This is a genomic window from Mesorhizobium album, from assembly GCF_033977205.1.
Lineage (GTDB): Bacteria > Pseudomonadota > Alphaproteobacteria > Rhizobiales > Rhizobiaceae > Mesorhizobium > Mesorhizobium album.
Map to the genome: position 1 here is coordinate 1 of NZ_JAVIIW010000027.1, position 57,671 is coordinate 57,671.

A 57,671-nucleotide genomic window follows, 5' to 3' on the forward strand; every position below is an offset into this window, starting at 1 on the left:
GATGAAGGATGTCGAGCAGATCCTGCAGGATTCCGGCGTCATCATCCAGCCGTTCTGGCAAAAGCTCTACTGCCACATGAACAAGAAGGTGAAGAACTACGCAATGCACCAAACCTACAAGATGGATTTCCAGAACGTCTGGCTGGAGACCTGAGACGGGCAGCGCAAGGACTTCATGAGCTGCGAAAAAGCCGATATGCAGGATGCGTGGTGGCGATCTTGCCACCACGCCGCCGAACATCCGGAGATCCTGCATGAGACCGATAGTGCTGGCCGCGGCCATGTCGATTGCCTTGCCCGCCGCCGCGTTGGCCGGGCCGGCTTCCAACGCTGTGAAGTTCTTCTACGTGCCTGAAGTGAAGTTCGAGGCGGACGCGAAATACCGCGACCGCTTCACCGAGCCGGTCACCAAGCTGTTCGAGGCCAATGACAAGGCGCAGAAGGACAAGCCCGACGAGGTATCCTGCATCGACTTCGCCCCGGGCCTCGATGCCCAGGATTTCGACCAGAAGACCGTGTCGAAGACGCTGAAGCTCGCAGAGGCCGTCAATGGCGATACCGCCGAGGTGACGGCAAGCTTCAGTCTTTTCCCGGAAGGCGATGACTCCAAACGCGAAATGGTGTGGTCGCTGAAGAAAGTGGACGGCAAGTGGAAGATCGCCGACATCACCTCCAAGACCAGCGACTGGAAGCTCAGCGCGCTGGAATGCGGCTCCTCGATGGAGTGATGCCGTGCTGCGCCGTTTCGTCCTCACGCTGTCGAGCGTATCGATGCTGGCCGCGGGGCTGAACGGCAGCGCCTCGGCGCAGGGGCTGTTCGGCGCGCCGCCGCCGAAGGCCTCGTCCGGCGACAATGCGCCGGCGGACAATACGTCGCCGCCTGCCGCAACGCCGGCGCCGGAGAGCAAACCTTCTGAACCGGCGCCCGCCGCGCCCGGGTCGCCGACGGCGGTGGTGAAGCCTTTCTACGAGCACCCCGGGCTGGAGCTCGATCCGGCCCAGCGCAAGAACTTCATCGATCCGGCCAAGAGCGTGCTCGACAAGAGCGACGCGCTCAGAGCCTCGGGGCAGGGCGAATGCCTCGACCCCAACATGGCGCTCGACAATGCCGAATACGACAAGCTCGCCATCGACAAGAGCCTCAGAACCATCGAAGCCGTCAATGGCGACGAGGCCAAGGTGGTGGTGGCCTTCGTCGTCGCCGGCAACCAGCACCGCCTGGAATGGAAGCTGAAGAAGGCCGGCGGCGACTGGAAGATCTCTGACTTTTTGTCGGTCACCGGCGAATGGGCGCTCAGCCAGTACCAGTGCGAATGATTAACTCAGCCTCTTCCGCGATAGGGCGCCACGCCGGTGTCGGGCAGCCAGGCGCCTTCGGGTGGCGCGCCCGTCTGCCAGAAGACATCGATTGGGATGCCGCCGCGCGGGAACCAGTAGCCGCCGACGCGCAGCCAGAGCGGCTTGGTCGCTTCGGCGATGCGGCGCCCGATCATGACCGTGCATTCCTCATGGAAGGCGCCGTGGTTGCGGAACGCGGTCATGAACAGCTTCAGCGACTTCGATTCCACCAGCGTCTTGTCGGGCGCGTAGTCGATGACGATGTGGGCGAAGTCGGGCTGGCCGGTGACCGGACAGAGCGAGGTGAACTCCGGGCAGGTGAAGCGCACGATCACTGGCGGTCCGTCGCCGCGATCGAACGGCACGGTCTCCAGGACCGCCTGTTCGGGGCTCTGTGGCGTCTCGACATGCCTGCCGAGCTGGGTGAGGTTTTTGGCTTCAGTCATGGGTAGCTCCTTGGTGCCTGCCGCCGGAAGCTCCATGGCGGCGGAACACAAAACGGGGTCGGGCAAGCACCGCAGTCCCTTTGGCGGCGGCGCGTTTGGGCGCTCTTTAGCATCGGACCGAAAAGTGTGCAGCGGTTTTCGGATAAATCCGATGCGCAAGGCAGAAGCATCGGACCGAAAAGTGTGCAGCGGTTTTCGGATGAATCCGATGCGCAAGGCAGAAGCACCGGACCGAAAAGTGTGCAGCGGTTATCGGATGAATCCGATGCGCAAGGCAGAAGCACCGGACCGAAAAGTGCGCAGCGGTTTTCAGATGAATCCGATGCGTGAAATGGAAGCGGGAGCGCTCTGCTCCCGCACAAATTGAATGAGCACGAAGACGATGACCAGCAACGATCCGCTTCTCCAGCCCTACCAGCTCAAGCACCTGACGCTGAAGAACCGGGTCATGTCGACCAGCCATGAGCCGGCCTATTCCGAAGACGGCATGCCGAAGGAGCGTTACCGGCTCTACCACGCCGAGAAGGCCAAGGGCGGCATGGCGCTGACCATGACGGCGGGATCGGCGATCGTGTCGCGAGACAGCCCGGCCGCCTTCGGCAACCTGCATGTCTATGACGACGCGATCGTGCCGTGGCTCGCCGAGCTTGCGGATGCCTGCCACGAGCATGATTGCAAGGTGATGATCCAGATCACCCATCTCGGCCGCCGCACCGGCTGGAACAAGGCCGACTGGCTGCCCGTGCTCTCGGCCTCGCCGGTGCGCGAGCCGGCGCATCGCGCCTTTCCGAAAACGATCGAGGACTGGGACATCGAGCGCATCGTCGCCGACTACGCATCCGCCGCACAGCGCTGCCAGGCTGCCGGCCTCGACGGCCTCGAATTCGAGGCTTACGGCCATCTGATGGACGGCTTCTGGTCGCCGGCCACCAACCATCGCGACGACGAGTTCGGCGGCTCGCTCGACAACCGGCTGCGCTTCACCAACATGGTGCTCGACGCGGTGCGCGCCGCGGTCGGCAAGAAATTCATCGTCGGCATCCGCATGGTCGCCGACGAGGATTTTGAAAAGGGCCTGTCGAAGCAGGAGGGCGTCGAGATCGCCAGGCGCTTGGCCTCCTCCGGCAAGGTCGACTTCCTCAACATCATCCGCGGCTCGATCGAGACCGACGCGGCGCTGACCAAGGTGATCCCGGTGACCGGCATGCGCTCCTCGCCGCATCTCGATTTCGCCGGCGAGGTGAGGGCGGCGACGAAGTTCCCCACCTTCCACGCGGCGCGTATTTCCGATGTCGCCACCGCGCGCCACGCGATCGCCACCGGCAAGCTCGATATGGTCGGCATGACGCGTGCCCACATCGCCGACCCGTATATCGTCAAGAAGGTGATGGAAGGTCGCGAGCACGAGATCCGGCCTTGCGTCGGTGCCACCTATTGCCTCGACCGCATCTATGAAGGCGGCGAGGCGCTCTGCATCCACAATGCGGCGACCGGCCGCGAGGCGACGATCCCGCATGTCATCGCCAAGAGCGAGGGTCCGAAGAAGCGGGTCGTTGTCGTCGGAGCAGGGGCCGGCGGGTTGGAGGCGGCGCGGGTAGCGGCCGAGCGCGGCCATGAGGTGACGGTGCTCGAAGCCTCGAGCCAGGCTGGCGGCCAGGTGCGGCTGGCGACCCAGAATCCGCGCCGCAAGGAACTGATCGGCATCATCGACTGGCGGCTCGCCGAACTCGACCGTCTCGGCGTCGAGATCCGCTACGACACCTGGGCCGAGAAGGACGACGTGCTGGCCCTGTCGCCGGATGTGGTGATTGTCGCGACGGGCGGCTTGCCGCAGAACCCGCCGCTGACGGCCGGCGACAATCTCGTCACCTCGAGCTGGGACATCATGGCGGGTGCCGTCAAGCCGGCCGAGAATGTGCTGCTCTATGACGACAATGGCGGCCATCAGGGCATGGGCGCAGCGGAGCTGATCGCCAACAGCGGCTCGAAGCTGGAACTGGTTTCGCCGGAGCGCTTCTTCGCGCCGGAAATGGGCGGCCTGAACCACGTGCCCTATATGCGCGCCTTCCACGAGAAAGGCGTCACCGTCACCATCAACACCCGCCTGCGCTCGGTGCGGCGTGAGGGCAACCAGCTCGTCGCCGAGCTGGCATCGGACTTCGCCGACGGCTGGCGCGGCGAGCGGCGTGTCGACCAGGTGGTGGTCGAGCATGGCACGGCGCCGCTCGACGACCTCTATCTGTCGCTGAAGCCGCTGTCGAAGAATGCCGGCGCGGTCGACTACGAGCGGCTGGTGAGCGGCGGCGATATCTTTCCGTCGCGCAATCCGGAAGGCGGCTTCGTTGTCTTCCGCATCGGCGACGCGGTCGCCTCGCGCAACATCCACGCAGCCATCTATGACGGCATCAGGTTCGGTATTCGGATCTGAGCCGGGGCCGCCCATTGACGGGACTGAACTCGACCGGCCCCATTTGCAATTTTCAGGCGCCGATCCGGGGCTGGCGCAACCGCTCTGAAGGGGCCGCGCAGTCGGGGGACCTTGCTTGACCGGGGAAGATTTGTTCGTTCCGCGCCAGACCAACACGGCGCTTTATATGCAGCTCCACGATGCGGGGCACACGGTCGAGGACATTTTGCGCGTCCAGAGGGCCTATCGCCTGGCTTGCGGGATGTTCAACGGGCGCTACCGCAAATCGGGGCGGGCTTTCATCTGCCATGCGGTGGGCGCCGCGTCATCGGTCGCGCATTTCGACAAGGACCTCGATCTGGTCATCGCGGCGATGTTTCACGCCGCCTATGACAGCGGCCAGTATCCGGACGGCAGGTCGAGCCGCCGCAGCGAGGCCCACCGGAAATGGCTGGAACAAAACGTCGGGCCTGCAGTGGAAAGCCTTGTTGCACGGGTCGACGCAATGAAGTTCGACACCGGAGATCCGGAGCGCCTCGTGGAGAAAGGCATGCCGGCGGGCGACGAAGATATCCTGTTTCTGCGGCTTGCCCACGAGATCGACGACATGGCGGATGGGGGAATGGCATTTGCTCCCAAATACGGCCGCTCGATGGAATCGCGGATCAAGGCGTGTGCCATCCTCGCCAGGCATATGGGTCGCGAGGGCCTTGCCGCGACGATAGAAACCTATGGCCGCCTGTACGAGACGCAGACGTGGGCAGCCGCGTTGCAGGAAGCCAAGCTGGGAGGTTTTCGCATCGCGCCGAATTTGCGCACTTACATCAAACTGCGCTGGCTGAATTTTCGCGGAGGCTCGGTCGAGGTGCTTTGACGTACCGAACCCTCGGAATCGAAAACACGCACCGGACCTTCGCAAGGAGAGCCACCTGCCGCGCCGGTCCGGTGCGTGCCGCACACGCCGCCGGTTTGGGGCCGGCGCCATGCGACTTCTCAAAACATCCTGGCCGTCGCCATGCAAAGCACGGTGATGACCAGCAGCCCGCCGGCGATGCGTTCGCCTCTGGTCATTTTCGCCCGCAGCTGGGTTTGCGTCGCCGCGTCGGCGCCTGCTAATTGCCTGCTGGCAGAGGCGACAAGGGCGCCCTGCACGCCGGTGGCGATCAGAGCCGTCGCAATGCCCAGCGCGAGCACCATCTCCACCGAGCCGAAAACACCCTCATGGAAGAAATACCAGAGCAACAAGCCGGTCAGAAACACCAGGCCGGAGGCGCCGAGTTGCGGGCGGATGAAGCGTTCCGCCTTGATTTCCGGATCGCGGGCAACCGCGATGGTCGTGCCTGCCCAGAACACGCCGGCCATGACATGCAGGCCGATGACGACGATGTAGACATATTGCATGACCGCATTCCTCTCGTTCGCCCCGCCGTCGGCGTGCCGCTTCGCCTTTCGGTTGCTTCGGCGGCACCATCAATAAGACAAAGTTAGATATCTAATAGTTAGATGTCAATGCTTCATGCGGAGTTCCGCCAATGCATTGCTTGTTCTAGTGTCCAGCCATGACGCCATTTGACCGCCCGCCCATCGGCATGAATCTCGCCCGCACCGCCAAGCTGGTGGCGCAGGCCTTCGATGCTGCCCTAGTGGAGGCTGGCGGCACGCTGCCGGTATGGGTGACCTTGCTCTCGGTCAAGTCGAAGGAACTCGCCAACCAGCGTGAGCTTGCCGGCATGATCGGCATCCAGGGCGCGACGCTGACGCATCATCTCAACGCCATGGAGGCGCAAGGGTTGCTGACGCGCCGCCGCGATCCGGAAAACCGCCGGGTCCATCAGGTGGCGCTGACCGAGGCCGGCGAAGCGCTGTTCGAGAAATTGCGCCTCGCGGCGGTCGCCTTCGACAAGAGGCTAAGAGCCGGGCTGCCGGACGAACGGCTTGCGGAATTCGCGGAGGTGCTGGCGGCGCTTAGGGCGAATGTGGGGGCGTGACCCCAGCACGGGAAGTCGAAGCCGCATCCGCAAGTTCCGGCTGCAATCGCGGCAAGCGGCCATGCCTCACCGAGTTCGTCAAGCTTGCGATCGACTGCGCTATGCCAAGCTGCCTTGCAGCACCTTCAGCTTCGCCTTCTTCGGGCTGCGCGCCATCAGCCATTCTCGCGCCTTGTCTTGCGGCATCGGGAAGGCGATCGAATAGCCCTGCACCTGGTCGCAGCCGATCGCCATTAGCGAGTCGAGCTCGGCCTCGGTCTCCGCGCCCTCGGCGACGATCGAGATGCCGAGCCCCCGGGCAAGCTCGGTGATGGCGCGCACGATCTTGGTATTGTCGCCATTCTCGTTGATGTTCTGGACGAAGCGGCGGTCGATCTTCAGCCGGTCGATCTCGTTCGGATTGACGTGGCTGAGCGAGGCATAGCCGGTGCCGAAATCGTCGAGCTCGAGATGCACGCCGGCGGCGCGGATGTGCCTGAGCTTGGCGGCGATGCCGGTCTTCTCGTCGTCGAGAATGACGGATTCGACGATTTCCAGCGACAGCTTCTGCGGCGCGAGCCCGGCCCGCTCCAGCGTCGAGAACAGGAACTCGTCGAAGTCCAGCTCGCGCAGCTCCGTGCCAGAGACATTGACAGCGATGCGTCCGAAATCGATGCCGGCGCGGTCCCACTCGGCCGCTTCATTGATCGCCTTGGTGATGACGATGCGGCCGATATCCGGCATGAAGCCGCATTTCTCGGCGACCGGGATGAATTCGCCGGGCGAGATCATACCACGCGTGGCGTGCTTCCAGCGCACCAGCGCCTCAATGCCGCTGATCTTGCCGCTGGTCAGCGACACCTGCGGCTGGAAATAGACGTCGAAGCTCTTGTCGGCGATTGCCGTGCGGATGTCATGTTCGAGCTGCTTGCGGTAGTCGAGCTCGCGCCGAAGCTCCTCAGAGAAGAAGGAGAAGCTGCCGCCGCCCATCTTCTTGGCCGAATAGAGCGCGAGATCGGCATGGACGAGCAGGTCCTGCGCATTGTCGGCGTCGACCGGGTAGACGGCGATGCCGGCACTGGCGCCGGGCATGATCGTCGCGCCCTGGAAGATGATCGGCTCGTTGATCTCGCCCAGGATGCGCTTGGCCAGCGCGTGGATATCGTCGGTGGTGCCGGCGCCGTTGAGGATCATCACGAATTCGTCGCCGCCGAGACGCGCGCAAAGATCCGATGCCCGGCAGGAATCGCGCATGCGCTGCGCCGTCACCACCAGCACATAGTCGCCGGCGGGGTGACCGAGCGTGTCGTTGATCTGCTTGAAGCGGTCGAGGTCGAACTGGATCACCGCCAGCCGCTCGCGGCGGCGGTGCGCGCCCTTGATCAGCGTGTCGAAATGATCGGTGAGGAAGGTGCGGTTGTGCAGTCCGGTCAAGCCGTCATGCACGGCGATGAAGGCCATCGAGTTGCGGGCGTCGACCAATTCATGCGTCTTGCGCAGGATGGCATTGGACATCGGCCGGAAGATGAACAGCGCCACCAGCACGATGACGCCGATGGTGGCAAAGAACAGCGTGCGGTGCAGCTCGAGCATGTTGCCCGACCGTTCGTCGGCAAAAGCGCTGATGCGCTGGCCGAGCGCGGCATAGCCGGACAAGGTCGCATTGGCGACTGAGGCGTCGAGACCGGCACGATCGCCGCCGCCCTTGTAGCCGTCGCTTTGCATTCCGAGCTGGGATTGAAAGGACGACACGAGCCTGTCGCCGTTGGCGATCAGACCGACCGAGAAATAGTCGAGATGGAACGGCTTGCTGAACAGCACGTATTCGATCGATTTCGGATCGTTGCGCGCCGGCGACAACGGGTCGGCGCCGGTCTCCTTGAGCAGCCGATCGTAATTGGTCTCGAACGCTCCCGTCGCTTCCTTCAGCGCGGTGACCAGCGCCGGCTGCTTGTCGCGCGGGGCGGCACCGGTGGCGCCGGCCAGGAAGACGATGCGCTGCGACAGAGCCTTCTGCGTGGAGACGATGTCGAGCAGCGCGTCGTTGTGCTGCTGCTGGGCCATCAACTGCTGCAGCAGGATGAAGGACGCCATCACCATGGCGGCGATGATCAGCAAGGCCAGCCAGTAGCCGCTCTTGATCAGCAGAATCAGCTTGCGAGAAACGCTCTGCACCGGCTGCTGCGACATAACTGAGTGACCCCTCCGGTCGACGGATTCCTGCCGTGAATTGCGGCGGGAAGACCCTTGACCTGAAAGGGTTAACAGCTCGGCAAGCAGACGCTGTGCCGGACCAGGCGGCGCGACAAAGCTGACAAGATGGTTATTATGTGCTTTCGGGAATCGCCCGCATTTGAATGCATCCTTGTCCCACTGCGCTGAGGGCTTGCGGCGCGGCTTTCGCAACGCCACCGAAGCGGTCGTTTTTGCGATGGATTTTTATTGGCCGCGGCGCGACAGTCCGACCTTGAACCGAACAGGGCCGGACCATGAGCGCAGCGTTTCTCTCCCATATCGACAACGAGCTTCAGGGCCTGAAATCGGCCGGTCTCTACAAGTCCGAGCGGGTCATAACCTCGATGCAGTCGGCCGAGATCGAGGTTGCCGGCCAGAAGGTGCTGAACTTCTGCGCCAACAACTATCTCGGCCTCGCTGACAGCCTCGAACTGCGCGAGGCGGCCAAGCAGGCGCTCGACCGCTATGGCTACGGCATGGCCTCGGTGCGCTTCATCTGCGGCACGCAGGAGGAGCACAAGGCGCTGGAAGTCACGATCTCCTCTTTCCTCGGCATGGAGGACACCATCCTTTACGGCTCCTGTTTCGACGCCAATGGCGGCCTGTTCGAGACGCTGCTCGGCGAGGAGGATGCCGTCATCTCGGACGCGCTGAACCACGCTTCGATCATCGACGGCGTCAGGCTCTCCAAGGCCAAGCGCTTCCGCTACGCCAACAACGACATGGCCGATCTCGAGGCGCGACTGAAGGAGGCGAAGGATTGCCGCTTCCGGCTGATCGCCACCGACGGCGTCTTCTCGATGGACGGCATCATCGCCAACCTGCGAGGCGTATGCGACCTCGCCGAGAAATACGATGCCATGGTGATGGTCGATGACAGCCATGCGGTCGGCTTCGTCGGCAAGAACGGCCGCGGCTCTGCCGAGCATTGCGGCGTCGAGGGCAGGGTGGACATCATCACCGGCACGCTCGGCAAGGCGCTCGGCGGCGCGTCCGGCGGCTACACGTCTGGCAAGAGCCAAGTTGTCGACTGGCTGCGGCAGCGCTCGCGGCCCTATCTTTTCTCCAACACGCTGATGCCGGCGATCGCCGGCGCCTCGCTGAAAGTCTTCGAGCTGATCCGCAATGGCGATGCATTACGCCAGCGCCTATATGCCAATGCGGAACGTTTCCGGTCTCAAATGGGTAAGCTCGGCTTTACGCTTGCCGGGGCGGATCACCCGATCATTCCGGTGATGCTGGGCGACGCCGCACTTGCGCAGGAGATGGCGCAGCGCATGCTGAAGCGCGGCATCTATGTCATCGGCTTTTCCTTCCCGGTGGTGCCGAAGGGCCAGGCGCGCATCCGCACGCAAATGTCGGCCGCCCATTCGAGAGCGGATATCGACCGCGCGGTCGAGGCGTTTGGGGCGGTTGGCAAGGAACTGGGCGTGATTTCCTGAGCGCCCCGACATCGAAAAGCTGCTCCGGATCAAGAGATTCAAGGAACAAAAGAATGTCCAACATGATGAAGGCGCTGGTGAAGGCCAAGGCCGAGCCGGGCATCTGGATGGAAGAGGTGCCGGTTCCGGAGATCGGCCCCAACGATGTGCTGATCAAGGTCAGGAAGACCGCGATCTGCGGCACCGACGTTCATATCTACAACTGGGACCAGTGGGCGCAGAAGACCGTGCCGGTGCCGATGGTAACCGGTCACGAATTCGTCGGCACCGTCGCCGACTACGGCGCCGCGGTCACCGAATACAAGGTCGGCCAGCGCGTGTCGGGCGAGGGTCACATCGTCTGCGGCCACTGCCGCAACTGCCGGGCGGGCAGGGGGCATCTCTGCCGCAACACGCTCGGCGTCGGCGTCAACCGCCCCGGCGCCTTCGGCGAGTACATGGCGATCCCGCAGCACAATGTCGTGCCGATCCCCGACGACGTGCCGGACGAAATCGCGGCGATCTTCGATCCATTGGGCAATGCGGTCCACACCGCGTTGTCCTTCGATCTGGTCGGTGAGGATGTGCTGGTCACCGGCGCCGGCCCGATCGGCATCATGGGCGCGCTAGTCGCCCAATGCGTCGGCGCGCGGAAAGTCGTCATCACCGACATCAACCCGGTCCGGCTGGATCTGGCGCGCAAGCTTGGGGTCCAGCATGTCGTCGATGCCTCGAAGGAGAAGCTGCGCGACGTCATGCCGAAGCTCGGCATGACCGAGGGTTTTGACGTCGGTCTGGAGATGTCGGGCGCAGCACCCGCCTTCCGAGACATGATCGACACCATGAACAATGGCGGCAAGATCGCCATCCTCGGCATCGCGCCGACCGGCTTCGAGATCGACTGGAATAAGGTCATCTTCAAGATGCTGCATCTCAAGGGCATCTACGGCCGCGAGATGTTCGAGACCTGGTACAAGATGATCGCCCTGGTGCAGGGCCCGCTCGATGTCTCGGGGCTGATCACCCACCGCATCGGCATCGACGATTTCCAGGTGGGGTTCGATGCGATGCGGAGCGGCAGTTCGGGCAAGGTGGTGATGGATTGGTAGGGGGCATCGGCCTCCTGTGAGATGCCATGAAGCGACACCGCTTGCTCGAGCCTGTTGTGGTAGCCCTGGAAAGCTTGGACGGGCGACCACACGACGCGTTGAGGGCCATATTTGCAGAAGTCGCCAGGCGACGGCCAGATCTGCTTGAGCGATCACTGTTTTCTGAACGAAGCCGCCGAACGTCCGAAATCGAGAAAGTGTTGCACAGGACCATCGCGGAAATAGACATGATGGTCAGCACAACTGCATTGCCATCTGGGCTTGAAGCCCCGTTCTTGAGTCACCTGCGATTCAATCATTCCAGTGGTCGCTTGCATATCGGCCACAGCAGCACGTCCATCGTGCTGTTTCCGGAAGTTTCAGAGCTCTAACTTCTGGCTAGAGTCCGCTCCAGCGCCGCCATCCCCTTCACGATCGCCGCACGTTCCTCCATACTCATCCTCGCAAGCAACTCCCTTTCAAACGCCTTCGCCAGCGGCACCATCTCGCGATAGGCGGCGAGCCCCGCCTTGGTCAGCGTCAGGTGCTCGATCCGGCGGTCGTTCTCGTCGGGCATGCGCGTCAGCCAGCGCCGCCGCTCGAGCTCGGCGACGGCGCGCGACACCTTGGTCTTGTGCATGGCCGATTGTTCGCCGAGCTCCGTCGCCGTCATCGTGCCGCGCTGGCCGAGGCCTGAAAGCGTGCGCCATTCCGGCCGCGTCAGGCCGTGGCGCTCCTTGTAGATCCGCGAAAATTCGCGGCTGACGGTGTCGGCCAGCCGGTAGAGACGGTAGGGCAGGAAGCTTTCGAGCTCGAGGATTTTCGGTTCCATGAGGCGCACCATCGATGCGGTGTTCGCGTTGATAGTTACATTTTCAATGGTTACAAATGAAACCAGTTTGGTCAACATCCGCGAAGGCCGCACGCTCTGGATGATGCGGCTGGCGGACAATCCGCGAGGAGGAAGCGATGGCCTTTTCCTACATGCCGGGCTTCGGCAACGATTTCGAGACCGAGACGCTGCCCGGCTCGCTGCCGCAGGGACGCAACTCGCCGCAGCGGCCGGCCTATGGTCTCTATGCCGAGCAGCTTTCTGGCTCGCCCTTCACCGCGCCGCATGGCACCAACGAGCGCTCCTGGCTCTACCGCATCCGCCCGAGCGTCAGGCACACCGGCCGTTTCAAGGGCGCGAACTATCCTTTGTGGAAGACCGCGCCCAATATCGGCGACCATGAGCTGGCGCTCGGGCAGTACCGCTGGAGCCCGGTGCCGATGCCCAGCGAGCCGACCGATTTCATTTCCGGCATGCGCACCATGACCACCGCCGGCGATGCGGTGGGGCAATCCGGCATGGCGGCGCATGTCTATGTCGCCAACCGCTCGATGGTCGACGACCATTTCTTCAACGCCGACGGCGAGCTCATGATCGTGCCGCAGGTCGGCGCGCTGCGCTTCGTCACCGAGATGGGCGTGATCGAGCTCCGGCCCGGCGAAATCGCCGTGCTGCCGCGCGGCCTCGTCTTCAAGGTCGAGCTCGCCGACAAGGAGGCGCGCGGCTACGTCTGCGAAAACTACGGCGCGAAGTTTACGATGCCGGATCGCGGCCCGATCGGCGCCAACTGCCTCGCCAACCCGCGCGACTTCAAGACACCCTGCGCCTGGTTCGAGGAGAAGGAGACGCCGTGCCGGCTGATCGTCAAATGGTGCGGGACTTTCCATGTCACCGAACTTGGCCATTCGCCGCTCGATGTCGTCGCCTGGCACGGCAACTACGCGCCCTACAAATACGATCTGGCGACGTTTTCGCCGGTCGGCGCCATCCTGTTTGATCACCCCGATCCGTCGATCTTCACCGTGCTGACGGCGCCGAGCGGCGAGGAGGGCACCGCCAATGTCGACTTCGTCATCTTCCCGCCGCGCTGGCTGGTGGCGGAAAACACTTTTCGGCCGCCCTGGTACCATCGCAACATCATGAGCGAGTTCATGGGCCTGGTCCACGGCCAGTACGACGCCAAGGAAGAGGGTTTTGTGCCCGGCGGCATCAGCCTGCATAACCAGATGCTGGCGCATGGGCCGGATGCCTCGGGCTTCGAAAAGGCGACGCGTGCCGACTTGAAACCGGTCAAGCTCGACAACACCATGGCCTTCATGTTCGAGACGCGATTCCCGCAAATGCTGACGCGCTACGCTGCCGAGCTGGACACATTGCAGGACAATTACATCGACTGCTGGGCCGACCTGAAGAAGCGCTTCAACGGCACGCCTGAGGGCGACTGGTCTTGAGCGCCGGGGAAACGTCGGAGCGCCTCGTCCTTCTCGGTTCCAAGGGCGGTCCGGCCGTGCGGCCGGGCGGCCCTTGGCCGAGCTCGTCAATGCTGGAGATCGGCGGGCGGGTGATCGTCGTCGATTGCGGGCTGGGCGTCACGCGCGCTCTGACCGATGCCGGCGTCAGCTTGAAGGCACTCGACCTGATCTTCATCACGCATCTTCATTCCGACCATATGCTTGAACTCGGGCCGCTGATCCACACCGCCTGGACGGCGGGGCTGGCGACGCCGGTGATTGTCTACGGGCCGCCGGGCACCGCCAGTTGCTGGCAGCACTTCTGCCAGGCGATGGATTTCGACATCGAAATCCGCATCGTCGACGAAGGCCGGCCGGACATCCGCGAACTGGTCTCGGTCGAGGAGTTCGGCGAAGGGCTGGTGCTGGAGGAGCGTGGTCTGATGGTGGCGGCGCTGCGCGTAGACCATCCACCGGTGACCGACTGCTTTGCGCTGCGCTTCGAGCATGGCGGCAGAAGCGTGGTGTTCTCGGCCGATACGGCGTTCTTCCCACCGCTGGCCGAGTTTGCGCGCGGCGCCGACATTCTCGTCCATGAGGCCATGCTGGAAGCGGGCGTCGAGAGGCTGATCGCCAGGACCGGCAACGGCGCGCGGCTGCGCGAGCATCTCTTCGCCAGCCACAGCTTAGCCGAAGAGGCAGGCAGCATCGCCACCGACGCCGGCGTCAAGAGGCTGGTGCTCAACCATCTCATTCCAGCCGACGATCCTCTGATCGGTGAAGCCGATTGGACCGCTGCTGTCAGGAAAACATGGTCCGGTGACTTGACGATCGCCCGCGATGGCCTTGTTGTGGGATTAAGCGGCGCCAAGGCCGCCTCAGGAGAGGAAACCGCATGAAGCTTGCCACACTGAAGAACGGGACGCGCGACGGGAAGCTGGTCGTGGTCTCGCGCGATCTGACGCGGTTCACCGACGCCTCCTTCCTGGTGCCGACATTGCAGGCTGCGCTCGACGACTGGCGGCGGATTGCGCCTCATCTGGCAGCCATGGCGGAATCGCTGGAGACCAACGCGGTGCCCTCGGCACGCTTCCACGAGCATGATGCGCATTCGCCGCTGCCGCGCGCCTATCAATGGGCAGACGGCTCGGCCTATGTGAACCATGTCGAGCTGGTGCGGAAGGCGCGCGGCGCCGAGATGCCGGCAAGTTTTTGGACCGACCCGCTGATCTACCAGGGCGGCTCGGACTCCTTCATTGCGCCGCGCGACCCGATCCGCATGGCGGACGAGGCCTTCGGCATCGACATGGAGGCGGAAGTCGCCGTCGTCGTCGACGACGTACCGATGGGTGCCGGGCCGGACGAGGCGAGGGACGCGATCCGCCTAGTAATGCTGGTCAACGACGTGACGCTGCGTGGCATCACCGGGCCGGAGCTGGCGAAAGGCTTCGGCTTCTTCCAGTCGAAGCCGTCTTCTGCCTTCTCGCCGGTTGCGGTCACGCCGGACGAACTGGGCGACGCCTGGGATGGCGGTAAGGTCAAGCTCGCGCTGCTGGTCGATCTCAACGGCAAGCCGTTCGGCCGCGCGAACACCGGCATCGACATGACCTTCGATTTTCCGGCGCTGATCGTGCATGCCGCAAAAACGCGGCCGCTCGCCGCCGGCGCCATCATCGGTTCGGGCACCGTCTCCAACAAACTGGATGGCGGACCGGGCAGGCCGGTGTCCGCGGGCGGCGCCGGCTATTCCTGCATCGCCGAGCTGCGCATGATCGAGACCATCGAGTCCGGCGAGCCGAAGACGCCCTTCCTGCATTTCGGCGACACGGTGCGCATCGAGATGAAGGACAAGGCCGGCCACTCGATCTTCGGCGCCATCGAACAGAAGGTCGAGAAATACGAAAGGTGAGGGGGGAGAGAGAAACCTGAAAAGGTGACCCTGATCGAGCACATGCGCCGCATGGCGCGCAACAATTTGTGGTCGAACGACCGGCTCTATCGCGCCGTACTGGCGCTTCAGCCCGGCGAGTTCGAGGCCAAGCGCACCAGTTTCTTCCCCTCGATCAGGGAGACGCTCAACCACATCATCGCGGTCGATCGTCTCTATCTCGATTTCCTGACGGATGGCGGCCTCGGCGCCGCGGCCTACGATACCTTCGTGCCGTTCGACGATGCGGCAAGCCTGGCGGCGGCACAGGCCGATTTCGACCGCAAGCTGATTGCCTTCTGCGATCGCCTGTCCGAAGCCGATCTCGACCGTCGTGTCATCACCGATAGGCGCGAGGACGGCATGATCCCCGAACGCATCGGCGACATCCTCTCCCATGTCTTCCTGCACGACATCCATCATCGCGGCCAGGTGCATGCAATGCTCGCCGGCACCTCGGTAGCGCCGCCGCAATTGGACGAGTTCTTGCTCGATTACGACGTGAAGCTCAGGAAGGACGAGGTCGAGCGGCTGGGGTTGTGAACAAGCGAGAATGTCTCAGGAATTATCGTAGTTACGAAAATTATTGACTTAATTATTGTAGATACATAAATTCCGATGAAGATCGTTTGGGATGAGATCAAGCGGCAGGCGAACGTATCGAAACACGGGATGGACTTCGTGGATCTCGAAATGGATTTCTTCTATGCCGCCACCATCTTGCCGGCCCGTGGCAAGCGCTTCATGGCGATCGGTAACATTGGCGAGACAGCGGTTACGGTGGTCTTCTCCCGCCTCGGAAACGAGGCCATTTCCATTGTTTCCATGCGGCGCGCCAGCGGGAAGGAAAGGAATATCTGATGACAGCGAAGAAACTCAACATCACCAAGCCCGACAAAGAGTTCACGCCAGGCAAGGGCTTCACCAAGGCGGACTGGGATGCCGTCGACAGCCCGGAGGCCACCGATGAGCAGATTGCCCAAGCTCGCCCCTTCACCGAGGTGTTCCCGGACCTTGCCGAAAGCATCCGCCGATCGCGCGGTCGGCCGGCGCTCGACAATCCGAAGAAACAGGTGACACTGCGGCTCGATAGCGACGTGGTCGCCCGCTTTCGCGCCGGCGGACCCGGCTGGCAGAGCCGGATCAACGATATCCTGCGCAAGGCCGCCGGCCTTTAGACTGATCTTTCGGCCGGCTACGCCGCCTTGCCGTCCAGCTTCAGCACGCCGCGCTTGATCTGGTCCTGCTCGATCGATTCGAACAGGGCGCGGAAATTGCCCTCGCCAAAGCCTTCGTCGCCCTTTCGCTGGATGAACTCGAAGAAGATCGGGCCGATCACGGTTTTCGAAAAGATCTGCAGCAGGATTTTGGTCGTGCCGCCATCAACGACGCCTTCGCCGTCGATCAGGATGCCATGCTTCTTCATCCGCTCAATCGGCTCGTCATGGCCGTGCACGCGCTCATGCGACATCTCGTAATAGGTGTCGGGTGGGCCGGGCATGAACTTCAGTCCGTTGGCCGCGAGCTTGTCGGTGGCGTCATAGATCGCTTCGGTGCCGACGGCGATGTGCTGGATGCCCTCGCCATTATACTTCTTCAGGTACTCCGCGATCTGGCTGGTCTCATCCTTTGACTCGTTCAGCGGAATGCGGATCTTGCCGCAGGGCGAGGTGATTGCGCGGCTGACCAGCCCGGTGATCCTGCCGTCGATGTCGAAGAAATGGATCTGCTTGAAGCCGAACAGGTCACGGTAGAAATCCCACCACTTGTCCATGTTGCCGCGATAGACATTATGGGTCAGGTGGTCGAGATAGTAGAAGCCGACGCCTTCGGGTTTGGGATTGCGTTCGCCCAGCCATTCGAACTCAGCGTCATAGGCCGAGCCCTTTTCGCCATAGGTGTCGATGAAATAAAGCAGCGAGCCGCCGATGCCGACGATCGCCGGCACATCTAGCGTCTTGTCGGTGCCCTCATAAGGCGTGGCGCCGTTCGACACGGCATGGTCGAAGGCGTGCTTGGCATCGACCACGCGCCAGGCCATCGAAGCGGCGCAGGGGCCGTGCTTGTCGACGAACTTCATCGCATGCGAGCCGGGCTCGGCATTGACGACATAGTTGATGTCGCCCTGGCGCCAGACGGTGATGTTCTTGGTGCGGTGCTTAGCCACCGCGACATAGCCCATGCGGGTGAACAGTTCGGCGAGCTTCGCGGGCTCGGGATGCGCGAATTCGACGAATTCGAAACCGTCGGTGCCGGCTGGGTTCGCCTTGCTGATCTTGGCGGGCGGTGCGTCATGCGGGAAGGGACCCATGGCAATTCTCCAAGATTGTTACGGCCGACCAATTTCCATCTTTGCCCATGATAGCGCGAAGCGGCCGCACAGAGCTTGCATTCAACCGCTTGAAATGCTCGAATTATGCGCAAGTCATGCATGTATGGAGGAAAGTCCGTGGATGATGCGCGCCTCGATCAATTTGATCGCAAGATACTGGCGCTTCTGCAGGGCGATGCTCGGCTCACCAACAACGACCTTTCGGAGCGGGTGAACCTGTCTGCCTCGCAATGCTCGCGCCGCCGCCAGCGGCTGGAGGAGGACGGCTACATCAGGGGCTATCGCGCTGTGCTCGACCGCGACCGTCTCGGCTTTTCACTGGTCAACGTCATCTCGGTCACCTTGGCCACGCATAACCGCGACAACGCCCGGCGCTTCGGCGAGTTGGTGGCGCGGCTGCCCGAAGTGCAGGAGGCGCACGCGCTGACCGGCGAGATGGACTATATCCTGAAGGTGGTGACGCCCGACCTCAAATCACTGGCTGAGTTCGTCAACGGCGTGTTGCTGCCGCATGAATCAGTGCAGCATGTTAAGACGGCCATCGTGCTGGAGACGCTGAAGGAGACGGGCGCGCTGCCGATTTAGGCCCGACAGATTTTGTTGGCTACGTCGGCGGGACAGCGCCCCCCTCTGTCCTGCCGGACATCTCCCCCACAAGGGGGGAGATCGAACGTCACACCGGCTTTCGCCAATCTCCTACGTTGCAGAACGAGCGGGGCGCTAAGCTACTGATCTCCCCCCAGGTGGGGGAGATGGCCGGCACGCCAGAGGGGGGCGCGAAGGATCGCCAAGCTGCGCAATTGGCTTGTCGCGTTAACCCCGTCACCCCTTCTGCTGCTGGACCAGTCCATAGAGGTTGGTGCAGCGCGCGCCGGAGCGGCAATAGGCAAACACCGGGCCGTCGAGCTGATCGAGCGCCTCGGCCTGGTCCTCGACATTGTCCATGGTGATCTGGCCGCTGATGACCGGGATGTAGCGGAAGGCGAGACCGGCCGCTTCCGCCGCCGCCTTGACGCTGTCGGCCGACGGCTGGCCCGGCTGCTCGTTGTCCGGCCGGTTGCAGATCACGCTTCTGAAGCCGGCTTCCTTGATGGCGGCGATGTCCTCGGGCTGGATCTGGCCGGAGACCGAGTAGTCGTCGCTGATCTGGCGATATTCCATCGTCTTGTCCTCGCAATCTTTAGTGCAGTCATGCCACCCCGGGGGATGGGCGGCAATCCGTACCAGCGGATTCCTCTGCCAAATAGCGATGCTGGACCGGAAAATCCAACCGGGTCGATTTTGACCCGGTTTTGGGGCAGGTTCCACCTTAGCTTCCCGTTATCGCGCCTTTGATCTGCGTGATGTTGTTGTGCATCATGTCGATATAGGTCGAGGCCGGACCGTCCGATCCGGAAAGCGCGTCCGAATAGAGCGTGCCACCGACCTTGATGCCGGTCTCGCCCGCGATCTGCTCGATCAGCCGCGGATTGGTGATGTTCTCGATGAAGATCGCAGCTGCCTTGTCCTGCTTCACCTGCTCGACCAGCTTGGCGACGTCGGCGGCCGAAGGCTCGGAATCTGTCGAGATTCCCTGCGGCGCCAGGAAGGTCAGCCCGTATTCGTGCTCGAAATAGCCGAACGCGTCATGCGAGGTGATGACGACGCGCTTCTCCGGCGGGATCGACTGGATCGCCGCCTTCACTTCGCCCGCCAGCGCGTCGAGCTTCGTAGTATAGGCGGCGGCATTGGCCTTGTAGCTGTCGCAGCCTTTGCTGTCGGCCGCGCAGAAGGCCTCGGCGATGTTCTTCACATAGATCTTGGCATTGGCGATCGACTGGAAGGCGTGCGGGTCGGTGACCGTCTTGCCGGCGCCGTCAGCCGCGTCCGCATCGGCGAATTCCGGCTTGAAGTCGATTGGCGTCACACCCTTGGTGAGCGTCACGATCGCGGCCTTGGTGGCGCTGGCATCGACAAGGCGCTGCAGGAAACCTTCGAAATGCAGGCCGTTGACCAGCACGACATCGGCCTTTGCCATCGCCACCGCGTCGGCAGGGCTCGGCTCATAGACATGCGCGTCGCCATCCGGCCCGACGATGGTGGTGACGTTGACGCGGTCGCCGCCGACATTTTTCGCAAAGTCGGCAATCACCGTGAAGCTCGCCACGACCTTGAGCGGCGCCGCGAAGGCCGATGAGGTTGCGAAAGCGCTGAATGTTATAACGCTCATCGCCAGGGCGGCACGGAAGGATTTCAGCATTGCAAAGGTCTCCTGCTTGGGGATTGGGGTCAGGCGGTCCGGTGGCGGTGATGCACGATGCGGGCGCGCAGCGCGCCGCGCGAGCCGAACACGATCGAGAAGAAATAGACGACGCCGGCCGAAAGGATGATCGCCGGGCCCGACGGCAGCGACGCATGGTAGGACAGAAGCAGCCCGGCGATGCAGGAGGCAAAGCCGATCAGCACGGCAAGCGCGCACATCGGTTCGACCCGCACCGTCCAGAAACGGGCGGAGGCGGCCGGCAACATCATCAGTCCGACCGACAGCAGCGTGCCCAAAGCCTGGAAACCGCCGACGAGGTTGAGCACGACGAGACCGAGGAAGATGAAATGCACCGGGCTACCCATACGGCTCACCGAGCGCAGGAACAGCGGATCGAGGCATTCGGCGACCAGCGCGCGCCAGAAGATGGCGAGGCTTAAGAGCGTAACCACAACGATACCGCCGATCAGCGTCAGCGCCTCATCGTTGAGCGCCAGCACCGTGCCGAACAGCACATGCATCAGGTCAACGCTAGAGCCGCGGATCGACACCATCAGCACGCCGACGGCGAGCGAGATGAGATAGAAGGCCGCCATCGAGGCGTCCTCGCGCTGGATGGTGAAGCGGGAGACCGCGCCCGCGCCGAGCGCCACGATGATGCCGGCAATCAGGCCGCCGATGGTCATCGGCAGGATCTCGAGGCCATAGAGCAGGAAGCCGGCGGCCGCGCCCGGCAGGATGGCATGCGCCATCGCGTCGCCCGACAGGCTCATGCGCCTCAGCATCAGGAACACGCCGACCGGGCAGGCGCCGAGCGACAGCATCAGCGAGCCGAACAGCGCCCGCTGCATGAAGGCGAAATCGGCGAAGGGCGCAATGAGGAGGCCGTAGAGGAAATCCATCACGCCGCCCTCGGTCCGGGGCCGTGGTGGTGGTCATGATGATGATCAGCGTGATGGTGATCACCATGCCCGTGGTCGTGGCTATGATCGTGGTCGGAGGGCTCGCACCAGGGCGCGTTCTCTTCCCACGCCTCATGGAAACGCCGGGCCTTGAGCAGGTTTTCCGGCCGCAGTGTCTCGCGCGTCTCGCCCCAGGCAACGGGCTGGCGAGCAAGCAGCAGGGTCTCGGGGAAATTCTGCCGCACGAGATCGAGGTCGTGGACGACGACCATGATCGTGCGCTCCTCGCCATGCCAGCGTTTTATCAGCTGGATGAGGTCGCCGACCGTCTTGGCGTCCACCGCGTTGAACGGCTCGTCGAGCAGGATGAGGTCGGCGTCCTGCAACAGCACGCGGGCAAACAGCGTGCGCTGAAGCTGGCCGCCGGAGAGCGTGTCGATCGGGCGCGTCTCGAAGCCACCGAGGCCGACCGCCATCAGGGCCTTGCTGACAGACTCGCGATCCTCCCTGGTGTAGCGGCCGAGCATGCCGCGCTTCGGCCATAGGCCCAGCGAAACAAGGTCAACCACCCGCGCCGGGAAGCTGCGGTCAAGCTCCGACTGCTGCGGCAGATAGGCGGTGCGCACGCCGGGCGCGCGGATCACCGCGCCTTCCATCGGCTTCAGCACCCCGACAATGCCCTTCATCAGCGTCGACTTGCCTGAACCGTTGGCGCCGACGACAGCCGTCAGCGAGCCTTTTCGGACGATGCCGTCGAGGTGGTGGATGGCCGGATGGCTGTTATAGCCGAGCGTGAGGTCGCGGAAGGTCAGGCAGGCATTCGTCATCAGACGTTCCGGATCGGGATGTGAAACTAACGGCCCGTCGTTATGTGATGTTATTACATTAGTCAACAAGGCAGATTTGCGGAACGGTCTCACGGCCGGTCAACTCGCCGTGTACCGGACAGGGGTGGAAGCCGGACAATTGGCTCAATTGGTTTCCCGTCCGGCGGCCTTGCCCGGAGCCGGCAGGGACTCTAAACAGGCGCGACCCCGGAAAAGAAGGAACCTCCCATGAGCATTCGTCGCATCGATGTCGGCCCGCGCATGAGCCAGATCGTCATTCACGGCAACACCGTCTATCTGGCCGGCCAGGTCGGCGAGCCCGGCGGCAACGTCGCCTCGCAGACCCGCGACATCCTGAAGACCATCGACGAATTGCTGGCCAAGGCCGGCACCGACAAGACCAAGATCGTCCAGGCGATCATCTGGCTGTCCGACATGGGCACCTTCGCCGAGATGAACTCGGAATGGGACAAATGGGTGCCGAAGGGCCACACGCCGGCCCGCGCCACCGGCGAAGCCAAGCTCGCCGGCCCGGAATATCTGGTCGAGATCATTATCACGGCGGCGATTTAAGCGCGGCGCCTTGCCTTCTCCCCTTGTTGTGGGAGAAGGTGGCCGCAAAGCGGCCGGATGAGGGGTGTTGGAAGGATCGCGGCATGGAAGAATTAGGCACTTCCAATCCTTCAATTTTCCGGCGCCCCATTTCTTCCAGCACCCCTCATCCGTCTCGGCGCTGCGCGCCGATCCACCTTCTCCCACAAGGGGATAAGGGGGCGTTGGCGCTATCCCTGCGAAGGCGTGAACCTTGCCACCAGCGTGTGGCTTTCCGCCGGATAGATGAACCGCACATGGGTCACCGGATGCTCGGCGCTCCAGGTGCGGCGCTCGACCACTAGGCACGGCGCGCCGGGATCGATGTCGAGCGCGTCGGCGACATGGTCGTCCGCGGCCATGGCGCGGATGCGGTGCTCGGCCTCGCTCCACGGCACGCGGCCGATCAGCCAGGGGCCGGGCGCGATCTCGAAGAACTCTTCCTCGCCGGCCCCGGCCACGGCTGACAGATTGATCAGCCGCTGTTCGAGTGCGAACGGCCGTTCGCCGGCAAAATGCAGGCTTTCCAGCCAAAGCACCGGACCCGGGGCAGAAAGCCCGAGCAGCGCGCGGTCCTCGGCGCCGCTGCGCCGCTTCAGCCGCTCAAGCCGTTCATAGCGATAGGGCAGGCCGAGCGCTTCGACCTCAATCCTGATGTCGTGCAGTTCCAGCACCGCCGCCTGCGACTGCGGCTGGCGCACGAAGCTGCCGGACCGGCGGCGGCGCTCGATCAGCCCTGCCTTGGCGAGCTGCGACAGCGCCTTGTTAACCGTCATGCGCGAGCAGCTATATTGAGCCGTCAGCTCGTGCTCGAACGGAATGCGATGGCCCGGTGCCCAGACGCCGGACAGGATCTTTTCGCGGATGTCGGAGAGGATGCGCTGGTGCAGCGAGAGGGTCTCGCCGTCTTCCATTTCCGCTGTTTCGGCCATGCTCATCGGGATCAGCCTTCGGAAAGCGCCGTCATCACTTTGCGGAATCGTTCGGCGGCGGCCTCGCGCCTCAAATGCCTGCCGCCGCTCACCTGCTTTTTCCCATGCACCCAGGCGCAGTCGACTTTGCTGCCATTGGCGAAGATCCAGGCATCGAGGATCGCATCGCCCGCCTTACCGGCAAGCGAGGGATGGCTGGCGTCGAGCGAGACGAAATCGGCCGGACCGCCGACGGCAATATGAGACGGCCATGCCCCGAGCGCCTGGCTGCCGCCATCGAGTGCTGCATCGAACAGCGCGCGCCCCGTGGAGCCGCCGGCGCGCGCCAAGACGTTGCGCGCGCGGTGGGCGAGGCGCTGCGAATATTCGAGCTGCCTGAGCTCGTCCGGGAGGCCGATCAGCACATTGGAGTCGGAACCGACGCCGAAGCGGCCGCCATGCTCGATGAACAGCGGCGTGGCAAAGGTGCCGTCGCCGAGATTGGCCTCGGTGATCGGACAGAGCCCGGCGATCGCGCCGCTCTGGGCCATGGCGATCGTCTCGGTCTCGGTCATATGCGTGGCGTGGATCAGGCACCAGCGCTTGTCCACCGAGGCCTGGCCGAGCAGAAATTCGACCGGCCGCGCCCCCGACCAGGCAACGCAGTCCTCCACTTCCTTCACCTGCTCGGCGACATGGACGTGGATCGGGCCGTCCGGCGCCATTGCCGCGACCGCGTTGAGCTCGTCCGGCGTTGCCGCACGCAAGCTGTGCGGCGCGACGCCGACGACGGCCTGTTCAAGCGAACGAATGCTTTCACGGCTTTTCTCAAGCAAGCGCCCGAACCGCTCGACATCATTGATGAATCGCCGCTGGCCATCGCTTGGCGCCGCACCCCCGAAGGCAGAGTGAGCGTAGAAGACCGGCAGCAGTGTCAGCCCGATGCCGGTTTCGGCAGCCGCCGACGCGATACGCTCCGCCATCTCGGCGATGTTGGCGTAAGGTTTTCCGTCGCGGTCGTGATGGAGATAGTGAAACTCGCCGACTCGCGAAAAGCCGGCCTCCAGCATCTCGACATAGAGCTGCGCCGCCACAGCCTCGACCTGGTCCGGCGTCATCGACAGCGCGAAGAGGTACATCACCTCGCGCCAGCTCCAGAAACTGTCGGCCGAAGGGCCGCGCAATTCGGCCAATCCAGCCATGGCGCGCTGGAAGGCGTGGCTGTGCAGATTGGGCATGCCCGGCAGAACAATCGCATGGCGCTCGTCACCGGCCTGCGGCGAGGCGCCGGGCTCGACCGCGGCGATGCGGCCGCCGTCGAAAGCGATCCGCACATTGCCTTGCCAGCCCCCGGGCAGCAGCGCCTGTTCCGCAAAGATCGCCGTCACGTCCAAACTCCCAAATCTGAATGCCCGAGCGACATTAACACTTGCGTCGCGTTCCAATATGTATATACATAATTGCCATCCTTTCAAATGGAAAAGACGATGGGTGGAGATAAGGGGAAGAGCGGCCTTCGCCTCTGGCGCAATGCGCGCCTGGCGACCATGGCCGAGGCTGCGGCAGGCCTCGGCATTGTCGAAAAGGGCGCGATTGCCGCGCGCGACGGCTTGATTGTCTATGCCGGCGCGGAGGCCGACATGCCGGCGGGGCTCGCGCAGGGCGCCGAGACCGTCGACTGCGAGGGCCGCTGGATCACGCCCGGCCTGATCGACTGCCACACGCATCTCATCTATGCCGGCAACCGCGCCAACGAATTCGAGATGCGGCTGGCCGGCGCCACTTATGAAGAAGTGGCCCGCGCTGGGGGCGGCATCGTCTCATCGGTCAAATCGCTGCGCGCCGCCAGCGAGGACGAGCTCGTCGCTGAGACGCTGCCGCGCCTCGATGCGCTGCTGGCCGAAGGTGTCACGACCGTCGAGGTCAAGTCAGGTTATGGCCTCGATCCTGACAATGAGAAGAAGTCGCTGCGCGCCGCTCGCAGGCTTCATAGCGAAAGGCAGGTGACGGTTCGCACGACCTGTCTCGCTGCGCACGCGCTGCCGCCGGAAGCCAAGGGCGATAAGGACGCTTTCATCGATCTCGTCGCCGGCGCGATCCTGCCGGCCGTTGCCGCCGAAAAGCTTGCCGATGCCGTCGACGGTTTCTGCGAAGGCATCGCCTTCTCGCCGGAGCAGATCGCGCGCCTCTTCGACAAGGCGAAAGCGCTCGGCCTGCCCGTCAAGCTTCACGCCGACCAGTTGTCCAACCTGCATGGCGCAGCACTTGCCGCCCGCTACGGCGCGCTCTCTGCCGATCATCTCGAATACACCGATGAAGAGGGGGCCGCGGCGATGGCCAAGGCCGGCACCGTCGCGACGATCCTGCCCGGCGCCTATTACTTCATCCGCGAGACCAAGAAGCCGCCGGTCGAGCTGTTCCGCCGGCACGGCGTGAAGATGGCGGTCGCCACCGACAGCAATCCCGGCACCTCGCCGCTCACCTCACTGTTGCTCACTATGAACATGGCCGCGACGCTTTTCGGCCTGACTGTCGACGAATGCCTCGCCGGCGTCACCCGCGAGGCCGCGCGTGCGCTGGGGCTTCTCGACAAGACCGGCACGCTTGAGGTTGGCAAATCGGCCGACCTTGCGATCTGGAACATCGAGCGCCCGGCCGAACTTGTCTACCGCATGGGCTTCAACCCGCTCCATGCCCGCATCTGGAGAGGACAATGACCGAACTGACCCTGACGCCCGGCAGCGCGACGCTTGCCGATTGGCGTGCCATCTATCGCGGCGCCGTGCCGAAGCTCGACGATGCCTGCCGGCCGAAGATCAAGGCCAGCGCCGAGGCAGTCGCCCGCATCCTCGCCAAGGGCGAGCCGGTCTATGGCATCAATACCGGCTTCGGTAAGCTCGCCAGCGTCCGCATCCCGGCAAACGATCTCGAAACGCTCCAGCGCAACATCGTGCTTTCGCATGCGGCCGGCGTCGGCGAGCCGATGCCGGCCGCGGTGGTTCGCCTGATGATGGCGCTGAAGCTGGCGAGCCTCGCCCAAGGCGCCTCAGGGGTGCGGGCCGAGATCATCGACCTGCTTCAGGGGATGCTTGCCAACGACGTCATCCCGGTGGTGCCGGCGCAAGGCTCGGTCGGTGCCTCCGGCGACCTCGCGCCGCTCTCGCATATGACGGCGGTGATGATCGGCGTCGGCGAATGTTTTACGCCGCACGGCCGCTTTCCGGCCAAGGTCGCCTTCGTCTCGCACGGGCTGGAGCCGGTCACGCTCGGCGCCAAGGAGGGCCTTGCGCTGCTCAACGGCACGCAGTTCTCGACCGCCTTCGCGCTCGCCGGCCTGTTCGAGGCCGAGACGCTCTATCAGTCGGCGCTGGTCGCCGGTGCGCTGTCGACCGACGCCGCGCGCGGCTCCGACGCGCCCTTCGATCCGCGCATCCATCTTTTGAGAAAACATCGCGGCCAGATCGAGACGGCCGACGCTCTACGCGATCTGATGGCCGGCAGCGCCATTCGTGAATCGCATCGCGTCGGCGACGAGCGCGTGCAGGATCCGTACTGCTTGCGCTGCCAGCCGCAGGTGATGGGCGCCGCGCTCGACGTGCTGCGCAAGGCGGCCGAGACGCTCGAGACGGAGGCCAACGGCGTCACCGACAACCCGCTGATCTTCGCCGAGGACGACACCGCGCTCTCCGGCGGCAATTTCCATGCCGAGCCAGTGGCCTTCGCCGCCGACATGATCGCGCTCGCCGTCTGCGAGATCGGATCGCTTTCCGAGCGGCGCATCGCCATGCTGGTCGATCCGGCGCTGTCCGGCATGCCGGCCTTCCTGACGCCGAAGCCGGGCCTGAATTCCGGCTTCATGATCCCGCAGGTGACGGCGGCCGCGCTCGTTTCCGAAAACAAGCAGAAGGCCTATCCGGCAAGCGTCGATTCCATCCCGACCTCGGCCAACCAGGAAGACCATGTTTCGATGGCCGCACATGGCGCGCGCCGGCTGCTCGGCATGATCGAGAATGCGACCGCCGTCATCGGCATCGAGTTGCTGGCGGCGGCGCAAGGTTGTGACTTCCACGCGCCGCTGGCGTCCAGCGATGCGCTGGAAGCGGTGCGCAAGCTGGTCCGGGCCGAGGTGCCGCATCTCGACAACGACCGCCATTTCCATCCCGACATGGAAAAGGCGATCGCCCTGGTGCGCAGTGGGGCTGCAGTGAATGCGGCGGGTACGGTGAAGCTGCCGGGGATTGCTTCGTGAGAACGCCAATCGTAACAGGCCGCGTTCCTTCGCGCCCCCCTCTGTCCTGCCGGACATCTCCCCCCAAGGGGGGAGATTGGCGGTTTCGGCGCCCCGCTCATTCCTGCGACGCTGGAGATTGGCGAAAGCCAAGGTGACAGCCAATCTCCCCCCAAGTGGAGGAGATGCCCGGCAGGGCAGAGGGGGGCGCCGTAGAGCTCCAACCTGCGGAGGTCTCGCATGACCACCCCTCCCTGGCTCACCGTCACACGCGGCACCGCGCCGCTGCTGGTCTCGATCCCGCACACCGGCATCGACCTTGCCGGCCTCGACAGCCGGCTGGTTTCGACCTGGCTCGGCCGCCGCGACTGCGACTGGTGGATCGACAAGCTCTATGATTTCGCCGCCGACCTCGGCGCCACGGTCGTGCACACCGCCATCTCGCGCACCGTCATCGACGTCAATCGCGACCCGTCGGGTGTCTCGCTTTATCCTGGACAGGCGACGACCAGCCTGTGCCCGACGGACACCTTCGACGGCGACCCGCTCTACCGCATGGGCGACGAGCCGACGCCGTCCGAGATCGATGAGCGTCGCGAGACCTATTTCGCGCCTTACCATGACGCCCTGCAGGCCGAGATCGATCGGCTGCGCGGCATGCACGAGAACATCGTCCTCTACGACTGCCACTCGATCCGCTCGGTGCTGCCGCGGCTGTTTGAAGGCACGCTGCCGGTCTTCAACCTCGGCACCAATGACGGCAAGAGCACCCATCCGTCGCTGCAGGAAAGGGTGACCGAGATCCTCGCCGCGACCGGCGAGAGCTGGGTGGTCAACGGCCGCTTCAAGGGCGGCTGGATCACGCGCCATTTCGGTCAGCCCGGGAACGGCGTCCATGCGCTGCAGATGGAGCTCGCCAACCGCGGCTACATGCGCGAGCCGAACAAGAAGGGTTCGCCGGAAAACTGGCCCGAGCCCTATGACCCCAGCTACGCGGCGCCGATCCGCGCCACGCTGAAGACCATCCTCGAAACCGCGATTGCCTGGGCCGCGCCCTGACGCGCGCCCGCCGCACCTCATCGAAGGGAAGTGACCATATGACCGATCCTCGCCACAACATCCGCGAAGTGCGCAGCCCCCGCGGCGACAAACTCAATGCCCGCTATTGGACGACCGAAGCGCCGCTGCGCATGCTGATGAACAACCTCGACCCGGAAGTCGCGGAGAATCCGAACGAGCTGGTCGTCTATGGCGGCATCGGCCGGGCGGCCCGCACTTGGAACGACTTCGATCGCATCGCCGCCTCGCTGAAGACGCTCGGCGAGGACGAGACGCTGCTGGTGCAGTCCGGCAAGCCGGTCGGCGTCTTCCGCACCCACAAGGATGCGCCGCGCGTCTTGATCGCCAATTCCAACATCGTGCCGCACTGGGCGACCTGGGAAAAATTCAACGAGCTCGATAGGAAGGGCCTGATGATGTACGGCCAGATGACGGCCGGCTCCTGGATCTATATCGGCACGCAAGGAATCGTGCAGGGCACCTACGAGACCTTCGTCGAGGCCGGCCGCCAGCATTATGGTGGCAATCTCAAGGGCAAGTGGATCCTGACCGCCGGCCTCGGCGGCATGGGCGGCGCCCAGCCGCTGGCCGCTGTCATGGCCGGCGCCTGCTGCCTGGCGATCGAATGCAATCCGGATTCGATCGATTTTCGCCTGCGTACCCGCTATCTGGACGAGAAGGCCGAGACGCTCGACGAGGCGATGGCGATGATCGAGCGCTGGACCAAGGCCGGCGAGGCGAAGTCGGTCGGCCTGCTCGGCAATGCGGCCGAGATCGTGCCGGAAATGTTCAGGCGCGGCATTCGTCCCGATATCCTGACCGACCAGACCTCGGCGCACGACCCGATCAACGGCTACCTGCCGAAGGGCTGGACGATGGCGCAATGGCGCGAGAAGCGCACCTCCGACCCGAAGGCTGTCGAGAAGGCCGCTCGCACCTCGATGCGCGAGCATGTCGAGGCGATGGTGGCGTTCTGGAATGCCGGCGTGCCGACGCTCGACTACGGCAACAATATCCGCCAGGTTGCCAAGGACGAGGGTTTCGAGAACGCCTTCGCCTTCCCGGGCTTCGTGCCGGCCTATATCCGGCCGCTGTTCTGCCGCGGCATCGGCCCGTTCCGCTGGGCCGCACTTTCGGGCGATCCGGAGGATATCTACAAGACCGATGCCAAGGTGCGCGAGCTCACGCCCGGCAACACGCATCTGCACAATTGGCTCGACATGGCGCGCGAACGCATCTCGTTCCAGGGCCTGCCGGCGCGCATCTGCTGGGTCGGCCTCGGCGACCGCCATCGCTTGGGCCTCGCCTTCAACGAGATGGTGGCAAGGGGCGAGCTCAAGGCGCCGGTCGTCATCGGCCGCGACCACCTCGATTCCGGCTCTGTCGCCTCGCCGAACCGCGAGACCGAGGCGATGAAGGACGGCTCCGACGCCATTTCCGACTGGCCGCTGCTCAACGCGCTGCTCAACACCGCCTCCGGCGCCACCTGGGTGTCGCTGCATCACGGCGGCGGTGTCGGCATGGGCTTCTCACAGCATGCGGGCATGGTGATCGTCGCCGACGGCACGCCCGATGCGGCCAGGCGCCTGGAGCGCGTGCTGTGGAACGACCCGGCGACCGGCGTCATGCGCCATGCCGATGCCGGCTACGACATCGCCATCCAGTGCGCCAAGGAGCACCAGCTGAACCTGCCGGGCATTCTGGGCTGAGCCATGCGCATTCTTCGTGCCGCCGGCTACCGCGTGATGCCGTGGAAGAATGGCGGCGGCACGACGACCGAGATCGCCGTATCGCCTGACGGCGCCGGCCTCGGCGATTTCGACTGGCGCATCTCGATGGCGCGTGTCGAGACGAGCGGGCCATTCTCCAGCTTTATCGGCATCGACCGCACGCTGTCGGTGCTGGAAGGCGAGGGCATCGTGCTCGATATCGCCGGCCAGCCGCCCGCACGGCTGACGGCAGCCTCGGCGCCGCTTTCCTTTCCCGGCGATGTGCCGACCAGCGCCACCTTGATCGACGGCCCGATCATCGATCTCAATGTCATGACCCGCCGGGGCCGGATGAGCCATACGGTCGAGCGGCTGTCGCTTATGCGCGCAACGGAGATTGAGGCGAAGGGCGGGACGACGCTTGTGCTTGTCGTGGGCGGCAGCGTCAAAGTCGCCTCCGACAACCCCACAGCGCTCGGCCCGCTCGACGCTTTGATCCTTGAGCGGCACAGCCCGAAAGCGCGCCTGGAGCCAGAAGGGCAGGGGCTGCTGTTCGTCATCGGACTGTCCGGCATCGCCGCCAATGGTTAACGGCTGTAGTCAAACATGATCGCGGCACCAGCGAAATATCGTCCGGCCCCTTGCATGTATCACGAAAAAGCCTGAATCCTTTCCCTGATCGGACCCCGGGGCGGGGAAGCGAGGGGCGTTCGCCCTTGAGTTGTCGAAAGGGGACGCCTCTGTGATGGAGCGCAAACAAACTTTCGGCCGAACCTGCCATGCAACCAATTGCATTTGAACCGGTTTTAGGGCCATTGCCGTGGCGGTGACGCCGCATTGCGCCCCGCCTTACGGAATAATCAATGAACATTCAGACGAACCCCACCAAGATCGAACAGACAAGCGCCGGCTTCCCGACAGTCACGGAAGCGCCGATACGCTCCAATTTCCTGCCCGAGGACCGGCTGCATGCGCTGGGCGCCGCGCTCGCCAAGGGCGAAGTCAGGGAGCTGTTCGGCCTGACGCCGTTCGAATTCCAGGCCCGCATCCGCGACAGCGCCAAGAAGATTCTCGAGGTCTACCGCTCGACCAATGCCGCCCAGGCCAAGGGCGAGACGATCACGCCCGCCGCGCAATGGCTGCTCGACAACAATTATCTGGTCGAGGAGACCATCTTCCAGGTCAAGCGCGACCTGCCGCGCCGCTTCTACCGCCAGTTGCCGACCCTGACGCTTTCCGACGGCACGGTGTTGCCACGCGCTTTCGCTGTCGCCTGGAGCTATGTCGTGCATTCCGACAGCGCTGTCTCGGCGACCATGTTCAAGGCGATCGTCGAGGGCTTTCAGTCGGTCGAGCCGCTGAAGATCGGCGAGCTGTGGGCGCTGCCGTCGCTGCTGCGTTTCGTGCTGATCGAAAACCTGCGCCGCATCGCGGTGCGCGTCCACCGCACCCGGCAGATGCGCCAGATCGCCAACGAGGTCGCGGACCGCGTTCTCGCGACCGACGACAATGCCGACCGGACCAGGATCCTGTCGCACTACGCCGCGCATGCGCAGGATACCACTTTCGCCACCCAGCTCCTTTATCGCCTGCGCGACGGCTCGCAGAATGCCGGCCGGGCGCTGGAATGGCTGGAGGGCGAGCTCGAGAAGACCGGCTCCGATGCCGAGGAGATCATCATCTCCGAGCATCAGACGCTCTCCGGCGGCAATGTCACCACCGGCAACATCATCCGCGGCCTGCGTCTCATCAACGACGTCGACTGGACGGTCTGGTTCGAGGGCGTCAGCCGCATCGACACGGTGCTGCGCCAGAAGACCGACTTCTCCGCGCTCGACTTCTTCTCGCGCGACCAGTACCGCACCGCGATCGAGCAGCTTGCGCGCCGTTCAGACCTTTCCGAATACCGCGTCGCCGAAAAGGCGATCGAGCTTGCGGGCCACACGCCCGGGCTCACCGATGCGTCCGGCGTGCCCGAGACTGCCGACCCCGCCGTGCATACCGATGTCGGCTTCTTCCTGGTCGGGCCGCGCCGTCAGGAACTGGAGCAGGCGATCGGCTACCGGGCTCCCTTCTATGTGACCTTCAAGCGGGCCTTTACCGCCACCGGCTGGCTCGGCATCGTCGTGCCGGTCTTCCTGCTGACGATGCTGCTGCTCTTCCTCTCGGGCAAGGCGCTGGCCAATCTCGGCCTCTTCGTGCCGTCGATCACGCTGATGCTGGCGCTGTTTGCGGTGCCCGCCAGCGAAGGCGCGCTGGCCTTCTTCAACACCGTGGTCTCGCTGTTCCTAAAGCCCACCAGGCTTGTCGGCTATGATTACAAGCACGGCATCCCGGCCGAGGCGCGCACGCTGGTCGTGGTGCCGTCGCTGATCGGTTCGCGCGACGATGTCGAGGAAAACATCCGCAACATCGAGGTGCACCACCTCGCCAACACGGCGGAAGAAATCCATTTCGCGCTCCTGTCCGACTGGCCGGATTCCGAGACCGAGATCGACGCCGCCGACATCGAGATCCTGCAATATGCGCGCGACGAGATCGCCAGGCTGAACGCGCGCTATCCGTCCGAAGGCGCGCCGCGCTTCTACCTTCTGCATCGCCGCCGGCTCTACAACCAGGCGCAGGGCTGCTGGATGGGCTGGGAACGCAAGCGCGGCAAGCTGCACGAGCTCAACCTTCTCTTGCGCGGCGACAGCGACACCACCTTCCTGCCGCTCGACATGCCGCTGCCGGAAAAAGTCACCTATGTGATGACGCTCGACGCCGACACGCGCACCACGCGCGACGCCGTATCGAGCCTCGTCGGCAAGCTCGCGCATCCGCTGAACCGCCCGCATTTCGATCCGGCTAAGCGCGTCGTCACCGCCGGCTACACCATCCTGCAGCCTCGCATCACCGCCTCGCTCACCAGCGGCGACGACGCCTCGTTCTTCCAGCGTGTCTTCTCGGCCAATCGCGGCCTCGATCCTTATGTCTTTGCCGTCTCGGACGTCTACCAGGACGTGTTCCGCGACGGCTCCTTCACCGGCAAGGGCCTCTACCATGTCGACGCCTTCGAGGCAGCGCTGAAGGGCCGCATCGAGGAAAACACCATCCTCAGCCATGACTTGCTAGAAGGCGCCCTGGCGCGCGCAGCGCTCGTTACCGACGTCGAGCTGGTCGAGGACTATCCGACCCGCTACTCGGTCGACGCCTCGCGCCACCACCGCTGGGCGCGCGGCGACTGGCAACTGCTCGGCTTCATGCTCGACCCGCGCTCCGGCGTGCCGGCGCTGTCGCGCTGGAAGATGGTCGACAATCTGCGCCGTTCGCTCACCCCGATCTTCTGGGTGATGGCGGCGGTCGCCGGCTGGACGCTGCTGCCCTTCACGCAGGCCGCGCAATGGCAGGCGCTTTTGATCCTCAGCCTGTTCATGGCGCCCACCTTCGACATCGTCAACGGCATCCTGCCGAAGAGCGGCGACCAGACGCCGCGTGGCCATTTTTCAGCGCTCGCCCGCGACACGGTGTTCGGCACGGCGCTGGTGGCGCTGAAGGTGCTGTTGATGGCGCATTTCGCCTGGATGATGGGCGACGCCATCACCCGCACGCTCTACCGTCTCTTCGTCACCCGACAGAATCTGCTGGAGTGGCGCACCGCTTCGCAGGCGCATAAGAGCGGCGGCAGCGATCTCGGCTCCTATTACAGCATGATGTACGGTGCCGTGATCATCGGCGTCGTCGGCCTTGCCATTCCGGTGCTCGCCGATTCCACCGGCGCCTTCGTTGCCTTCTTCTTCGCGATTTTCTGGATCGGATCGCCCGCTGTTGCCTGCTGGATCAGCCGCTCGGCCGAGACAGAGGACCGGCTGCGCATTTCGGCCTCCGACATCCATGCGCTGCGCACGGTGGCGCGCCGCACCTGGCACTATTTCGAGACCTTCGTGACGGCGGAGCATCACTATCTGCCCCCAGACAATTTCCAGGAAAGCCCGGCGCCCGTGGTGGCGCCGCGCACCTCGCCGACCAATATCGGCGTCTATCTGCTCTCGGTGGTGTCTGCGCGTGACTTCGGCTGGATCAGCCTGTCCGATGCCATCACCCGTATCGACGCCACGATGAGCACCATCGAGAACATGCCGCGCGACCGCGGGCACCTCTTCAACTGGTACGATACGACGACGCTGAAGCCGCTCTATCCGCTCTATATCTCGGCGGTGGACAGCGGCAACCTTGCCGGCCATCTGGTCGCGGTGGCCGCCGCCTGCGCCGAATGGGCCGAGGCGCCCTCAGTTCACCTGCAGGGCGATTTCGAAGGCATCCTCGACACCGTCACCATCCTCGACGAGAGCCTCGAGGAGCTGCCTGACGACCGCCGGCAATTGAGGCCGCTGCGGCAGCGTCTGGCCGACCGTCTCGACGGCATGCGCCGCGCCGTGATGACCATCAAGGCGCAGCCCGAGATGGCCTCGATCCGCACCATCAACCTGGCGGTGCTCGCCGGCGAGATCCGCAAGCTCGCCACCGCGATCCACACCGAGGTGGCTTCGCCGAAGAGCGATGTCATCGTCGACTGGGCCGCAAGGCTGGAGGCGACCTGCGAGGCGCATGTGCACGATTCGCACAATGACGAGGGCGCCGTGTCGGCGCTTCGCACCAAGCTGCTCGCGCTGCGCGGACGCTGCCGCCGCTACGCCTTCGAGATGGATTTCTCCTTCCTGATGCGGCAGGAGCGCAAGCTGCTGTCAATCGGCTACCGCGTCGAGGAGCACCAGCTCGACGAGAGCTGCTACGACCTGCTCGCCTCCGAGGCACGGCTGACCAGCCTGTTCGCCATCGCCAAGGGCGACCTTCCGACGGAGCACTGGTTCCGGCTCGGCCGCCCGATCGTCGAGATCGGCTTCAAGGGCGCGCTGATGTCCTGGTCGGGCTCGATGTTCGAGTATCTGATGCCGCCGCTGGTGATGAAGGAGGCGCAGGGCTCCATCCTCAACCAGACCAGCAAGCTCATCATCAAGCGCCAGATCCAGTACGCGCGCTCGAAGAACGTGCCCTGGGGTATTTCGGAAGCGGCCTACAACGCCCGCGACCGCGAGCTCACCTACCAGTACACCAATTTCGGCGTGCCCGGCCTCGGCCTGAAGCGCGGCCTTGGCCAGAACACCGTGATCGCGCCTTACGCGACGATTCTTGCGGCGCAGTTCAGCCCGCGCGAGGCGGTGCAGAACCTGATGCGCCTGCGCTCGATCGGCGCGCTCGGCCGCCACGGCTTCTACGACGCGGTCGATTTCACGCCGCAGCGCGTGCCGGAAGGCGCCGACCACGCCGTCGTCCAGAACTACATGGCCCACCATTCCGGCATGTCGATCGCCGCCGTGGCGGACGCCATCTTCGAAGGCCGGCTGCGCGACCGCTTCCACAGCGATCCGGTGATCGAGTCGGCCGAGCTCCTCCTGCAGGAGAAGGCACCGCGCGACATCCCGACCGCCACGGTCAGGACCGAGGCCGACGAGCGCGCCAAGGACGAGACCGAAACCGAGAGCCCGGACACCCGCATCATCCTCAATCCGATCAAGGAACTGCGCGCGACCAATGTGATGTCCAACGGCCACTATTCGGTCATGGTCACCGCCACCGGCTCCGGCTACAGCCGTTTCGGCGAGCTGGCCGTCACCCGCTGGCAGCCGGACCCGAGCGAGGACCGTCTCGGCACCTACATCTTCCTGCGCGACACCGCGACCGGCGACTGGTGGTCGGCGACCGCCGAGCCGAAGCGGGCGGAGAACGAACGCGTCCAGACGCTGTTTGCCGACGACAAGGCGAGCTTCACCAAGTCGGTCGGCTCGCTGCGTTCGGAAGTCGAATGCATCGTCATTTCCGAAGGCAACGGCGAGGGCCGCCGTATCACACTCTACAACGATGGCGCCACCGACCGGCATATCGAGGTGACCTCCTTCGCCGAGCTGGTGCTGGGCAACGAAGCCTCTGACAACGCCCATCCCGCCTTCTCGAAGATGTTCGTCGAGACCGAGATTGCGCCGAACAACGGCGCGATCTTCGCCACCAGGCGAAAGCGCGAGAAGAACGAGCCCGACCTCACCATGGCGCATTTCGTCACCGATCCGTCGGGCCCCTCGCGCGACGCGGAGGCCGAAACCGACCGCCGCGCCTTCATCGGCCGCGGCCGCACCATCGCCGACGCCGTGGCCTTCGATCCCGGCGTCAGGCTCTCAGGCAGCCAGGGCTTCACACTCGACCCGGTGGCGGCGCTTCGCCGCCAGGTGCGCGTGCCGGCGAACAAGAAGATCTCGCTGACCTTCTGGACCGTCGTCGGCGCCAACCGCGGCGAACTCGACGAGGCGATCGGCCGCCTTGATCATCAGGAGAGCTTCGCCCGCCAGGCAATGCTCGCCTGGACGCGCAGCCAGGTGCAGACGCGCCATCTCGGCCTCAGCCTGACCGATGCCGCCAACGTGCAAAAGCTGGCGCGCTATCTGATCTATCCCGATCCGTTCCTGCGCCTGCCGGCGGATTCCATCGCCTCCGGTCTCGGCCGCCAGTCGAGCCTCTGGCCGACCAGCATCTCCGGCGACTTCCCGATCTTCCTCGTGCGCATCGGCGACGTCGCCGACCTCGAGATCGTCGCCCAGGCGCTGCGCTTCCAGGAATACATGCGCGCCCGCGGCATGATGATCGACTTCGTCGTCGTCAACGAGCAGGCTTCCTCCTACGTGCAGGACCTGCAGCGTGCGGTGGAGACGCTGTGCGAGAACAGCCGCCTGCGCGGACGCGAGCTCGGGCCGCGCCAGCACATCTTCGCCGTGCGCCGCGATCTGATGGACGAGCCGACCTACAAGACCTTGCTGTCCGTCGCCCGCGTCGCGCTCCATACCCGCAACGGCACCATCTTCGACCAGCTCGAGCGGGCCGAGGCGGCGGCATTGCAGGCCCGCGACGCCTTGCAACAGGCGGAAGGCGTTCCGACCCGCCAGCCGTCTCCGCCATTGCCCGAGCCGACTCCGGCAAGCCAGGGAGGGGCCGACATCGCCGCCGACGGCACCGGCCTCAGCCACTGGAACGGATTCGGCGGCTTCGACGGCGACGGCCGCCACTATGTGACGCGGCTGACCGGCCGTCGCGTGACGCCGCAGCCCTGGATCAACGTCATCTCCAACGCCTCCTTCGGCTTCCACGTCTCGGCGGAGGGCGCCGGCTTCACCTGGAGCCGCAACAGCCGCGACTATCAACTGACGCCGTGGTCGAACGATCCGGTGTCGAACCGGCCGGGCGAGGGCTTCTATATCTACGATCACCTGAGCGCCAAGGCGTTCTCGCCCATGGCTGCCGTGGTGCGCGACCCCTCGATGACCTACGAAACCTGGCACGGGCAGGGGTTCTCGACCTTCCGCTCGAAGCGCGGATCGCTGTCGATGGATCTGACGCAGGTGGTCGACCCGGAGGATCCGGTGAAGATCACGCGGCTGCGCATCCAGAATGCCGGCTCGGTGCCGGCAAAGCTGCGCGTCTATGCCTATGCCGAATGGGTGCTGGGCGGCCATCGCTCGCGCACGGCCGCGACCATCGTGCCGTCGCGGGACGCTGCGACCGGCGCCATGCTGGCGCAGAACCCCTACGGGCTCGATTTCGGCGAGCGGGTGGCCTTCCTTGCCGCTACGGCCCCGGTGCATTCCGTGACCGCCGATCGCGGCGAATTCATCGGCAGGCATGGCACGACGGAATATCCGCAGGCTGTGCTTGGCGGGCTGGGCCTGTCGGGCCGGGTCGAGGCGGGCGATGATCCCTGCGCGGTGATCGCCAGCGATATCGACATTCCGGCCGGCGGCGACGTGACGCTGTTGTGGCTGCTCGGCGACGCCGCCACGGCCGCCGGGGCGAGCGCCCTGGTGCAGACCCATCGCGGCAAGGATTTCGACCAGCGCCTGGCCGACAACGAGCGCGTCTGGCGCGGCTTCCTCGACACCCTCCAGGTCGAGACGCCGGACAGAGCGCTCAACGCCATGGTCAATCACTGGCTGCCTTACCAGAGCCTGGCCTGCCGCATTCGCGCGCGCTCGGCCTTCTACCAGGCGAGCGGCGCCTTCGGCTTCCGCGACCAGCTGCAGGACACGCTGGCCCTGCTGGCGCACGATCCAAAGCTGGCGCGCGACCAGATCCTCAACGCCGCGCGCCGACAGTTCCCGGAGGGCGACGTGCAGCACTGGTGGCTGCCGCGCACCGATGCCGGCGTGCGCACCATGATCTCGGACGATGTGGTGTGGCTCGCCCATGCGACGGCCCGCTACATCGAGGTGACGGGCGATGCCGCGATCCTCAAGGAGCAGATCCCGTTCATCGACGGACAGCAGCTCGGCGAGGGCGAGCACGATGCCTTCTTCACACCCGAGATCACCAAGACCACCGCTCCGCTCTACGAGCACTGCGCGCGGGCGCTCGATCTGGCCATCAAGCGCAGCAGCCCGGCCGGCCTGCCGCTGATACTCGGCGGCGATTGGAACGACGGCATGAACCGCGTCGGCGAAGGCGGCAAGGGCGAGAGCGTGTGGCTGGGCTGGTTCCTCTTGAAGACGCTGGGCGACTTCGCTCCGGTCGCCAAGGGACAGGGCGATACAAAGCGCGCCCAGGCCTGGACCAAGCATGCGGACCTCCTGAAGCGGGCGCTGGAAAGTGCTGCCTGGGACGGCCAGTGGTACCGGCGCGGCAGCTTCGACGACGGCACGCCGCTCGGCTCGAAGAGTTCAGACGAGTGCAAGATCGATTCCATCGCCCAGTCCTGGAGCGTGCTTTCGGGCGAGGGGGATCCCGCGCGCTCGACCACGGCCATGGAGCAGGCAGCGGAGCTGCTCGTCGACGACGAGCTCAAGATCGTGAAGCTGTTCACGCCGCCCTTCTCGAACAGCAACAAGGATCCCGGCTACATCAAGAGCTACCCGCCGGGCGTGCGCGAGAATGGCGGCCAGTACACCCACGCCGCCACCTGGTTCGTCATCGCGCTGGCCGAGATGGGCCGCACCGATGAGGCCTATCGCTGCTTCTCGATGCTGAACCCGGTCAATCACGCCTCGGACGAGGCGGCGGCCGAGCATTACCGCGTCGAGCCTTACGTCGTGGCTGCCGACATCTATGCCGGCGAAGGAAAGGGCGGCCGCGGCGGCTGGACCTGGTACACGGGCTCGGCCGGCTGGCTCTACCGCGCAGCCGTGGAGGGCATCCTGGGCATCGAACGGCGCGGCAAGCAGATCACGTTCAAGCCGAAGCTGCCCAGCCACTGGGACGGCTACGCCGCCACGCTCAAGATGTTCGACGGCGAAATTAACGTTCGCGTCGTCCGCGACAAAAAGACCAAGTCGATCTCGCTCGAACTCAATGGTTCGAAGACAAAATCGGCGTCTTTCGAGCCAAAAGCCGGCGAGAAGACCGAGGTCGTTGTCAAGATTCCTGCGTAAAATCAATGGTTTGGCTTATTGGCCGCGCATCCGTAAGGGATGTGCGGCCAAGCTCGACGTTTTACTTGGCCGTGAGCCGGCCGAATATCGCCCACGCTCCTTTAGGCCCGGCTAAGCAAGCGCCTTGTGATTAAAAATGTGGCAGTGTGGGGCAGGTGCCATTATTTTGCCGTAAGGCTGACATTTCACCTTTTATCTCAAACCGTTAGGTGATCACGTCAGATTTCGTACCGTCGTCATCTTTTGTTCGCTAAATGGGAACGGAAGCGATAGACGGGCATTGTTTTGCGACGCGTTAACCGGTACGTGTCAAAAAATGGTGCGGTGCACAATACCGGGATTGAGCACAGCAAAGAATTTGGCGGAGTAGCTGAAGTGTCACTTCTGCAGATCTACTTGAGAGCGCTTGGTTATCTGGCTGCCGACAAGAAGCGTGTCGCGGTCATCTGCGGCGCCAACATCGCTCTTGCCATGATCGCGATCGTCGAGCCGATCCTGTTCGGCCGGGTGATCGATGCCATCTCGAGCCACGGTTCGGTGTTCTCCACGCTCGCCGTCTGGGCAGCGCTTGGCGCCTTCAACATCGTCGCCTTTGTCATGGTGGCGCGCGGCGCCGACCGTTTCGCCCACGCCCGCCGCTCGGAAGTGCTCTGCCAGTCCTTCGAGCGCGTCATCACCATGCCGCTCGCCTGGCACCACCAGCGCGGCACCTCCAATTCGCTGCACACGCTGCTGCGCGCCGTCGAGACGCTGTTCAGCCTGTGGCTGGAATTCATGCGCCAGCACCTGTCGACGGCGGTCGCGCTGGCGCTGCTCGTCCCCACCGCGCTCTCGATGGACGTGCGCATGTCCATGGTGCTGATCGGCCTCGGCGCGCTCTATCTCGGCATCGGCCGGCTCGTCATGCGCCGGACCAAGGCAGGGCAGGCTGCGGTCGAGCGCCACTACCACACCGTGTTCGCCCACGTGACCGACTCCGTCAGCAACGTCGCCGTGCTGCAGAGCTACAACCGCATCGGCCATGAAACCGCGACGCTGAGGCGCTACGTCAAGGACCTGCTCGACGCGCAGAACCCTGTGCTCGACTGGTGGGCGATCGCCAATGCGCTGCATCGGCTGTCCTCGACCATCTCGATGATGATCGTGCTCCTGATCGGCGCCTATCTCGTCACCCATGGCCAGCTTCGCGTCGGCGACGTGATCGCCTTCACCGGCTTCGCCACACTGCTGATTGCCCGTCTCGACCAGATGTCGGCTTTCGCCAACCAGATCTCCGAGGCGCGCGCCAAGCTCGAGGACTTCTACCGCCTCGAGGACTCGGCCGCCGACGCCGCCGAGCCGGATGGCCTGCGCGAGCTCACCAATGTCACCGGCCATGTGCGCTTCGAGAACGTCAGCTTCGAGTTCGCCAATTCCGGTCACGGCATCGAGGACGTGTCGTTCGAGGTGCCGGCCGGCAAGACGGTTGCCATCGTCGGCCCGACCGGCGCCGGCAAGACGACGCTCATCAACTTGCTGCAGCGCGTCTTCACGCCGGCCAGCGGACGCATCCTGATCGACGGCATCGACACCCGCACGGTGACGCGCAAGTCGCTGCGCCACTCGATCGCCACCGTCTTCCAGGACGCCGGCCTGCTCAACCGCTCGATCGAGGACAACATCCGCGTCGGCCGCGCCGATGCGAGCAATGACGAGGTGCACGCCGCCGCCAATGCCGCCGCCGCGCAGGACTTCATCCTGGCCAAGAGCGGTGGCTACGACACCGTCGTCGGCGAGCGCGGCGGCCAGCTTTCGGGCGGCGAGCGCCAGCGCATCGCCATTGCCCGCGCGGTGCTGAAGGACGCGCCGATCCTGGTGCTCGACGAGGCGACCAGCGCGCTCGACGTGGAGACCGAGGACCGCGTCAAGGAAGCGATCGACGAGCTGCGCCGCGACCGCACCACCTTCATCATCGCCCACCGCCTGACCACTGTGCGCGACGCCGACCTGGTCGTCTTCATGGACAAGGGTAAGGTGGTCGAGTTCGGCGGCTTCACCGAGCTGTCGCTGCGCAACGGCCGCTTCGCTGCCCTGCTGCGCGCCGGCGGCCTGCTCAACGACGAGGAAGTCCGCCGCCTCAGCCGCCCGGTGAACGAAGCGGCGTAAGTTCTTCCCTTCTTCCCTTGTGGGAGAAGGTGTCGCCGAAGGCGACGGATGAGGGGTGTTCCAGGGAACGCCAGCGTCTCATTCCGTCCAGCACCCCTCATCCGTCTCGGCGCTCCGCGCCGATCCACCTTCTCCCACAAGGGGAGAAGGGAAGGGCGCTCCCGCCTGCGACAACCGTCCAATTGCCCCGGACACGCTGCCGGTCTATTTAGGGCAGCATGAGCGATACCACTTCACGCCTGAGCGGCTGGGCCGATCTCGCCAACCCGACGCGCTTCGTCGGGCTGGCGGACAAGGTTATCCCGTGGCTGGCGGCGATCGCCGCGGTCCTGCTTGCCGTCGGCCTCTATATGAGCTTCACGGCCCCGGAAGATTTCCAGCAGGGCATCACGGTGCGCATCATGTATATCCACGTGCCTTTCGCCTGGCTCGCGATGATGTGCTACACGATCATGGCGATCTCGGCGCTGGGAACGCTGGTCTGGCGCCATCCGCTGGCCGATGTCGCGCTGAAGGCCGCGGCGCCGATCGGCGCCACCTTCACGGCGCTTGCGCTGATCACCGGCTCCATCTGGGGCAAGCCGATGTGGGGCACCTGGTGGGTGTGGGACGCGCGGCTGACCTCGGTCTTCGTGCTGTTTCTGATGTATCTCGGCATCATCGCCCTGACGCGCGCGCTGGATGATGCCGGCCGCGCCGCCTGGGCCGCGGCCATCATCACGCTGGTCGGCTTCATCAACATCCCGATCATCAAATTCTCGGTCGACTGGTGGAACACGCTGCACCAGCCCGCCTCGGTCTTCCGGCTCGGCGGCCCGACCATCGACCCATCGATGCTGTGGCCGCTAGCCGTCATGGCGCTCGGCTTCACCGTGCTGTTCTTCGCGCTGCACCTGATGGCGATACGCACGGAGATTTTCAGGCGCCGAGTGATCGCGATGCGCAGGGTTGCTGCGAGGCAGGCGGAACGGCAGTAGGCGTCACCCCATCCTGCCTCGCGCTGCCACCGGCAGCGTTTCCAGCACCTTGTCGCCGTCGATCAGGTGCACCTGGTCGAAGAGGTTCGTCACCACGCAGCAATGATCGGGCACGACGCGCACGCGCTCGCCGATGCGAAGGCCGGCGCCGTCCGAAAGTGTGACGGTGCCATGCTCTTCGCTTAAGGCGGTGACCAGCGCGCCGGGGACGCCGAGCAGCTCGCCGAAATCGGCCAGCCCGAGCGTATCGGAGGACAGCGCCTTGCTGCCGCTATCGAGGATGGCGCGCGTCGGCGTCGGATGGCTGACCACGGTGGCGAGCACCGTCAGCGCGCAATCGTCGAGCGTGCCGACGCCTTTGGCGACCTGGTAGCGGTCGAGATAGATGTAAGTGCCGGGCCGGTATTCGGTGACGACGCTGTCCTCGCCCGAGCGCCACATGTCCGGCGTGCCGCCGCTGGAGATGCGCGTGCATGCGAGCCCGGCTGCGGCGAGCGTCTCACGCGCGTTTCTCAGCCAGGCCTCCGCTTCGGCGGCGTGTCCGGCGGCCGGATAGGTCATCAGCCCGCCGAAGGCGAGGCCCTTGGCCTGGTCGATCAGTTTCGCCAGTGCGACCGCTTCGGCAGGACTCTGCACGCCGCAGCGGCCCATGCCGGTGTCGCACTCGACCAGCACGGAGAGCGGATGGCCGGTATTGGTGAAGGTCGCGGCTAGCCCTTCCAGCGTTTCATGGCTGTCCGCCGTTACCGAGAGCGCGACGCGGCCGTGCAGCGCCTTCAGCCGTTCCAGCTTGGCGCGGCCGAGAATGTTGTAGGGAAGAAAAATGTCCTCAAGCCCGGCATCGGCCATCACTTCGGCCTCGCCGATCTTCTGGCAGGTGATGCCGACGGCCCCGGCCGCCACCTGCCTCTTTGCCCAGTAAGGCAGCTTGTGCGTCTTGATGTGCGGCCGGAGCTTCAGCCCGTGGCGGTCGGCATGCGCCTGCGCTCGTTTGATGTTGGCTTCGGCGCGGGCCGCGTCGATCAGGATCGCCGGCGTGTCGAGGTCGTCTATGCTTGCCATGAAAGTCACCGCTCAAAAGCATGTCTCCCGAAAGTGGAAGCCGGTTTCGGGACAAAGACATGCGTAATCAAAAGACCGGTCGCGGTTATGAGCCCGATCCGGCCGATTGTCACCGGGCCAGAGCCGTCAGTTTGCGTCGACAGCGGACCGGCATTGGGCTATGCGGATGGGCAGATTTCAGCAGGCACGGCCGGAAGGAAGAGGACTCATGAAACGCTCCACCATCAACGACATCATCCGCGACGCCGATGCCTTCATCCGCTCGTTCGGCTACATCATGCCGCCCTTCGCCTATTGGAGCCCGGAAGAGATGAAGGCGCACAAGGCGGACTCCGCGGCCATTTTCAACTCGCGCCTCGGCTGGGACATCACCGACTACGGCCAGGAGAAGTTCGACGAGCTTGGCCTCTTCCTGTTCACCGTCCGCAACGGCCGCTACGAGGACATGAAGCTCGGCATGGGCATGCTCTATGCCGAGAAGATCATGATCTCGCGCAAGGACCAGCTCTCGCCCATGCACCGCCACAACATCAAGGCCGAGGACATCATCAACCGCGGCGGTGGCAAGCTGGTGCTGGAACTGTTCATGCACGATCGCGACGGCGGCATCGATCCGAAGGCCGAAGTGTCGGTGCCGGTCGACGGCACCATCCACAGATTGCCGGCCGGCGGGCTCTTGAAGCTCGACCCTGGCCAGAGCGTGACGCTGATGCCCGGCGTCTGGCACGCCTTCTGGGCCGAGGGAAAGGACGTGCTCATCGGCGAGGTCTCGACCGTCAATGACGACCTCACCGACAACGTCTTTCGCGACCCGATCGGACGGTTCTCCAATGTCGAGGAGGACGTGGCGCCGCTGCACCTGTTGGTGTCGGATTATGAGAAGTGGGTGGGCTAGGCGAGGGCGCCGCCTGGACATCACATCAATTCATTGGTTGGCGCTGCCCTCATTGCCCTGCCGGGCATTTCTCTCCGTAGTGACGGGGAGAAGGGTATGGCCGCGACCGTACTACGCTTCCTTGCAACGCTTGAGATTTGCGAAATCGCCGGCGACAGCATCTTTCGTCACCATACGGGGAGAAATGCCCGGCAGGGCGATGAGGGGCAGCACTGACGTTTCCAGGATACGCCAAGGCTACCGCGCGTGTTTATCCGCCTTCCGATTCCCGAGCAGCAACTTGCGTTCCAGATGTGCGCGGAGCTCGCCGTAGTAGGCGGTGAGGAAGGCTTTTGAATCGGCGGGCTCGACCTTCGCGCCGATCTTGCGGGCGATCGTTTCCGCCACAGCCTTCATCGCGAAATAGTCGTTGCGGCGCAGCACTTCTTCCAGCTTGTGCAACTCGGCAATGCCATAGGCGTCGAGCTGTGCCGCGCTGAACAGGAAGCGGGCCGCGACGGGGTCCTTGCGCAGCGACAAATCTTCGACCAGCGCTACTTTCGGCGCCTCGACCACCCAGGTGCCGGCCAGCAGGTCGCCGATCCTCAGGCGGTCGCGATTGAAGAGCGGGAACAGCGAGAACAGCAGCGCCCACACCAGGCCGAAGATGGTCGACAGCGTGTCGGCGACGCCGGCACTGCCGCGCGCGGCGAGGATCGACAGCGGCAGGAACACCTCGATCTCGCGCATCAGGTTGCGCGCGATGACCTGATCGAGGGTGAGACCCGCGCCGCTGCGCGAGGCGACCCGCACACCGACCATCCGTTTGCCGGGCGTCGCTGCCCGCCGTCCCGCCTCGAAGGCGATGAAATAGACGTTGCGCAGCAAGAAGATGAAGATGATCCAGACGATGAAGAGCGGTTCCGCGTCCTTCGCACCAAGGCCGCCCAGGCCGAAGATCGCGACGAGGCTGACCACGACAGCGGCGACGATGATGATCACCACGTCGAGCAGGAATCCCGAGGCGCGCGTGCCGGCATCCGCCAGTTTTACGCGCAGGTCCACCCCCTCCGGCGTGACCAACGGGCGGACGAGTGCGGTGGGGTTCCTAGCGGTCGCCATGCCGCACCATCCGCAACAGGTAGAAATAGCAGATCCAGAGCGCCAGCATGCCGTCGCCGATCGCGTAGCGGGCGAGGTCGTTGGTGATCGTCTGCCGGCCGATGCCTTCGAGCAAGCCGGCAATCAACAGCATCACCGCAACGCCGACCATCGCGGTTGCCGCCACGCGCCCGGCCCGTGCTGCCGCGGCCATGCGCGTCAACTCGCCGGGGAAGGCGATGCTTGTGCCGATGCGCATGCCGGCCGCCCCTGCGATGGCGATCGCGAACAGCTCCGTCGTCCCGTGGATCGACAGCCAGCCGCCGAGCGCGAAGCCGAGCCCCTTGGCGGCATAGACCTGGAACAGCGCGCCCAGCATGCAGCCATTCATCAGGATGAGGAGCACGCTCGGCACCGCGAAGGCGAAGCCGAGCGCGAAGGCGAGGATCGCCACCTGGGTGTTGTGGGTGAAGAGATAGGCGGCAAAGCCCGAGAGGAAGTGGTCGCCGCCGCCGTAGAGCACGCTGCGCAGCATCTCGGCCGAAGAATCCGGATTGCGCCCGCCGGCGAGGCTCGGCGCGATGATCGCGTCGTACCAGCGCTTGTCGGAGGTGACCAGCCAATAGCCGGCAATGGCGCCGACCACGGTCAGCCCGACGGATACCCAGACTTCGCGCCACAGGTCGCGGATCGCTGCCGGCCAATCGCGCAGGAAGAAGTCGCCAATGCGTGTCCTCAAAGATCGCCGCGCGCCATAGAGATAAAAATAGCCGCGCAGGCAGAGCGCCTCGAGATAGGCGATCAGCGCGCTGTCGAGCGAGGTCGCTCGCGCCACCGAGAGCGAGGACAGCGCCGAACGGTAGAGAAGCGGCAGCGACAGAAGCTCGTCTTCCGACAGCGCGCGCGGCGCCCGTTTCTCGACGCGGCCAAGCAGCGCCTCGAACGCCTTCCAGTCGGCCTCGCGCTCCTGGCGGAAGCTTGCCAAGGACTGGCGGACGGCATCGGTGCCGGCGGGCAGCGTCATAAGAGGTTTTCCTCCTTGAGCTCGATATAGCGCTCGACCAGCGCCGGGCCGAGGCGCTGGTGGTCGGCCTCGATGACATGCGCGCCGAGCAGCCTGAGGCGCCCGATCACCACCTGCCGCTGCCTGAGCAGGTCGCCGGCGGTCACCGCGCGGGCCACATCCTCCGGCTCCGCCGGCGCCAGGTCGGCCAGCGTCTCCAGCTCGACATCCTTCATCAGCATGAACAACACCAGATGCCGCTCGGTCAGCCGCCCGACGGTGCGGAGCATCAGTTCGGCGCTGATCGGGTCGACGAAATCGGTAAAGACGATGACCAGCGATCGCCGGTCAAGCTTTGCCGCAAGCGTCGTCAGCGCCAGCGTGAAATTGGTCTCCTCGGTCGAATAGTCGATTTCGGCCGCGCGCTTCTGGATCATGGTGAAGCTCGGCGAGCCGCGCACCGCGCCGCTCGAGACGCGCGGCCGGGCGTCGAAGGAGAACAGGCTGACGAGGTCGCCGCCCTTGAGCGCAATGAAGGCCGATAGAAGTGCTGCCGTCACCGCCCGGTCGACCTTCGGCACGCCGTCGACGGGCTCGCACATCAGGCGGCCGCTATCGATAGCGAGCACAATGTTGTTGTTCTCCTCGATCCGGAATTCGCGCGCCAGCAGCTTGCCGTGGCGGGCGCTGCGCTTCCAGTCGATCATGCGCCGGCCCATGCCGGGCTGGTAGTCCTTCAGCGCCTCGAACTCGCGCCCCTGGCCGGCGCGCTTCTGCGCGTGGCCATCGGCAAGGGCGGAGCGCTGCAGCAGCGTAATCGCCTCGTCGCGCGCGCGGCTGACATCGGGCAGCACCGCTATCTTGCGGTCCATGGACAGCACGACCTGGTTCCAGACCAGCCCGAACGGCCCCTGCCAGCGCAGCCACAGCCGGTCGAAGCCGGCGATGCCGCGCCTGACCGCATCGAATTCGAGGTCGAGGGTGCCGCCATTCGCGGGCAGGGCGCCGCCCGTGCCGTTGACCGGTGTCAGCCGCTGGTCGTGCCCGACGCGCGCCTGCAGCCGGCGCGGCCGCGCTCCGAGACCTGCGGCGATATGAAGGGTGAACCGTCCGCCGACGCCGACCTGCGGCGGCGCGGTGAGCGTCGCGCTGAGCGAGGCGCGCCCGCGCCCGGCCGCCGCGTCGACCGCCAGGAAGGCCAGCAGGACGCAGATCCACAGCAGGCCGAGATACCAGACATGCGGCAGCGCGAGCGCGATCAGGAAGGCGGGGATCGCCCCGGCCGCCGCTGCCCAGACCGCTCGTCCGCTCGGATAGATCACCGTGGCGCTTCCGTCTGATCGACGAGATCGGAAACGATCTGCTCCACCAGCCGTCCGTCGATCTGCGCCGCCGGCGAGAGGATGACGCGGTGGCGCAGCGTCGGCACGGCGAGCGCCTTGACGTCGTCGGGGATGACATAGTTGCGGCCGTCGAGCGCCGCTCTGGCGCGCGCGGCCCGCGCCAGCATGGCGCCCGCGCGCGGACTGGCACCCACCTCCAGGTCCGGGCTCTCGCGCGTGCCGCGCACAAGTGCTGCGATATAGCCGACGACATCCTCGACCAGCGTGACGTCGCCGACCGTCGCCAACGCCGCTTCGAGGGTCTTGCGGTCGGTCTGCGCCTTGATGCCGTACTGCTCGATATTGTGCGAGGCCGAGCCGCCGTGATGGATGATGATGGCGCGTTCTTCCCTGAGGTCCGGATAGCTGACCCGGTGCTTGAACAGAAAGCGGTCGAGCTGCGCCTCGGGCAGCGGATAGACGCCCTGATGCTCGATCGGGTTCTGCGTCGCCACCACCATGAAGTTGCGCCCAAGCGAATGCGTGGCGCCGTCGAAGGTGACGGCATGCTCCTGCATGGCTTCGAGGAGTGCGGCCTGCGTCTTCGGCGGCGTGCGGTTGATCTCGTCGGCGAGCAAAAGGTCGCAGAAGATCGGGCCGCGCGTCAGCGTGAATTGGCCGGTCTGGAAGTTGTAGATGTTGGAGCCGACGATGTCGCCGGGCATCAGGTCGGGTGTGAACTGGATGCGCCCATAGGAGACGCCGAGCGCCTGCGCGAAGCAGCGGGCGGTCATGGTCTTGGCGGTGCCCGGCGGCCCTTCGAGTAATATATGCCCGCCGGCGAACAGCGCCGTCAGCATCAGATCGACTGTGTCGCGCTGACCGGTGATCGCTTTCGCAACTTCTTCCCTGATCGCGCTCGCCAGGGCCTTTACATTATCGACGTTCACCAAGCCTCCTTGCCGTCCAGTCATGCAGCTCTTCCGCTGCTTCATGCATTGCGGCCAATGTTTTGGAATCGTTCGCATTCTTGAAGCGCTGGGTGAAGCCGTGCGCTTCTTGGCTGTCGCGGGAATCCAGCCAGCGGTCGAGCGCCTCGCCCTGCAGCCCGTGTGGCGCGCCAAGCAGCGCGGCAGCGCGCTGGCGCATCAGCGCCGCGTAGCGGTCGCCAACCCCTTGCAGCCGTCCGGCGCGCTTGAGCAGCATCGCCGTCGTGTCGACCAGCGCCCGCTTGCCGAAGGCAATGGCGCGGACCTCAGCGCGCGGCGGCCCGAACCGCCCGAGCCCATGCAGGAAGGCAAGCGCGGCAGCCGTCAGCACCGACAAAGTCAGCGCCAGGAAGGGTGGCTCGACCAGGAGCTTGCCGAGATCGTAATTCTGGCCGATGCCGTGCAGCGTCAGGTCGAACATCACCGCGCCCTTGGCGGGCTCCAGCATGGCGATCATGTCGAGCGCGGCGGCTGCCTTTTGCGGATCCTTCAGCGCGGCGTTGTTGATGAGATCGGGGTCGGTCAGGATGTAGAAGGGCTCGTTGTCGAGCTCTGTAAGGATAGCCTTACCGTCACCTGCAGAGATCAACGGATGATCGTCGGCCACCCACTGCAGCTCGTCGGGCACGGCGATCTTGCGCCCTTCGACATCGATCCGGTCGACCGTCGACTTGCCTTCGCCGAGCTTCGCCTTGGCAAGGCGGCCGAGCCAGTCGTTGACGAAGCTGTCGGGCAGCCGCTCGACCTTCGTCTCCCAGCCCTCGTGGCCGGGTTGCGGAATGGTAACCCATTTGGGCAGCACGAACAGCGTGTCCTTGCCCGAGCGCAGCTTGACGATGCGCTGCAGCGCAGCCGGATCGCTGCCTGGCGCGATGGTGACGATCAGCAGGAAGGTCGATGCCAACGGGGATTCCAGATCCTTCTCGCCGCGCGCCATGGGCGGCGCCTGGCCGTTGGTGAGCTTCAGCCACTCGACAAGTCCGGCATAGCCGGTGCCGCCCCTGGAGAGCGGCGTGGCGCCGCCCTCGGGCTGACGAAAATCCGGTGCATACGTCGAGAGCAGGAAAAAGCCGGCGGCCGCCAGGAGGCTGGCGAAGATGCCCCAGAACAGCGTCCTGCGGCTGAACGGCGCCTCGGCTGCCTCGGTCGCTTCCGCGCTCATGCCCAGGCATCCCGGAAGGCGAAGCGCTCATAGGCGCCGCGCGCCTGCCGCCAGCCTTCGGCGCCAACCGGCCGGCGGGCAAACAGCGCCGCCTCGACGATGCGCGTGATCTCGCTGAAGGCTGCGCGGGGGCGGGACGGGATGGAACTCGCGGCGGCGATGTCGCGCGACGTCAGCGACGGGCGCAAGAAGTCGGGCAGGCGGGTGGCGATGTCGGCAACGCTGCGGCGCAAGAGAAGATGCACCGCCTCGTCATAGTCGCCGCGCGCGGCAAGCGCGTCGGCTTCGGAGAGCAGGATCTGCGCCGCGCCAGCATCCGGCCGCCATTCCTCGGTCGCTCCGGTCTCCTGGCGGTTTCGCCGCCACGGCAGGCGCCAGGCGACACCTCGCGCTTCTAGGATGAGCAGAAACGCAATGATCGCGACGCCGATGATCACCGCGCCCCAGAAGAGATAGATCATGTAGGGCCCGAGCTTGGCCACGGCCTCGATCAGGGGCTTCAGCCATTCCGGCGGTTCCGGCCGCACCAGCCCCGGCAGGTCAAACTGGATCGAATCGTCCGCCAGCAACTGCTTGTGCATCTTGGCCAGCCATTCGGCGTCCGATGTGCCCGGCTGTGCAACTGTCACCCGCTCGCTCCCCCTGCAACCCGCGGTTCGGCACCGACACTGGCAATGCTGCATGGCAATTGCAAGTGCACTGGACGCGGCCCGCCAATCTTGGCAAATTTACTTTGAAGTTGCCGAATTGGATGCGGCGGCGGCTCGGGGGAAACTATCATGACCACTGCGACATTGGGACGACCAGGCAGATTCGAGATCGGCAGGGTGTTCAACAGCACCTTTGCCGTTATTACCCGCAACATAGGACTCTGTCTCGGGCTGGCGCTGCTGTTCTCGGGCCTGCCGACATTTATTTTTCAACTGTGGAATGAAACTCGGCTAGGCAAGCTGGCGGCCGGCGATCCCTCAAACCTAGCGCTGACCGATCCAAGCGTGGCGATCCGGGATTCCCTCCTCACCATCGTCATTACCCTTCTCTATTTCATTTTGTCGCTGCTGTTGCAGTCGGCTTTGGTTAGGGCGACGATAGAGGACCTGAACGGCAAGAAGCCCGACTTTGGCGACAGTGTCCAGATAGCCATCCGCTGCCTGCTGCCGACGATAGGCATCGGGCTTCTGGTCGCGCTCGGCGCGGGCGCCGCATCGGTGGCGCTTTTTGTGCCCGGCATCATCCTTTGGCTCGGCTGGTCGGTTTCCGTGCCGGTCCTGGTGCAGGAGCGGCTTGGCGTGTTCGGCTCGATGTCGCGCAGCCGGGCGCTCACCAAAGGCAATCGGTGGTCGCTGTTCGGCCTGTTCGTGATCATTTTTATCCTGGCCATGGTAGTCCAGCTGGTGCTCGGCACTGCCGTCTATCTCTTCGGCGGCATCATCGGCGCGGTGCTCGGCGCTGTGGTTTCCGCCATGATGTCGACGGTCATGTCGACCGCTACCGCGGTCAGCTATGTCGAGCTGCGCCAGGTCAAGGAAGGCACCAGCGTCGACGAGCTGGCGAACATATTCTCGTAGAGAATGCCTGACGGATTCCCGCGTTCCGAGCCGGTCAGGCGCAATCTGCGCCGAAAGGCGAGGACTTGGCAAACGCTTCTCAGCTGTCGAACCGTGCCGGACGAAGCGGTTCGAGCAAGGGACTGGGCATGCCGCTGACGATCTCGCCGGCCAGCAATTCGCCTGCGATGAGGCCCAGCGTCGCGCCGCTATGGCTGAAGACGACGTGGTATCCGGGAATACCGGTCAACTGGCCGATCACCGGCTCGCCGTCTGCGGGGATTGGCTTCGGTCCCATGTGATGGCTTTCCGGCGCGAGCGTGGGATTGCCTTCAAGAACCTTCGAGGCTTCCTCGAGCAGCCCCGAGATCGTGGACGGTTTGGCTTCGTACGTGCCGTCGCCGCGCACGATGACTTCGTCCTCGGACCATGCGGAGTCGAGCGCGAAGGCGCCGTTCGGAGTGGGCCTGATGGCGACACGCGGCGTGTTGAGCACGGCACGCAGCGGATGCGCGATTGGTTTGCTGAAGACGAGCAGGGCGCGCGTCGTGCCGTCGCCGATGCGCCTGCCGACCTTGGCCGCCATGCCCGGCACCGCGGAGCCCGCCGCAACCACGACGGCATCGGCATCGACCGCCTGGCCGGAAGCGGTCCTCACGCCGCTGACGCGGCCATTGACCAGCGTGACGTCGGCGGAGCCGGCGTCGGTGAGGACACGGCCGCCGCGTTCGCGAAATTCCTGCAGCAGCAGGTCGATGAGCGACGGCAGGTCGACCCAGCCTTCGCCGGCATTGAAGATCGCGCCTTGGCGAGGCACGGCACTAGAGTCGACACCCGGCGTTACCGCGGCGATATCGCCCGGCGCGAGCAGGCGCGTCTGATAGCCGATCGACTGTTCATGGCGGAAGATTTCCTGGATTTGGTTCGAAGCATCGTCGGCGTCCCAGGTGAGTCCGCCATCGAGACGCAGCCAGGCGCCGCATTCGTGCTTCGCCGCAAACGCCCTGTAGCGCTCGAGGCCCTGGACTCGGAGCCGGTGATAGGCCGCCGAGCGCTTGCGCGCCGAATTGAGCCAGGCAAGCGAGCGCGACGATGCACCACTGGCGACCGGGCCATCCGTAACGATGGTCGTTGCCGCGCCAAGCCGGGCGAGATGGACGGCGGTGGAGGCGCCGAAGATGCCGCCGCCGATGACGGCGACCTTGAGAGCGGATTTATCGGTCATGGATACAGCTTTCGATGATCAGACTTTGGTTTTGGGAGATGCGCCGAGCTCGGCCGGCGCGGTAAAAATCGTTCACAGCACCTCGGCGAGGAATTGCTTGAGCCGCGGGCTTTTCGGCCTATCGAAGATTTCCGCCGGCGGTCCGACCTCGACGATGCGGCCCTCGTCCATGAAGGCGACCTGGTCTGCCACCTTGCGGGCAAAGCCCATCTCGTGGGTGACGACGATCATGGTCATGCCGCGGCGACCGAGATCGGCCATCAGATTGAGGACGCCCTTGACCAGTTCAGGGTCGAGCGCGCTCGTCACCTCGTCGAAGAGGATGACTTCGGGGTCCATCGCCAGCGCGCGGGCGATGGCCACGCGCTGCTGCTGGCCGCCCGAAAGGCGGCTGGGCCGATAGTCCGCGCGCGCGGCCAGGCCCACCTCGGTGAGGCGCGTTTCGGCCGTGTGCCTTGCGTGGCTGCCCGCCATGCCTTTGATCTTGGTCAGCGCCAGCATGACGTTTTCGATCGCGGTGTGGTTGGGGAACAGGTTGAAATGCTGGAACACCATGCCGACGCGGCGGCGCAGCCTTTCCGGCTTCATCGCCAGGATGCTTTCGCCATCGAGCAGCACGTCGCCGGCCTTCGGCTCGACCAGCCGGTTGAGGCAGCGCAACAGCGTCGATTTCCCGGAGCCCGACGGACCGATGACGCAGGTGACCGTGCCCGGCTCGACCTTGAGCCGGATCTTTCTCAGCACCTGCAACTCGCCATAGGCCATGTCGAGATCGCAAACTTCGAGGCTGCCGGCCTTGATGGCGGGTCGTGCCGTGGCGGGTTTGGCTTTGCCTGTCGTGTCCTTCAATTCGCCGACCTCAACGAGCCCGCTGACGACCCCGCCGGGCTTCTGCTTGCCGAGCCGCAGGCGGTTGTCGATGTGGTTGACCACATGGGTCAGCGGCACCGTGATGATCAGATAGAAGATGCCGGCCAGGAGCAGCGGCGACAGGTTGCCGGTGACCACGGCCTGGTCCTGGCCGATGCGGAAAATCTCGCGCTCCGAGGCGAGCAGGCCGAGGAAGTAGACGAGGCTGGAGTCCTTGACGTTGCCGATGAACTGATTGACCAGGGCGGGAAGCACTCGGCGCACGCCCTGCGGGATCACGATCAGCCGCATGCCCTGGCCGTAGCTCATGCTGAGCGCGCGGCAGGCCTCCATCTGGCCGCTCTCGACGCTCTGGATGCCTGAGCGGAAGATCTCGCCGATATAGGCGCCGGCGATCAGGCTGAGCGCCACGATGCCGAGCGGGTAGGGCGAGGGGCCGAATATCTCGCGGCCGATGCGGGCAAAGCCTTGCCCGATCAGGAGAATGGTGAGGATCGCCGGCAGCCCGCGAAAAATATCGGTGTAGACGCGTGCGGGGATGCGCAGCCAGGCGGAGCGCGAGATACCCATCACGGCGAGCACCATGCCGATGAGGATGCCGAGCACCGTCGATGCCGCGGCGAGGATCAGGGTATTCTTCAAGCCGACGGCAAGCAGCACCGGCAGCACCGATGCCATCGCGTCCCAATCGAAGAAGCTTCGTTGAAGGTTATCGAGCCAATCCATCCGCCAACCTGCCCTTGCGCGGAGGCGCATCCGCCGTCCGCGCGATCTCTCACGCCTGCCTAAGGGGCCGCCGGCATTCGCGCCGGCGGCGTTATGCAGGTCAGTTCTTCTTGGGCAGATATTGCTCCGGCATCGGCGAACCGGGGAACCATTTCTGGTAGAGGTCGCGCCAGGTGCCGTCCTGCATGGCTTCGTGAATGCCCTTGTTGAGCGCCTCGCGGAAGGCGTCGTTGCCCTTGCGCACGACAAAGCCCGCGGGAGCGTCGAAGGACGGGATGTTGATCGCGATCTTCAGGGCCGAATAGCGCTCGCCATATTGTTTCGCTGCCTCGTAGTCGAGGAAGTGACCGTCGACCGTGCCGTTGTTGAGCGCGGCGATGGCCGAGTTGTTGTCGGGAAACTTCACCAGGTCGGTGTTCTTGAAGTTCTTGGTGGCGTAGATCTCCTGCAGCGTGCCCTGCACGACGCCGAGACGCTTGCCGGCGAGACCCTCCGGCGAGGTGATCTTGGGGTCGGAGGTCAGTACCGACAGGTAGCCGGCGAGATAGCCGTCGGAGAAATCGACTGCCTTCTTGCGTTGCTCGGTCGTTCCGATGGCCGCGACCGCGACGTCGAAGCGCTGGTTGGCGACCGACGGCATCAGCGCCGAGAATTCCTGGCCGGTAAAGGTCACCTGGTCCGGCTTGAAGCCCATCCGGCCCACCACATTCACGAAGAACTCGAGATCGAAGCCGGTGAACTTTCCGTCGGCCTTGGTGAAGGCATAGGGCTTGGCGTCGCCCATCGTGCCGACGCTGATCACCTTGGGATCGATGAGATTGTATGGATTGTCCGCTGCCCATGCCTTTGGCAGGGAGAGGGCAGCCAGCGCGATGGCGAAGATGACCGAGCCGATGCGCTGCCGCGGGCTTGGTGTGAAAAGACTTCTGATGCTCATGATTGTTCTCCACTCTGAAAGGTCGGTCCGTGCGGGGGGCACAGCGAATAATTTCGATACGGCCTGCGTTCCGACGCCTCCTGGCGCTCTTTTGTTGTGAGACCGGTCTCAAACTTGAATGAGACCGGTCTCTTGACATTTGTAGGCACAGCAACGACCATCCGTCAACGAGTTTGAAAAGCGATTTTTCCACAATGAAGCGCCCGCCCAGGCTTCCTTCGATCACCGTCAGCGACGTCGCCCGCGAGGCGAAGGTTTCGAAGGCGACCGCCGCGCGCGTGCTGGGCGGCTATGGCCGGGTGAGCGAGACAGTGCACGCCGCCGTGCTCGAAGCGGCGAAGGCGCTCGATTATCGGCCGAACGAGCTGGCGCGCAGCATGACGACCGGCCGTTCGGGCAGCATCGGCGTCGTCGTAGGCGACATCGAGAACCCGTTCTTCTCGCTTGCGGTGCGCGGCATAAGCGATGTCGCGCGCCTGTCCGGCATCAACGTCATCCTGGCCAATTCGGGCGAGGAGGTCGAAGCGGAGAAGAGCGCGATACACGTTCTCTTGGCAAAGCGGGTCGACGGCCTGATCGTCACTCCCGCCCAGTCCGGCGACATCGCCCATCTGAAGGAGATCGCCTGCCCGCTGGCGCTGCTCGACCGGGCACTGCCGGAACTCGACGTCGACACGGTAACGGTCGATGACCGCAGTGCCGCGCTGCGCGCCACGCGGATGTTGACGCAGGCCGGGCACCGCAGGATCGCCTATGTCACCGCCGCGGTGCTGTCCGGAGATTTTCGTGGCGCCAAGTCGAGGATCAACACCTCCACCGTGCGCGAGCGCATCCTGGGCTTCCTCGAAGCTTGTCGCGAAGCCGGGATCGAGGTAGCGGAGCGCAACATCCATTTCGGCAGCGGGCGGTCGCAGAGCGCGCACGCCGTGCTGCTGCGCCTGCTCCGCAGCGCCGATAGGCCGACGGCGATCCTGGCCTCCGACAGCGTCGTGGCGCTCGATCTGTTCAAGGCGATCCGCGAATGCGGCCTCGGCATACCGCGCGACATATCGCTGATCACCTTCCACGATGCCGACTGGACGAGCGTGACGACTCCGCCCATCACCGTCATTGACCAGCCGGTCTATGCGCTCGGAAAATCCGTGGCGGAGCTGCTGATACGCCGCCTGAAAGGCGATGACCGGCCCCCTGAAAGGATTGTGTTGCCGACAAGGATCATCGAACGGATGTCGGTCGGCCAGTCGCCGGAGACGATCGGGCAGAGTCTCAGCCGATCCTGATCGAATTGGACGCGAGATACCAATCGGCCGGCGCGGCTCTGTTGGGCCGCGCCGGCCGTTTCAGTCCCGGGATGATCAGGACTCCAGCCAGACCTTCTCGAAGTGCTGTTCGAGCGCCTGGTGCTGCTCGCAGCCGTTCACGCCTTTGCGATAGGTGCGGTAGACCGAGCGCCAGTAGGGCTGGATGATGACGCCGGAGTCGCGCAGGTTCGTTTCGAGCTTGGCCATGATCTCCTTGCGCGCCGCAGCGTCGGGCGTCGCCAGCGCCTTCTCGAGAAGCTCGTCGAACTCCTTGTTCGAATAGGCGCTTTCGTTCCAGGCGGCGCCCGATTTATAGGCGAGCGCCAGCACCTGGACGCCGAGCGGACGCCCGAGCCACTCGGTGCAGGAATAGGGGAATTTGCTCCAGTCGTTCCAGAAGGTCGCGGCCGGCAGCACGGTGCGCTTGATCTTGAGACCCGCCTCGCGGATCTGCGCCGCGATCGCGTCGGCAGTGCTCTTCTGCCATTCGACGTCGACCGAGATCAGGTCATATTCGTGGTCGGTCTTGCCGGCTTCGGCGAGCAGCTTCTTCGCCGCCTCGACATCGCGCTTGGCCGGGCCGATATCGGCGAATTCGGGGTGCATCGGGCCGACATGGTGGTTGTCGGCAGGCTTGCCCCGGCCGTCGAGGCCGAGCTTCAGCACGGCCGCATTGTCGACGGCGAGCTGGGCGGCCCGGCGCACCTTGACGTCGCCGTAGGGCGCGTTGCCGACATTGAAGCGCGCCACGATGGTCGAGCCGGTGGCGATCTCGGAATTCCTGAGCCCCATCTGCTCGGTCTGCGATACGGCATCGGAAGCCGTCTCGTGGTCGGTGTCGATCTCGCCGGATTCGAAAGCCGACAGCATGGCGTTGGGATCGGAGCCGTAATCGACCCATTTGATGCCGTCGAGGTAGAACTCGCCCTTCCACCAGGGCTTGTCCTTGCGCTTCACCTCCGCGCCCGTCTCGGCATCCCAGCTCACCAGCTCGCAGGGGCCGGTGGTGATGGCCAAAGCCTTCTTCGGATCGGTATCACCCTCATAGGAGCGATGCATGATCAGCGCCGGATA

The 57,671-nt window shown here is 64.7% G+C and carries 49 protein-coding genes (1 of these 49 running past the window's edge); 27 read left to right on the forward strand and 22 right to left on the reverse strand.

Annotated features, from left to right (window positions below):
- Window positions 1-254 precede the first annotated feature (254 nt).
- Together RFN28_RS21605 and RFN28_RS21610 are read left to right on the forward strand one after the other, a co-directional pair.
- Window positions 255-728 (forward strand): DUF3828 domain-containing protein, encoded by a 474-nt coding sequence (locus RFN28_RS21605; protein WP_320289247.1) that lies wholly within the window; start codon window positions 255-257, stop codon window positions 726-728.
- A 4-nt stretch (window positions 729-732) separates the two neighbouring features.
- Window positions 733-1,317, forward strand: a complete 585-nt coding sequence (locus RFN28_RS21610; RefSeq protein ID WP_320289248.1) for a hypothetical protein — start codon at window positions 733-735, stop codon at window positions 1,315-1,317.
- A 5-nt stretch (window positions 1,318-1,322) separates the two neighbouring features.
- On the opposite strand, the gene queF is transcribed toward RFN28_RS21610, so the two are convergent.
- Window positions 1,323-1,784: a preQ(1) synthase gene (queF, locus tag RFN28_RS21615; RefSeq protein ID WP_320289249.1), complete on the reverse strand. Its 462-nt coding sequence runs from the start codon at window positions 1,782-1,784 to the stop codon at window positions 1,323-1,325.
- A 34-nt stretch (window positions 1,785-1,818) separates the two neighbouring features.
- Here queF and RFN28_RS21620 point away from each other — a divergent pair, with 34 nt between their 5' ends.
- The 3 genes from RFN28_RS21620 (at window position 1,819) to RFN28_RS21630 (ending at window position 5,065) form a co-directional block, all read left to right on the forward strand.
- Complete coding sequence (locus RFN28_RS21620) at window positions 1,819-2,151, forward strand: hypothetical protein (protein WP_320289250.1); 333 nt, start codon at window positions 1,819-1,821, stop codon at window positions 2,149-2,151.
- A 15-nt stretch (window positions 2,152-2,166) separates the two neighbouring features.
- Window positions 2,167-4,212, forward strand: a complete 2,046-nt coding sequence (locus tag RFN28_RS21625) for an oxidoreductase (protein WP_320289331.1) — start codon at window positions 2,167-2,169, stop codon at window positions 4,210-4,212.
- A gap of 115 nt (window positions 4,213-4,327) precedes the next feature.
- Entirely contained in the window at window positions 4,328-5,065 is a 738-nt protein-coding gene (locus RFN28_RS21630; RefSeq protein ID WP_320289251.1) for a hypothetical protein, read from the forward strand.
- Window positions 5,066-5,184: 119 nt separating this feature from the next.
- Here the strand turns inward: RFN28_RS21630 and RFN28_RS21635 are convergent, their stop codons facing one another.
- Window positions 5,185-5,592, reverse strand: coding sequence for a hypothetical protein (locus tag RFN28_RS21635; RefSeq protein ID WP_320289252.1), 408 nt, complete (start codon window positions 5,590-5,592; stop codon window positions 5,185-5,187).
- Between the two features lie 158 nt (window positions 5,593-5,750).
- Between RFN28_RS21635 and RFN28_RS21640 the strand changes: the two genes are divergently transcribed.
- Entirely contained in the window at window positions 5,751-6,179 is a 429-nt protein-coding gene (locus tag RFN28_RS21640; protein ID WP_320289253.1) for a MarR family winged helix-turn-helix transcriptional regulator, read from the forward strand.
- Between the two features lie 99 nt (window positions 6,180-6,278).
- On the opposite strand, the gene RFN28_RS21645 is transcribed toward RFN28_RS21640, so the two are convergent.
- A complete protein-coding gene (locus RFN28_RS21645; protein WP_320289254.1) occupies window positions 6,279-8,348 on the reverse strand; it encodes a putative bifunctional diguanylate cyclase/phosphodiesterase in 2,070 nt (689 codons plus the stop codon).
- Between the two features lie 299 nt (window positions 8,349-8,647).
- Here RFN28_RS21645 and RFN28_RS21650 point away from each other — a divergent pair, with 299 nt between their 5' ends.
- Together RFN28_RS21650 and tdh are read left to right on the forward strand one after the other, a co-directional pair.
- Window positions 8,648-9,835, forward strand: coding sequence for a glycine C-acetyltransferase (locus RFN28_RS21650; protein ID WP_320289255.1), 1,188 nt, complete (start codon window positions 8,648-8,650; stop codon window positions 9,833-9,835).
- A 53-nt stretch (window positions 9,836-9,888) separates the two neighbouring features.
- The gene (gene tdh / locus RFN28_RS21655; RefSeq protein WP_320289256.1) at window positions 9,889-10,923 is read left to right on the forward strand and encodes an L-threonine 3-dehydrogenase; all 1,035 of its coding nucleotides are present in this window, start codon (window positions 9,889-9,891) and stop codon (window positions 10,921-10,923) included.
- Window positions 10,924-11,290: 367 nt separating this feature from the next.
- Here tdh and RFN28_RS21660 read toward each other — a convergent pair whose 3' ends face one another.
- Window positions 11,291-11,734, reverse strand: coding sequence for a MarR family winged helix-turn-helix transcriptional regulator (locus RFN28_RS21660; RefSeq protein ID WP_320289257.1), 444 nt, complete (start codon window positions 11,732-11,734; stop codon window positions 11,291-11,293).
- A gap of 137 nt (window positions 11,735-11,871) precedes the next feature.
- Here RFN28_RS21660 and hmgA point away from each other — a divergent pair, with 137 nt between their 5' ends.
- From hmgA to RFN28_RS21690, 6 genes are all read left to right on the forward strand, one after another.
- Complete coding sequence (gene hmgA / locus RFN28_RS21665; protein WP_320289258.1) at window positions 11,872-13,185, forward strand: homogentisate 1,2-dioxygenase; 1,314 nt, start codon at window positions 11,872-11,874, stop codon at window positions 13,183-13,185.
- Window positions 13,182-14,084: an MBL fold metallo-hydrolase gene (locus tag RFN28_RS21670; RefSeq protein ID WP_320289259.1), complete on the forward strand. Its 903-nt coding sequence runs from the start codon at window positions 13,182-13,184 to the stop codon at window positions 14,082-14,084. The genes hmgA and RFN28_RS21670 overlap by 4 nt, the downstream gene beginning before the upstream one ends.
- Entirely contained in the window at window positions 14,081-15,094 is a 1,014-nt protein-coding gene (locus RFN28_RS21675; protein ID WP_320289260.1) for a fumarylacetoacetate hydrolase family protein, read from the forward strand. Before RFN28_RS21670 ends, RFN28_RS21675 begins: the two co-directional genes overlap by 4 nt.
- Before the next feature lie 42 nt (window positions 15,095-15,136).
- Window positions 15,137-15,655, forward strand: a complete 519-nt coding sequence (locus RFN28_RS21680; RefSeq protein WP_430678596.1) for a DinB family protein — start codon at window positions 15,137-15,139, stop codon at window positions 15,653-15,655.
- 75 nt (window positions 15,656-15,730) lie between these two features.
- Entirely contained in the window at window positions 15,731-15,973 is a 243-nt protein-coding gene (locus RFN28_RS21685) for a BrnT family toxin (protein ID WP_320289262.1), read from the forward strand.
- On the forward strand, window positions 15,973-16,290 hold the full coding sequence (locus RFN28_RS21690) for a BrnA antitoxin family protein (protein WP_320289263.1): 318 nt from the start codon (window positions 15,973-15,975) through the stop codon (window positions 16,288-16,290). Before RFN28_RS21685 ends, RFN28_RS21690 begins: the two co-directional genes overlap by 1 nt.
- A gap of 17 nt (window positions 16,291-16,307) precedes the next feature.
- On the opposite strand, the gene hppD is transcribed toward RFN28_RS21690, so the two are convergent.
- Entirely contained in the window at window positions 16,308-17,423 is a 1,116-nt protein-coding gene (gene hppD / locus RFN28_RS21695; protein WP_320289264.1) for a 4-hydroxyphenylpyruvate dioxygenase, read from the reverse strand.
- Window positions 17,424-17,561: 138 nt separating this feature from the next.
- Here hppD and RFN28_RS21700 point away from each other — a divergent pair, with 138 nt between their 5' ends.
- A complete protein-coding gene (locus tag RFN28_RS21700) occupies window positions 17,562-18,029 on the forward strand; it encodes an Lrp/AsnC family transcriptional regulator (protein ID WP_320289265.1) in 468 nt (155 codons plus the stop codon).
- 237 nt (window positions 18,030-18,266) lie between these two features.
- On the opposite strand, the gene RFN28_RS21705 is transcribed toward RFN28_RS21700, so the two are convergent.
- From RFN28_RS21705 to aztA, 4 genes are all read right to left on the reverse strand, one after another.
- The gene (locus RFN28_RS21705; RefSeq protein WP_320289266.1) at window positions 18,267-18,605 is read right to left on the reverse strand and encodes a protein tyrosine phosphatase family protein; all 339 of its coding nucleotides are present in this window, start codon (window positions 18,603-18,605) and stop codon (window positions 18,267-18,269) included.
- Window positions 18,606-18,753: 148 nt separating this feature from the next.
- Entirely contained in the window at window positions 18,754-19,683 is a 930-nt protein-coding gene (aztC, locus tag RFN28_RS21710) for a zinc ABC transporter substrate-binding protein AztC (RefSeq protein WP_320289267.1), read from the reverse strand.
- Window positions 19,684-19,712: 29 nt separating this feature from the next.
- A complete protein-coding gene (aztB, locus tag RFN28_RS21715) occupies window positions 19,713-20,588 on the reverse strand; it encodes a zinc ABC transporter permease AztB (RefSeq protein WP_320289268.1) in 876 nt (291 codons plus the stop codon).
- Window positions 20,588-21,415, reverse strand: a complete 828-nt coding sequence (gene aztA, locus RFN28_RS21720; protein ID WP_320289269.1) for a zinc ABC transporter ATP-binding protein AztA — start codon at window positions 21,413-21,415, stop codon at window positions 20,588-20,590. The genes aztB and aztA overlap by 1 nt, the downstream gene beginning before the upstream one ends.
- A 228-nt stretch (window positions 21,416-21,643) precedes the next feature.
- On the opposite strand from aztA, the gene RFN28_RS21725 reads away from it, so the two are divergent.
- A complete protein-coding gene (locus RFN28_RS21725) occupies window positions 21,644-21,988 on the forward strand; it encodes a RidA family protein (RefSeq protein WP_320289270.1) in 345 nt (114 codons plus the stop codon).
- Window positions 21,989-22,197: 209 nt separating this feature from the next.
- Here RFN28_RS21725 and hutC read toward each other — a convergent pair whose 3' ends face one another.
- Window positions 22,198-22,944 carry a histidine utilization transcriptional repressor HutC gene (gene hutC / locus RFN28_RS21730; RefSeq protein ID WP_320289271.1) on the reverse strand — a complete coding sequence of 249 codons (747 nt, stop codon included), beginning with the start codon at window positions 22,942-22,944 and terminating at the stop codon, window positions 22,198-22,200.
- Between the two features lie 5 nt (window positions 22,945-22,949).
- Window positions 22,950-24,305, reverse strand: a complete 1,356-nt coding sequence (locus RFN28_RS21735) for a formimidoylglutamate deiminase (RefSeq protein WP_320289272.1) — start codon at window positions 24,303-24,305, stop codon at window positions 22,950-22,952.
- A 99-nt stretch (window positions 24,306-24,404) separates the two neighbouring features.
- Here RFN28_RS21735 and hutI point away from each other — a divergent pair, with 99 nt between their 5' ends.
- The 8 genes from hutI (at window position 24,405) to RFN28_RS21775 (ending at window position 42,478) form a co-directional block, all read left to right on the forward strand.
- Window positions 24,405-25,634 carry an imidazolonepropionase gene (gene hutI / locus RFN28_RS21740; RefSeq protein ID WP_320289273.1) on the forward strand — a complete coding sequence of 410 codons (1,230 nt, stop codon included), beginning with the start codon at window positions 24,405-24,407 and terminating at the stop codon, window positions 25,632-25,634.
- The gene (hutH, locus tag RFN28_RS21745; protein ID WP_320289274.1) at window positions 25,631-27,166 is read left to right on the forward strand and encodes a histidine ammonia-lyase; all 1,536 of its coding nucleotides are present in this window, start codon (window positions 25,631-25,633) and stop codon (window positions 27,164-27,166) included. The genes hutI and hutH overlap by 4 nt, the downstream gene beginning before the upstream one ends.
- A gap of 219 nt (window positions 27,167-27,385) precedes the next feature.
- Window positions 27,386-28,204: an N-formylglutamate deformylase gene (gene hutG, locus RFN28_RS21750; protein WP_320289275.1), complete on the forward strand. Its 819-nt coding sequence runs from the start codon at window positions 27,386-27,388 to the stop codon at window positions 28,202-28,204.
- A gap of 38 nt (window positions 28,205-28,242) precedes the next feature.
- Complete coding sequence (hutU, locus tag RFN28_RS21755) at window positions 28,243-29,913, forward strand: urocanate hydratase (RefSeq protein WP_320289276.1); 1,671 nt, start codon at window positions 28,243-28,245, stop codon at window positions 29,911-29,913.
- Between the two features lie 3 nt (window positions 29,914-29,916).
- Window positions 29,917-30,504 carry a HutD/Ves family protein gene (locus tag RFN28_RS21760; RefSeq protein WP_320289277.1) on the forward strand — a complete coding sequence of 196 codons (588 nt, stop codon included), beginning with the start codon at window positions 29,917-29,919 and terminating at the stop codon, window positions 30,502-30,504.
- Between the two features lie 272 nt (window positions 30,505-30,776).
- Entirely contained in the window at window positions 30,777-39,356 is an 8,580-nt protein-coding gene (locus RFN28_RS21765) for a glycoside hydrolase family 94 protein (RefSeq protein ID WP_320289278.1), read from the forward strand.
- A gap of 375 nt (window positions 39,357-39,731) precedes the next feature.
- On the forward strand, window positions 39,732-41,501 hold the full coding sequence (locus RFN28_RS21770) for a glucan ABC transporter ATP-binding protein/ permease (RefSeq protein WP_320289279.1): 1,770 nt from the start codon (window positions 39,732-39,734) through the stop codon (window positions 41,499-41,501).
- Window positions 41,502-41,719: 218 nt separating this feature from the next.
- A complete protein-coding gene (locus RFN28_RS21775) occupies window positions 41,720-42,478 on the forward strand; it encodes a heme ABC transporter permease (protein ID WP_320289280.1) in 759 nt (252 codons plus the stop codon).
- A 3-nt stretch (window positions 42,479-42,481) separates the two neighbouring features.
- On the opposite strand, the gene RFN28_RS21780 is transcribed toward RFN28_RS21775, so the two are convergent.
- Window positions 42,482-43,540: a D-TA family PLP-dependent enzyme gene (locus RFN28_RS21780; RefSeq protein WP_320289281.1), complete on the reverse strand. Its 1,059-nt coding sequence runs from the start codon at window positions 43,538-43,540 to the stop codon at window positions 42,482-42,484.
- Window positions 43,541-43,748: 208 nt separating this feature from the next.
- Here RFN28_RS21780 and RFN28_RS21785 point away from each other — a divergent pair, with 208 nt between their 5' ends.
- Window positions 43,749-44,435, forward strand: a complete 687-nt coding sequence (locus tag RFN28_RS21785) for a D-lyxose/D-mannose family sugar isomerase (RefSeq protein WP_320289282.1) — start codon at window positions 43,749-43,751, stop codon at window positions 44,433-44,435.
- A 237-nt stretch (window positions 44,436-44,672) separates the two neighbouring features.
- Here the strand turns inward: RFN28_RS21785 and RFN28_RS21790 are convergent, their stop codons facing one another.
- Genes RFN28_RS21790 through RFN28_RS21815 form a run of 6 tightly spaced genes read right to left on the reverse strand, consistent with a single transcriptional unit; the run spans window position 44,673 to window position 50,620 of the window.
- Window positions 44,673-45,536, reverse strand: a complete 864-nt coding sequence (locus RFN28_RS21790) for an RDD family protein (RefSeq protein WP_320289283.1) — start codon at window positions 45,534-45,536, stop codon at window positions 44,673-44,675.
- Entirely contained in the window at window positions 45,523-46,539 is a 1,017-nt protein-coding gene (locus RFN28_RS21795; RefSeq protein WP_320289284.1) for a stage II sporulation protein M, read from the reverse strand. The genes RFN28_RS21790 and RFN28_RS21795 overlap by 14 nt, the downstream gene beginning before the upstream one ends.
- The gene (locus RFN28_RS21800; RefSeq protein WP_320289285.1) at window positions 46,536-47,840 is read right to left on the reverse strand and encodes a DUF58 domain-containing protein; all 1,305 of its coding nucleotides are present in this window, start codon (window positions 47,838-47,840) and stop codon (window positions 46,536-46,538) included. The genes RFN28_RS21795 and RFN28_RS21800 overlap by 4 nt, the downstream gene beginning before the upstream one ends.
- Window positions 47,837-48,790, reverse strand: coding sequence for an AAA family ATPase (locus RFN28_RS21805; RefSeq protein ID WP_320289286.1), 954 nt, complete (start codon window positions 48,788-48,790; stop codon window positions 47,837-47,839). Before RFN28_RS21805 ends, RFN28_RS21800 begins: the two co-directional genes overlap by 4 nt.
- Window positions 48,777-49,991 (reverse strand): DUF4350 domain-containing protein, encoded by a 1,215-nt coding sequence (locus tag RFN28_RS21810; RefSeq protein WP_320289287.1) that lies wholly within the window; start codon window positions 49,989-49,991, stop codon window positions 48,777-48,779. Before RFN28_RS21810 ends, RFN28_RS21805 begins: the two co-directional genes overlap by 14 nt.
- Window positions 49,988-50,620, reverse strand: coding sequence for a DUF4129 domain-containing protein (locus RFN28_RS21815; RefSeq protein ID WP_320289288.1), 633 nt, complete (start codon window positions 50,618-50,620; stop codon window positions 49,988-49,990). Before RFN28_RS21815 ends, RFN28_RS21810 begins: the two co-directional genes overlap by 4 nt.
- Before the next feature lie 150 nt (window positions 50,621-50,770).
- On the opposite strand from RFN28_RS21815, the gene RFN28_RS21820 reads away from it, so the two are divergent.
- Window positions 50,771-51,559: a hypothetical protein gene (locus tag RFN28_RS21820; RefSeq protein ID WP_320289289.1), complete on the forward strand. Its 789-nt coding sequence runs from the start codon at window positions 50,771-50,773 to the stop codon at window positions 51,557-51,559.
- Between the two features lie 79 nt (window positions 51,560-51,638).
- On the opposite strand, the gene RFN28_RS21825 is transcribed toward RFN28_RS21820, so the two are convergent.
- The 3 genes from RFN28_RS21825 to RFN28_RS21835 all read right to left on the reverse strand — a co-directional run bounded on the left by RFN28_RS21825 (window position 51,639) and on the right by RFN28_RS21835 (window position 55,296).
- Complete coding sequence (locus RFN28_RS21825) at window positions 51,639-52,763, reverse strand: NAD(P)/FAD-dependent oxidoreductase (protein ID WP_320289290.1); 1,125 nt, start codon at window positions 52,761-52,763, stop codon at window positions 51,639-51,641.
- Window positions 52,764-52,835: 72 nt separating this feature from the next.
- Entirely contained in the window at window positions 52,836-54,359 is a 1,524-nt protein-coding gene (locus tag RFN28_RS21830; protein ID WP_320289291.1) for an amino acid ABC transporter permease/ATP-binding protein, read from the reverse strand.
- 100 nt (window positions 54,360-54,459) lie between these two features.
- Entirely contained in the window at window positions 54,460-55,296 is an 837-nt protein-coding gene (locus RFN28_RS21835; RefSeq protein WP_320289292.1) for an ABC transporter substrate-binding protein, read from the reverse strand.
- A 194-nt stretch (window positions 55,297-55,490) separates the two neighbouring features.
- Here RFN28_RS21835 and RFN28_RS21840 point away from each other — a divergent pair, with 194 nt between their 5' ends.
- Window positions 55,491-56,576: a LacI family DNA-binding transcriptional regulator gene (locus RFN28_RS21840; RefSeq protein ID WP_320289293.1), complete on the forward strand. Its 1,086-nt coding sequence runs from the start codon at window positions 55,491-55,493 to the stop codon at window positions 56,574-56,576.
- Between the two features lie 75 nt (window positions 56,577-56,651).
- Here RFN28_RS21840 and RFN28_RS21845 read toward each other — a convergent pair whose 3' ends face one another.
- Window positions 56,652-57,671, reverse strand: partial view of an ABC transporter substrate-binding protein gene (locus RFN28_RS21845; protein WP_320289294.1) — the 3' portion only. 621 nt of this gene lie beyond the right edge of the window; 1,020 of the gene's 1,641 nt are visible here — the last part of the coding sequence; its start codon lies beyond the right edge, outside the window; the stop codon is at window positions 56,652-56,654.

Coding starts and splice junctions, on each gene's coding strand:
- hutI (WP_320289273.1), top strand. CDS start 24,405: ATGGGTGGAGATAAGGGGAAGAGCGGCCTTCGCCTCTGGCGCAATGCG.
- RFN28_RS21790 (WP_320289283.1), bottom strand. CDS start 45,536: ATGGCGACCGCTAGGAACCCCACCGCACTCGTCCGCCCGTTGGTCACG.
- RFN28_RS21640 (WP_320289253.1), top strand. CDS start 5,751: ATGACGCCATTTGACCGCCCGCCCATCGGCATGAATCTCGCCCGCACC.
- RFN28_RS21765 (WP_320289278.1), top strand. CDS start 30,777: ATGAACATTCAGACGAACCCCACCAAGATCGAACAGACAAGCGCCGGC.
- aztC (WP_320289267.1), bottom strand. CDS start 19,683: ATGCTGAAATCCTTCCGTGCCGCCCTGGCGATGAGCGTTATAACATTC.
- hutU (WP_320289276.1), top strand. CDS start 28,243: ATGACCGATCCTCGCCACAACATCCGCGAAGTGCGCAGCCCCCGCGGC.
- RFN28_RS21795 (WP_320289284.1), bottom strand. CDS start 46,539: ATGACGCTGCCCGCCGGCACCGATGCCGTCCGCCAGTCCTTGGCAAGC.
- RFN28_RS21650 (WP_320289255.1), top strand. CDS start 8,648: ATGAGCGCAGCGTTTCTCTCCCATATCGACAACGAGCTTCAGGGCCTG.
- RFN28_RS21725 (WP_320289270.1), top strand. CDS start 21,644: ATGAGCATTCGTCGCATCGATGTCGGCCCGCGCATGAGCCAGATCGTC.
- RFN28_RS21685 (WP_320289262.1), top strand. CDS start 15,731: ATGAAGATCGTTTGGGATGAGATCAAGCGGCAGGCGAACGTATCGAAA.
- aztA (WP_320289269.1), bottom strand. CDS start 21,415: ATGACGAATGCCTGCCTGACCTTCCGCGACCTCACGCTCGGCTATAAC.
- RFN28_RS21825 (WP_320289290.1), bottom strand. CDS start 52,763: ATGACCGATAAATCCGCTCTCAAGGTCGCCGTCATCGGCGGCGGCATC.
- RFN28_RS21690 (WP_320289263.1), top strand. CDS start 15,973: ATGACAGCGAAGAAACTCAACATCACCAAGCCCGACAAAGAGTTCACG.
- RFN28_RS21840 (WP_320289293.1), top strand. CDS start 55,491: ATGAAGCGCCCGCCCAGGCTTCCTTCGATCACCGTCAGCGACGTCGCC.
- RFN28_RS21620 (WP_320289250.1), top strand. CDS start 1,819: ATGGCGGCGGAACACAAAACGGGGTCGGGCAAGCACCGCAGTCCCTTT.
- hutG (WP_320289275.1), top strand. CDS start 27,386: ATGACCACCCCTCCCTGGCTCACCGTCACACGCGGCACCGCGCCGCTG.
- RFN28_RS21625 (WP_320289331.1), top strand. CDS start 2,167: ATGACCAGCAACGATCCGCTTCTCCAGCCCTACCAGCTCAAGCACCTG.
- RFN28_RS21820 (WP_320289289.1), top strand. CDS start 50,771: ATGACCACTGCGACATTGGGACGACCAGGCAGATTCGAGATCGGCAGG.
- RFN28_RS21675 (WP_320289260.1), top strand. CDS start 14,081: ATGAAGCTTGCCACACTGAAGAACGGGACGCGCGACGGGAAGCTGGTC.
- hmgA (WP_320289258.1), top strand. CDS start 11,872: ATGGCCTTTTCCTACATGCCGGGCTTCGGCAACGATTTCGAGACCGAG.
- RFN28_RS21635 (WP_320289252.1), bottom strand. CDS start 5,592: ATGCAATATGTCTACATCGTCGTCATCGGCCTGCATGTCATGGCCGGC.
- tdh (WP_320289256.1), top strand. CDS start 9,889: ATGTCCAACATGATGAAGGCGCTGGTGAAGGCCAAGGCCGAGCCGGGC.
- queF (WP_320289249.1), bottom strand. CDS start 1,784: ATGACTGAAGCCAAAAACCTCACCCAGCTCGGCAGGCATGTCGAGACG.
- hutC (WP_320289271.1), bottom strand. CDS start 22,944: ATGAGCATGGCCGAAACAGCGGAAATGGAAGACGGCGAGACCCTCTCG.
- RFN28_RS21785 (WP_320289282.1), top strand. CDS start 43,749: ATGAAACGCTCCACCATCAACGACATCATCCGCGACGCCGATGCCTTC.
- RFN28_RS21810 (WP_320289287.1), bottom strand. CDS start 49,991: ATGAGCGCGGAAGCGACCGAGGCAGCCGAGGCGCCGTTCAGCCGCAGG.
- RFN28_RS21705 (WP_320289266.1), bottom strand. CDS start 18,605: ATGGAATATCGCCAGATCAGCGACGACTACTCGGTCTCCGGCCAGATC.
- RFN28_RS21830 (WP_320289291.1), bottom strand. CDS start 54,359: ATGGATTGGCTCGATAACCTTCAACGAAGCTTCTTCGATTGGGACGCG.
- RFN28_RS21760 (WP_320289277.1), top strand. CDS start 29,917: ATGCGCATTCTTCGTGCCGCCGGCTACCGCGTGATGCCGTGGAAGAAT.
- aztB (WP_320289268.1), bottom strand. CDS start 20,588: ATGGATTTCCTCTACGGCCTCCTCATTGCGCCCTTCGCCGATTTCGCC.
- RFN28_RS21660 (WP_320289257.1), bottom strand. CDS start 11,734: ATGGAACCGAAAATCCTCGAGCTCGAAAGCTTCCTGCCCTACCGTCTC.
- RFN28_RS21645 (WP_320289254.1), bottom strand. CDS start 8,348: ATGTCGCAGCAGCCGGTGCAGAGCGTTTCTCGCAAGCTGATTCTGCTG.
- RFN28_RS21775 (WP_320289280.1), top strand. CDS start 41,720: ATGAGCGATACCACTTCACGCCTGAGCGGCTGGGCCGATCTCGCCAAC.
- RFN28_RS21680 (WP_430678596.1), top strand. CDS start 15,137: ATGCGCCGCATGGCGCGCAACAATTTGTGGTCGAACGACCGGCTCTAT.
- hutH (WP_320289274.1), top strand. CDS start 25,631: ATGACCGAACTGACCCTGACGCCCGGCAGCGCGACGCTTGCCGATTGG.
- RFN28_RS21835 (WP_320289292.1), bottom strand. CDS start 55,296: ATGAGCATCAGAAGTCTTTTCACACCAAGCCCGCGGCAGCGCATCGGC.
- hppD (WP_320289264.1), bottom strand. CDS start 17,423: ATGGGTCCCTTCCCGCATGACGCACCGCCCGCCAAGATCAGCAAGGCG.
- RFN28_RS21605 (WP_320289247.1), top strand. CDS start 255: ATGAGACCGATAGTGCTGGCCGCGGCCATGTCGATTGCCTTGCCCGCC.
- RFN28_RS21780 (WP_320289281.1), bottom strand. CDS start 43,540: ATGGCAAGCATAGACGACCTCGACACGCCGGCGATCCTGATCGACGCG.